At 70.7% G+C, this 56,588-nt stretch carries 50 protein-coding genes and 2 pseudogenes (1 of these 52 running past the window's edge); 24 read left to right on the top strand and 28 right to left on the bottom strand.

The window, feature by feature from the left end; genetic code table 11:
• From J7E91_RS16245 to zapE, 4 genes are all read right to left on the bottom strand, one after another.
• Positions 1–468 carry the 5' portion of a PPK2 family polyphosphate kinase gene (locus tag J7E91_RS16245; protein WP_214904480.1) on the bottom strand. The gene continues 423 nt to the left of window position 1, outside the view, so only the first 468 of its 891 coding nucleotides appear in the window; its start codon is at positions 466–468; the stop codon falls past the left edge of the window.
• A gap of 137 nt (positions 469–605) precedes the next feature.
• The gene (locus J7E91_RS16240; RefSeq protein WP_214904478.1) at positions 606–1,991 is read right to left on the bottom strand and encodes an alkaline phosphatase PhoX; all 1,386 of its coding nucleotides are present in this window, start codon (positions 1,989–1,991) and stop codon (positions 606–608) included.
• A gap of 129 nt (positions 1,992–2,120) precedes the next feature.
• The gene (locus tag J7E91_RS16235) at positions 2,121–2,546 is read right to left on the bottom strand and encodes an OsmC family protein (protein WP_214904475.1); all 426 of its coding nucleotides are present in this window, start codon (positions 2,544–2,546) and stop codon (positions 2,121–2,123) included.
• A gap of 38 nt (positions 2,547–2,584) precedes the next feature.
• Complete coding sequence (gene zapE / locus J7E91_RS16230; protein WP_214904472.1) at positions 2,585–3,682, bottom strand: cell division protein ZapE; 1,098 nt, start codon at positions 3,680–3,682, stop codon at positions 2,585–2,587.
• 126 nt (positions 3,683–3,808) lie between these two features.
• On the opposite strand from zapE, the gene J7E91_RS16225 reads away from it, so the two are divergent.
• The 4 genes from J7E91_RS16225 to msrB all read left to right on the top strand — a co-directional run bounded on the left by J7E91_RS16225 (position 3,809) and on the right by msrB (position 7,078).
• A complete protein-coding gene (locus tag J7E91_RS16225; protein ID WP_214904469.1) occupies positions 3,809–4,591 on the top strand; it encodes a pyrimidine reductase family protein in 783 nt (260 codons plus the stop codon).
• 152 nt (positions 4,592–4,743) lie between these two features.
• Positions 4,744–5,214: an indole-3-glycerol phosphate synthase gene (locus J7E91_RS16220; protein ID WP_214904467.1), complete on the top strand. Its 471-nt coding sequence runs from the start codon at positions 4,744–4,746 to the stop codon at positions 5,212–5,214.
• A gap of 42 nt (positions 5,215–5,256) precedes the next feature.
• Entirely contained in the window at positions 5,257–6,663 is a 1,407-nt protein-coding gene (gene murC, locus J7E91_RS16215; protein ID WP_214904465.1) for a UDP-N-acetylmuramate--L-alanine ligase, read from the top strand.
• 10 nt (positions 6,664–6,673) lie between these two features.
• Positions 6,674–7,078, top strand: a complete 405-nt coding sequence (gene msrB, locus J7E91_RS16210; protein WP_214904463.1) for a peptide-methionine (R)-S-oxide reductase MsrB — start codon at positions 6,674–6,676, stop codon at positions 7,076–7,078.
• 3 nt (positions 7,079–7,081) lie between these two features.
• Here msrB and J7E91_RS16205 read toward each other — a convergent pair whose 3' ends face one another.
• The 4 genes from J7E91_RS16205 to J7E91_RS16190 all read right to left on the bottom strand — a co-directional run bounded on the left by J7E91_RS16205 (position 7,082) and on the right by J7E91_RS16190 (position 11,861).
• On the bottom strand, positions 7,082–7,330 hold the full coding sequence (locus tag J7E91_RS16205; RefSeq protein WP_214904461.1) for a DUF397 domain-containing protein: 249 nt from the start codon (positions 7,328–7,330) through the stop codon (positions 7,082–7,084).
• Positions 7,327–8,172, bottom strand: coding sequence for a helix-turn-helix transcriptional regulator (locus J7E91_RS16200; protein WP_214904458.1), 846 nt, complete (start codon positions 8,170–8,172; stop codon positions 7,327–7,329). Before J7E91_RS16200 ends, J7E91_RS16205 begins: the two co-directional genes overlap by 4 nt.
• The gene (locus tag J7E91_RS16195; protein WP_251015748.1) at positions 8,135–11,353 is read right to left on the bottom strand and encodes a glycoside hydrolase family 38 C-terminal domain-containing protein; all 3,219 of its coding nucleotides are present in this window, start codon (positions 11,351–11,353) and stop codon (positions 8,135–8,137) included. Before J7E91_RS16195 ends, J7E91_RS16200 begins: the two co-directional genes overlap by 38 nt.
• A gap of 118 nt (positions 11,354–11,471) precedes the next feature.
• Positions 11,472–11,861: a VOC family protein gene (locus J7E91_RS16190; RefSeq protein ID WP_214904455.1), complete on the bottom strand. Its 390-nt coding sequence runs from the start codon at positions 11,859–11,861 to the stop codon at positions 11,472–11,474.
• Here J7E91_RS16190 and J7E91_RS16185 point away from each other — a divergent pair.
• On the top strand, positions 11,860–12,585 hold the full coding sequence (locus J7E91_RS16185; protein ID WP_285439090.1) for a nucleoside/nucleotide kinase family protein: 726 nt from the start codon (positions 11,860–11,862) through the stop codon (positions 12,583–12,585). The genes J7E91_RS16190 and J7E91_RS16185 overlap by 2 nt on opposite strands.
• Positions 12,586–12,589: 4 nt before the next feature.
• Entirely contained in the window at positions 12,590–13,780 is a 1,191-nt protein-coding gene (locus tag J7E91_RS16180; protein WP_214904437.1) for a Xaa-Pro peptidase family protein, read from the top strand.
• A 24-nt stretch (positions 13,781–13,804) separates the two neighbouring features.
• On the opposite strand, the gene treZ is transcribed toward J7E91_RS16180, so the two are convergent.
• Positions 13,805–15,562 (bottom strand): malto-oligosyltrehalose trehalohydrolase, encoded by a 1,758-nt coding sequence (gene treZ, locus J7E91_RS16175; RefSeq protein WP_214904420.1) that lies wholly within the window; start codon positions 15,560–15,562, stop codon positions 13,805–13,807.
• 115 nt (positions 15,563–15,677) lie between these two features.
• On the opposite strand from treZ, the gene J7E91_RS16170 reads away from it, so the two are divergent.
• Entirely contained in the window at positions 15,678–16,226 is a 549-nt protein-coding gene (locus tag J7E91_RS16170) for a DUF1707 and FHA domain-containing protein (RefSeq protein ID WP_214904417.1), read from the top strand.
• Positions 16,227–16,355: 129 nt separating this feature from the next.
• On the top strand, positions 16,356–18,584 hold the full coding sequence (locus J7E91_RS16165; protein ID WP_214904414.1) for an MMPL family transporter: 2,229 nt from the start codon (positions 16,356–16,358) through the stop codon (positions 18,582–18,584).
• Here the strand turns inward: J7E91_RS16165 and lpdA are convergent.
• Positions 18,550–19,964, bottom strand: a pseudogene (gene lpdA, locus J7E91_RS16160) (dihydrolipoyl dehydrogenase). The gene J7E91_RS16165 and the pseudogene lpdA sit on opposite strands and share 35 nt — an antisense overlap.
• Before the next feature lie 103 nt (positions 19,965–20,067).
• On the opposite strand from lpdA, the gene J7E91_RS16155 reads away from it, so the two are divergent.
• Positions 20,068–21,021, top strand: a complete 954-nt coding sequence (locus tag J7E91_RS16155; protein WP_214904411.1) for a LysR family transcriptional regulator — start codon at positions 20,068–20,070, stop codon at positions 21,019–21,021.
• Between the two features lie 112 nt (positions 21,022–21,133).
• Here J7E91_RS16155 and treY read toward each other — a convergent pair whose 3' ends face one another.
• Positions 21,134–23,491: a malto-oligosyltrehalose synthase gene (treY, locus tag J7E91_RS16150; protein WP_214904408.1), complete on the bottom strand. Its 2,358-nt coding sequence runs from the start codon at positions 23,489–23,491 to the stop codon at positions 21,134–21,136.
• 81 nt (positions 23,492–23,572) lie between these two features.
• On the opposite strand from treY, the gene J7E91_RS16145 reads away from it, so the two are divergent.
• Positions 23,573–24,817 carry an MFS transporter gene (locus tag J7E91_RS16145; protein WP_214904405.1) on the top strand — a complete coding sequence of 415 codons (1,245 nt, stop codon included), beginning with the start codon at positions 23,573–23,575 and terminating at the stop codon, positions 24,815–24,817.
• Here J7E91_RS16145 and glgX read toward each other — a convergent pair.
• Positions 24,771–26,888: a glycogen debranching protein GlgX gene (gene glgX / locus J7E91_RS16140; protein ID WP_214904402.1), complete on the bottom strand. Its 2,118-nt coding sequence runs from the start codon at positions 26,886–26,888 to the stop codon at positions 24,771–24,773. The genes J7E91_RS16145 and glgX overlap by 47 nt on opposite strands.
• Before the next feature lie 186 nt (positions 26,889–27,074).
• On the opposite strand from glgX, the gene J7E91_RS16135 reads away from it, so the two are divergent.
• The 4 genes from J7E91_RS16135 (at position 27,075) to J7E91_RS16120 (ending at position 31,523) form a co-directional block, all read left to right on the top strand.
• Positions 27,075–27,932: a Tat pathway signal sequence domain protein gene (locus J7E91_RS16135; protein ID WP_214904399.1), complete on the top strand. Its 858-nt coding sequence runs from the start codon at positions 27,075–27,077 to the stop codon at positions 27,930–27,932.
• Positions 27,933–28,005: 73 nt separating this feature from the next.
• Complete coding sequence (locus J7E91_RS16130) at positions 28,006–29,322, top strand: copper amine oxidase (RefSeq protein ID WP_214904396.1); 1,317 nt, start codon at positions 28,006–28,008, stop codon at positions 29,320–29,322.
• A gap of 108 nt (positions 29,323–29,430) precedes the next feature.
• Entirely contained in the window at positions 29,431–30,675 is a 1,245-nt protein-coding gene (locus J7E91_RS16125; RefSeq protein WP_214904394.1) for an SAV2148 family HEPN domain-containing protein, read from the top strand.
• A 125-nt stretch (positions 30,676–30,800) separates the two neighbouring features.
• On the top strand, positions 30,801–31,523 hold the full coding sequence (locus J7E91_RS16120; protein ID WP_214904391.1) for a 3'-5' exonuclease: 723 nt from the start codon (positions 30,801–30,803) through the stop codon (positions 31,521–31,523).
• 27 nt (positions 31,524–31,550) lie between these two features.
• Here the strand turns inward: J7E91_RS16120 and J7E91_RS16115 are convergent, their stop codons facing one another.
• Positions 31,551–32,414, bottom strand: coding sequence for a phosphotransferase enzyme family protein (locus J7E91_RS16115; protein WP_214904388.1), 864 nt, complete (start codon positions 32,412–32,414; stop codon positions 31,551–31,553).
• A 125-nt stretch (positions 32,415–32,539) separates the two neighbouring features.
• On the opposite strand from J7E91_RS16115, the gene J7E91_RS16110 reads away from it, so the two are divergent.
• Genes J7E91_RS16110 through mgt form a run of 4 tightly spaced genes read left to right on the top strand, consistent with a single transcriptional unit; the run spans position 32,540 to position 36,860 of the window.
• Positions 32,540–33,460 carry a carbohydrate ABC transporter permease gene (locus J7E91_RS16110; RefSeq protein ID WP_214904385.1) on the top strand — a complete coding sequence of 307 codons (921 nt, stop codon included), beginning with the start codon at positions 32,540–32,542 and terminating at the stop codon, positions 33,458–33,460.
• 2 nt (positions 33,461–33,462) lie between these two features.
• On the top strand, positions 33,463–34,296 hold the full coding sequence (locus J7E91_RS16105) for a carbohydrate ABC transporter permease (protein WP_214904605.1): 834 nt from the start codon (positions 33,463–33,465) through the stop codon (positions 34,294–34,296).
• Positions 34,296–35,615, top strand: a complete 1,320-nt coding sequence (locus J7E91_RS16100) for an ABC transporter substrate-binding protein (protein ID WP_214904382.1) — start codon at positions 34,296–34,298, stop codon at positions 35,613–35,615. The genes J7E91_RS16105 and J7E91_RS16100 overlap by 1 nt, the downstream gene beginning before the upstream one ends.
• Before the next feature lie 42 nt (positions 35,616–35,657).
• The gene (gene mgt, locus J7E91_RS16095) at positions 35,658–36,860 is read left to right on the top strand and encodes a macrolide-inactivating glycosyltransferase (protein WP_214904379.1); all 1,203 of its coding nucleotides are present in this window, start codon (positions 35,658–35,660) and stop codon (positions 36,858–36,860) included.
• 7 nt (positions 36,861–36,867) lie between these two features.
• On the opposite strand, the gene J7E91_RS16090 is transcribed toward mgt, so the two are convergent.
• Positions 36,868–37,824, bottom strand: a complete 957-nt coding sequence (locus J7E91_RS16090) for a DUF6528 family protein (protein ID WP_214904376.1) — start codon at positions 37,822–37,824, stop codon at positions 36,868–36,870.
• Positions 37,825–38,093: 269 nt separating this feature from the next.
• On the opposite strand from J7E91_RS16090, the gene J7E91_RS16085 reads away from it, so the two are divergent.
• Both J7E91_RS16085 and J7E91_RS16080 read left to right on the top strand, forming a co-directional pair.
• Positions 38,094–39,293 (top strand): S8 family peptidase, encoded by a 1,200-nt coding sequence (locus J7E91_RS16085; RefSeq protein WP_214904373.1) that lies wholly within the window; start codon positions 38,094–38,096, stop codon positions 39,291–39,293.
• Positions 39,294–39,370: 77 nt separating this feature from the next.
• Positions 39,371–39,940 (top strand): DUF1697 domain-containing protein, encoded by a 570-nt coding sequence (locus J7E91_RS16080; protein WP_214904370.1) that lies wholly within the window; start codon positions 39,371–39,373, stop codon positions 39,938–39,940.
• A 277-nt stretch (positions 39,941–40,217) separates the two neighbouring features.
• Here the strand turns inward: J7E91_RS16080 and J7E91_RS16075 are convergent, their stop codons facing one another.
• The 12 genes from J7E91_RS16075 to J7E91_RS16025 form a co-directional block, all read right to left on the bottom strand.
• A complete protein-coding gene (locus J7E91_RS16075; RefSeq protein ID WP_214904367.1) occupies positions 40,218–40,979 on the bottom strand; it encodes a sirohydrochlorin chelatase in 762 nt (253 codons plus the stop codon).
• Between the two features lie 5 nt (positions 40,980–40,984).
• The gene (locus tag J7E91_RS16070; protein ID WP_214904364.1) at positions 40,985–41,890 is read right to left on the bottom strand and encodes an ABC transporter permease; all 906 of its coding nucleotides are present in this window, start codon (positions 41,888–41,890) and stop codon (positions 40,985–40,987) included.
• Positions 41,877–42,680 (bottom strand): ABC transporter ATP-binding protein, encoded by an 804-nt coding sequence (locus tag J7E91_RS16065; protein ID WP_374224723.1) that lies wholly within the window; start codon positions 42,678–42,680, stop codon positions 41,877–41,879. Before J7E91_RS16065 ends, J7E91_RS16070 begins: the two co-directional genes overlap by 14 nt.
• Positions 42,681–42,714: 34 nt before the next feature.
• Positions 42,715–43,827: an aliphatic sulfonate ABC transporter substrate-binding protein gene (locus tag J7E91_RS16060; RefSeq protein ID WP_214904360.1), complete on the bottom strand. Its 1,113-nt coding sequence runs from the start codon at positions 43,825–43,827 to the stop codon at positions 42,715–42,717.
• 220 nt (positions 43,828–44,047) lie between these two features.
• Positions 44,048–45,385, bottom strand: coding sequence for a sulfate adenylyltransferase subunit 1 (locus J7E91_RS16055; protein ID WP_214904358.1), 1,338 nt, complete (start codon positions 45,383–45,385; stop codon positions 44,048–44,050).
• Positions 45,386–45,387: 2 nt separating this feature from the next.
• Positions 45,388–46,326 (bottom strand): sulfate adenylyltransferase subunit CysD, encoded by a 939-nt coding sequence (cysD, locus tag J7E91_RS16050; RefSeq protein WP_214904356.1) that lies wholly within the window; start codon positions 46,324–46,326, stop codon positions 45,388–45,390.
• Positions 46,326–46,889, bottom strand: a complete 564-nt coding sequence (gene cysC, locus J7E91_RS16045; RefSeq protein WP_374224722.1) for an adenylyl-sulfate kinase — start codon at positions 46,887–46,889, stop codon at positions 46,326–46,328. The genes cysD and cysC overlap by 1 nt, the downstream gene beginning before the upstream one ends.
• Positions 46,889–47,584 (bottom strand): phosphoadenylyl-sulfate reductase, encoded by a 696-nt coding sequence (locus tag J7E91_RS16040; RefSeq protein WP_214904352.1) that lies wholly within the window; start codon positions 47,582–47,584, stop codon positions 46,889–46,891. The genes cysC and J7E91_RS16040 overlap by 1 nt, the downstream gene beginning before the upstream one ends.
• Positions 47,581–47,760 carry a hypothetical protein gene (locus tag J7E91_RS16035; RefSeq protein ID WP_214904349.1) on the bottom strand — a complete coding sequence of 60 codons (180 nt, stop codon included), beginning with the start codon at positions 47,758–47,760 and terminating at the stop codon, positions 47,581–47,583. The genes J7E91_RS16040 and J7E91_RS16035 overlap by 4 nt, the downstream gene beginning before the upstream one ends.
• Entirely contained in the window at positions 47,757–49,454 is a 1,698-nt protein-coding gene (locus tag J7E91_RS16030) for a nitrite/sulfite reductase (RefSeq protein ID WP_214904346.1), read from the bottom strand. Before J7E91_RS16030 ends, J7E91_RS16035 begins: the two co-directional genes overlap by 4 nt.
• A gap of 191 nt (positions 49,455–49,645) precedes the next feature.
• A complete protein-coding gene (locus J7E91_RS37325; protein ID WP_355714235.1) occupies positions 49,646–49,729 on the bottom strand; it encodes a putative leader peptide in 84 nt (27 codons plus the stop codon).
• 122 nt (positions 49,730–49,851) lie between these two features.
• Positions 49,852–50,421: a GNAT family N-acetyltransferase gene (locus J7E91_RS16025; protein ID WP_214904344.1), complete on the bottom strand. Its 570-nt coding sequence runs from the start codon at positions 50,419–50,421 to the stop codon at positions 49,852–49,854.
• A gap of 104 nt (positions 50,422–50,525) precedes the next feature.
• Between J7E91_RS16025 and J7E91_RS36005 the strand changes: the two genes are divergently transcribed.
• Together J7E91_RS36005 and J7E91_RS36000 are read left to right on the top strand one after the other, a co-directional pair.
• A complete protein-coding gene (locus tag J7E91_RS36005) occupies positions 50,526–51,053 on the top strand; it encodes a hypothetical protein (protein WP_251015746.1) in 528 nt (175 codons plus the stop codon).
• Positions 51,050–51,604 (top strand): M4 family metallopeptidase, encoded by a 555-nt coding sequence (locus J7E91_RS36000; protein ID WP_251015745.1) that lies wholly within the window; start codon positions 51,050–51,052, stop codon positions 51,602–51,604. Before J7E91_RS36005 ends, J7E91_RS36000 begins: the two co-directional genes overlap by 4 nt.
• A gap of 149 nt (positions 51,605–51,753) precedes the next feature.
• On the opposite strand, the gene J7E91_RS16015 is transcribed toward J7E91_RS36000, so the two are convergent.
• Positions 51,754–53,124 (bottom strand): GAF domain-containing protein, encoded by a 1,371-nt coding sequence (locus tag J7E91_RS16015; RefSeq protein ID WP_214904341.1) that lies wholly within the window; start codon positions 53,122–53,124, stop codon positions 51,754–51,756.
• 313 nt (positions 53,125–53,437) lie between these two features.
• Positions 53,438–55,072: an acyl-CoA dehydrogenase family protein gene (locus J7E91_RS16010; RefSeq protein ID WP_214904338.1), complete on the bottom strand. Its 1,635-nt coding sequence runs from the start codon at positions 55,070–55,072 to the stop codon at positions 53,438–53,440.
• Between the two features lie 17 nt (positions 55,073–55,089).
• Between J7E91_RS16010 and J7E91_RS16005 the strand changes: the two genes are divergently transcribed.
• The gene (locus J7E91_RS16005; protein WP_214904335.1) at positions 55,090–56,271 is read left to right on the top strand and encodes a YihY/virulence factor BrkB family protein; all 1,182 of its coding nucleotides are present in this window, start codon (positions 55,090–55,092) and stop codon (positions 56,269–56,271) included.
• 83 nt (positions 56,272–56,354) lie between these two features.
• Positions 56,355–56,588, top strand: a pseudogene (locus J7E91_RS16000) (AraC family transcriptional regulator); the annotation flags it as partial.

The raw sequence follows: 56,588 nt of genomic DNA, 5'->3' as shown, positions 1-56,588 counted from the left end.
GGCGATCAGCACGTCCTCGTACTGCGAACGGTCGAAGATGCCGATCTCGCCTGGATGCGGCAGCTCCTTCATGATCCGCCACAGGAAGGGGTGGTGCCGTTCCTCGGCCGTCGGCGCCTTGAAGGCCTTGATCCGGCAGCCGGACGGATTGAAGAGGCCGATGACGTGCTTGACGGTGCCGCCCTTGCCGCTGGTGTCCATGCCCTGGAGCACGAGCAGCAGGCGTCGCCGGTCGCCCGCGGTGCTCGCCGCGTACAGGCGCTCCTGGAGACCGGCGAGACGTTCCCCCATCAGGGCGGTCGCCGCCAGGCCGGCCACCTTCAGCGGCGGCGGGCCGGTGGGGAACCCCGGAGTGCCACCGGCGTCGTACGAGGACAGGCTGACCCGTTCGCCCTCGGGGACGCGCAGCAGCTCACTCAGCGGGCCCGCGGACCGCCGCCGCTCCTTCGCGGGTTTCTTCCTGGCCACTGCGCACCCCTTGCCGGTCCCGTCGGTTGCCTCGATCCTGCGACGGTCCGGCGGAAACCGCGACCAGTAGGGGGCCGGGCGGCTTCTCGGGTACGGCGGAGGGGCGGGCCCGTGCGGCCCGCCCCCCGTGCCTCAACTCAGCCGTGGAACGGCCCCGTTACGGCGAACGTCGTACCCGGCGTATAGCAGTTCACGTACATCGTCGCGCAGTCCGGTGAGAACGTGACGCCCGCGAACTCGCCCCACTCCGGTTCCTCGGGCGTGCCGATGTTCTGCCGGCCGCGTGCCATCGCGTACACCTCGCCGCGTTTCGTCAGCCCGTACACGTGCTGCGCGCCGTTGCCGTCCTCGCACACCATCAGGCCGCCGCGCGGCGCCAGGCAGATGTTGTCGGGGGACTCGCCGGGCAGCTGGATGTCCGTACTCGGGCCGAAGACCACGACCAGGGTGAGGCGCCGCTTCTGCGGCTCGTACTTCCACACCTGCCCGAAGTGGTCGGCCGCCGAGCCCTCCGCGCTGCGCGCGAAGCTGGAGACGAAGTAGACGGCGTTGTCGCCCCAGTAGCAGCCCTCCAGCTTCTGGGCGTGCGTGATGCCCTTCCTGCCGAAGTCCTGGAGCCGGATCGGCGTCTCCTCGGCCAGCGGGTCCGGCACGGGCACCCACTCGACGCCGCTGAAGCTCGCGCCGGTCTCCTGGACCACCGACAGGTCGGGTACGCCGGGAACGCGCATCGCCTCCAGCGCGCCGCCCGCGCGCAGCGAGCCGGGGCCGCCGAGCGGCTTCTCGGGCAGGAAGCGGTAGAAGAGGCCGAAGGGCCGGTCGAACGCGTCCTCCGTCTCGTACACGATGCCGCTCCGGGGGTCGACGGCGATCGCCTCGTGCTGGAAGCGGCCCATCGCGGTGAGCGGCACGGCGCCGGAGCGGTGCGGGTCGACGGGGTCGACCTCGAAGATGAAGCCGTGGTCCTTGGTGTAGCCGTTGGTGCCCGCCTTGTCCTCGTTCTCCTCGCAGGTGAGCCAGGTGTTCCAAGGGGTGGGCCCGCCCGCGCAGTTGACGGCCGTACCGGCGATGGCGACGCGCTCACCGAGGACGTTGTTGCGGCCGTCCAGAGCGATGGCCGTACAGCCGCCCTTGGCCGCCGGGTCGTAGGTCAGACCTGCGACCGTCGGGACGCCGAGCTTGGCGGTGTGGCGGTTCTCGTGGTTCCGGACGAGGTGGACGCGGCCGTGATGGCCTCTGAAGGCGCCCATGCCGTCGTGGTTCGAGGGGACCTTGCCCTCGCCCGAGCGCAGCGGACGGCCCTCACGGGAGAGGACCTTGTAGCGGAAGCCCTTGGGCAGGTCGAGGAGCCCGTCCGGGTCGGGCACGAGCGGTCTGTAACCGCTGCGGCCCAGTCCCTGGGCGGCGGCCGTGCCGGCGAAGATCTCCGACACCGACCCGGCGAACGCGACACCGACGCCCAGGGCGCCCGCACGGGCCAGGACCTGCCGGCGTGACGCGGACGATGAGGCTGTTTCAGACATGGGGTATCTCCCTGCTGGCGGACAGGAACGTGTGACCCGCACGTGTGTAGCACGCAAGTGATCTCACGTGAACCATGCGGGCCACACCACCTCAATCAGCGCGTCCGTCCGGCGCGTTCGCCCCGGGTTTCAGACGAGCGACGCGCTCAGCGTGATCGTCGTACCCGCCAGCGCGTTGCTGACCGGGCAGTTCGCCTTGCCTTCCTCGGCCGCCTTGACGAAGGCCGCCTCGTCCATGCCGGGGACCTCGCCCTGCACGGTGAGGTGGATGCGGGTGATGCCCTCGCCCGGCACGAAAGTGACCTCGGCCTTGGTGTTCAGGCGGGTCGGCGGGGCGCCGGCCTTGGCGAGCACGTTCGAGAACGCCATGTTGTAGCAGCTGGACTGGGCGGCGGCGATCAGCTCCTCGGGGCTGGTCTTGCCGTTCGCCTCCTCGGTCCGCGCGGGCCAGGAGACGGCGTACTCGCCGATGCCCGACGAATCGAAGGTCACGGTACCCGTGCCCTTGAACAGGTCGCCTTCCCAGACGGTGTGTGCCTGACGCGTTGCAGCCATGTCGAAAGCCCTTCTCGCGGAGGTGATCCAGGCCCAACCTACTGCGCGATCAAGCCCTTCGCGTCGCGCGCCAGCGCGGTCAGCCGGGAGATCGCCCGGAAGTACTTCTTCCGGTAGCCGCCGTTCAGCATCTCTTCACTGAACAGCTTGTCGAACGGCAGGCCGGAGGCCAGTACCGGCACCTCCCGGTCGTACAGCCGGTCGGCGAGCACGACGAGCCGCAGCGCCGTCGACTGGTCCGGCACCGGGCGCACATCGGTGAGGCAGACGGCCCGCACCTCGTCCGTGAGAGCGCCGTAGCGGCTCGGGTGGACCTTGGCGAGGTGGTCGAGCAGAAGGGCGAAGCCGTCGAGGCTGGCGCCCTCGGTGGCGTACGCCGCCCTGGTGACCTGCTCGTCGGAGTACGGGGGAGGGGCCTCGGGCAGCCCGCGGTGGCGGTAGTCCTCGCCGTCGATGCGCAGCGGCCGGAAGTGGGCCGACAGGCCCTGGATCTCGCGCAGGAAGTCGGCCGCGGCGAAGCGGCCCTCGCCGAGCTTGCCGGGCAGGGTGTTGGAGGTGGCGGCGAGCGCGACGCCCGCCTCGACGAGCCTGCGCAGCAGCGAGGACACCAGTACGGTGTCGCCCGGGTCGTCGAGCTCGAATTCGTCGATGCACAGGAGGCGGTGCCCGCTCAGCGTCTGCACGGTCTGCTGGAAGCCGAGCGCGCCGACCAGGTTCGTCAGCTCCACGAAGGTGCCGAAGGCCTTGAGCTCACGGGGCGCGGGCGTGGCGTGCCAGAGGGAGGCGAGCAGGTGGGTCTTGCCGACGCCGTACCCGCCGTCGAGGTAGACGCCGCGCGGCGCGGTGGGCGCGGCGGGCTTCTTCGCGAAGTCGAACCAGCGCCGCTTGCCCCCGCCGACCGCCGTCGCGCCGCCGAGGCCGGCGGCGAAGGTGCTCAGGACCTGGACCGCCTCGCTCTGGCTCGGCTGGTTCGGGTCCGGTACGTACGTATCGAAGCGCACCGAGTCGAAGCGCGGCGGCGGCACCATCTCGGCGACCAGGCGGTCGGCGGGAACGTGCGGTTCGCGTGCGCACAAGGACAGGGGGGCCGCTTCGGCTATGGGAGCGGACCCATGAGCGGCGGTGGAGGACGACACGGGGCTCAAGTCTAGGGGGTGCCGTTCCGGCCGGGCCGGATCAGGGCGCGGCGCCGGCCCTCGCGGGCCCGTCCGGCCCATCCGGCCCGAACGACGCCCCCGCGGGCTCCGTGCCACACTGCACGAATGCGACGCCTGTTCCCTGTGACCGACGAAACAGTCTCCGCCGCCTCCGCCGCCGACGGTGAGTGGGGCCTCGACGAGCTGGCCGACGCCTACGCGTATCCGAAGGAGCGGGGGACCTCGGGGGCCTGGCTGCGGGCCAACATGGTGTCCTCGCTCGACGGCGCCGCCCAGCACGAGGGCCGCTCGCAGCCGATCTCCTCCGACACCGACATGCGGATCTTCGGCACGCTGCGCGCGCTCGCCGACGTGGTGATCGTCGGTGCGGAAACGGTACGCCTGGAGGGTTACCGGCCGGCCCGCGCGCGCGAGGCCTTCGCGCAGCGCAGAGCGGCGGCGGGCCAGGGCCCGGCGCCCGCCATCGCGGTGGTCAGCGCGAGCCTGAACCTGGACTTCTCCCTTCCGCTCTTTACGTCGCCCCTCGTCCCGACGCTCGTACTGACCGGCGCCACGGCTCCCCTCGACGGCATCCGCGCGGCCAGGGAGGCCGGGGCCGAGGTCCTGGTGGTCGGGGACGGCGCGGCGGCGGACCCGCGGCGCGCGGTGGAGGCGCTGGCGGAGCGCGGGCTCACCCGGTTGCTCACCGAAGGCGGGCCGCGGCTGCTGGCGCAGTTCATCGCGGCCGGGGTACTGGACGAGCTGTGCCTCACCGTGTCGCCCATGCTCACGGCGGGCCGCGCCCAGCGGATCGCGGACGGGCCCGCTGTGGCGGTTCCCAAGCGATTCGCACTGGCGTCCGTCCTGGAGGAGGCCGGGTTCCTTTTCACCCAGTACCGTCGGATCTGACCGGCAGCGGAATTGACTGTTCCGCTTAGCTTTCGCTGGGCACACTTGTTCACGCAGCGTCCCGTGCGGGCACGGGGAAGGATGGTTTCCGCAGGGGGCCGGCGGCGCTATCCAGAAGCGCCGGCCCAAGAAGACAGAGAAGGGTGCCCGTCGTGTTCACGAGCGTATTGATGATCGAGAAGCCACTGTCGTCCCTCGACGTGGAGTTCGTCAGCACCCTTCACGGCGACGAAGGCGTCTCCTTCGTCGTCCTGATGCAGCCCCGTGGCGACCAGGCGGACGTGCTCCTGCGCGCCATCGACGACGTAGCGCTCGGCCAGGTCGAGGAAGCGGTACGGGAGGCCGACGAGCCCCGCGGCGAGGAGGCCAAGCCCCTCGCGCAGCGTGGCCTGGAGAAAACCCTCGAAGCGCTGCGGGCGCACGGCCACGAAGCCGTGGGCCAGGTCGTCGAGGAGCATCCGCTGGACCTCCTGAAGTCGGTCGTGTCCGAGACGGGAGCCGACGAGGTGATCGTCCTGACCGCGCCGCACTACGTCGAGGAGTTCTTCCACCGGGACTGGGCCTCGCGCGCCCGTCACAAGGTCGGCGTACCGGTGCTCAAGCTCTTCTCCCACAACGAATAGGCTGGGGCACCGCTCACACGTCACACCTTGGGAGACATACGTATGGCACCCGGCCTTCCCACCGCCATGGACCGACCGCACTTCATCGGCATCGGCGGCGCCGGGATGTCGGGGATCGCGAAGATCCTCGCCCAGCGCGGCGCACGGGTCGCGGGCAGCGACTCACGCGAGTCCGCCACCGCCGAGTCGCTGCGCGCGCTGGGCGCCACGGTCCACATCGGCCACGCCGCCGGGCACCTGGCGGACGACGCGACCTGCGTCGTCGTCTCCAGCGCCATCCGCGCCGACAACCCCGAGCTGGTCCGCGCCGCCGAACTGGGCATCCCCGTCGTGCACCGCTCCGACGCGCTGGCCTCGCTGATGGGCGGCCTGCGGGCCATCGCCGTCGCAGGCACGCACGGCAAGACGACGACGACCTCGATGCTGGCGGTCGCCCTGACCGAGCTCGGCCTCGACCCGTCGTACGCGATCGGTGGCGACCTGGAAGGCCCCGGCACGAACGCCCGCCACGGGGCCGGGGACATCTTCGTCGCCGAGGCGGACGAGAGCGACCGCAGCTTCCAGAAGTACGACCCCGAGGTCGCGATCGTCCTCAACGTCGAGCTGGACCACCACGCGAATTACGCCTCGATGGACGAGATCTACGACTCGTTCGAGACCTTCGTCGGCAAGGTCGTCCCCGGCGGCACGCTCGTGATCTCCGCGGACCAGCCCGGAGCGGTGGAGCTCACATCCCGCCTGCGCGACCTCTCCACCCTCAAGATCGTCACGTACGGCGACTCCCCGTCGGCCGACGTACGCGTGCACAAGGTCACCCCGCGCGGCCTGACCAGCGAGGTCACGGTCCTCCTCGACGGCCGCTACCTCACCTTCACCGTCTCGGTCCCCGGCAGCCACTACGCCCACAACGCGGTAGCGGCCCTGACCGCGGGCGTGGCCCTCGGCATCCCGGCGCACAACCTGGCCTCCGCCCTCGGCAAGTACACCGGCGTCAAGCGCCGCCTCCAGCTCAAGGGCGAGGAGAACGGCGTACAGGTCATCGACTCGTACGCCCACCACCCGACCGAGATGACCGCCGACCTGGAAGCCATGCGCGGCGCGACGGCGTCCGACTCCTCCTCCGGCCGCCTCCTGGTCGTCTTCCAGCCCCACCTCTTCTCCCGCACCCAGGAGCTGGCCACCGAGATGGGCCAGGCCCTGGCCCTCGCGGACGCCTCGCTGGTCCTCGACATCTACCCGGCCCGCGAGGACCCGATCCCCGGCGTCACCAGCACGCTGATCACCGACGCGGCCCGCAGGGCCGGCGCCGACGTGACGCCGGTCGCCGACAAGGCGACGGTCCCCGACGTGATCGCGGGAATGGCGAAGCCGGGCGATCTTGTTCTCACGATGGGCGCGGGTGACGTCACGGACCTCGGCCCGGCCATCCTGGCCCGCCTGTCGAACTGAGGAGCGCACCATGTCGTACGACGTCGACAAGCCCGACGAGCAGTGGCGCGCGGAACTGACCCCGGCCGAGTACGCCGTCCTGCGCCAGGCCGGCACGGAGCCCGCCTTCGTCGGTGAGTACACGGACACGAAGACGGCCGGCGTCTACTCCTGCCGCGCCTGCGGGGCGGAACTCTTCCGCTCCGACACGAAGTTCGAGTCGCACTGCGGCTGGCCGTCGTTCTATGACCCGAAGGACACGGACGCGGTCGAGCTGATCGCCGACACCTCCCACGGCATGACCCGCACGGAGGTCCGCTGCGCGAAGTGCGGCTCGCACCTGGGCCACGTCTTCGAGGGCGAGGGCTACCCGACCCCGACGGACCAGCGGTACTGCATCAACTCGATCTCGCTCCGCCTGACCCCGGACGCCTGACTGTCAGGCGTCCTGGGCGGCGTACGAGACGAAGCCGGTCCAGGCGGCGGGGGAGAGGGCGAGGTGGGGGCCCTGCTTGTCCTTGGAGTCCCGGACGTGGACGGTGCCGGGGCAGGTGGCTACCTCAACGCAGTCGTCGCCGGATCCGCTGCTGTAGCTGGACTTGTGCCAGGAGAGGGCCACTTCGACGCAGGAGTCGCCGGATCCGCTGCTGTAGCTGCTCTTGAACCAGACCAGTTCTGTGGTGCTCATGCTGCTGCTCCTCGCATCCGCCGCAACAGGCTCACGGAGTCTTCAAGGGAGAGAGCCTGTGAGCGCATCCTGGCATACCGCATCTGGAGCATGCTGACCACTTTGGGGACGGAGATGAACTGGCCGCTTTCCTGCCCTTCGCAGTAGCCGAACAACCGGTTGCCCGGGGTCTCCAGCAACTGCATCGGGCCGTGCAGCCCCGCGTGGTTTTCCTGTACCTGTGGCATCACCTGGATCTCGATGTTCCTGAGCTCGGCGAGGTCGAGGATGTGGTCGATGAGTTCCAGGGTGACCGCCATTCCGCCCGTGCGGCGCAGGAACAGGTGCTCTTCGAGGATGAAGCTGTACGAGGTGTTCGGCCGCTCCCGCAGCAGTAGCTGCCTTTCCGTCCGTGCGGCGAGCTGCGCCTCGATCTGATCGTCGCCCAGGGGAGGAAGCTGATTGACGAACAACGTCCGGGCGTACGCCTCCGTCTGCAACAGCCCCGGAATCAACCGGCATTCGTACGTGTAGAGGCTGATCGCCTCCGCCTCCAGCCGTGCCCACTGCCTGAACCACGCCGCCAGCCCCGGCTGGCGCGACAGGTGCCGTGCCGACCTCCGCAGTGCCCCGGTGTTCCCGAGCACCTCTTCCGCTCGCTCCACGAACGCCTGGTCCGGCATGCGGCGGCCCAGTTCGATCGACGACACCGTGTGTTTGGAGAACTGCACCAGTGAGCCGAAATCCTCCCGGCTCAGCCCCGCGTGCTCGCGCAGGGCCTGCACCACCGCCCCGAAGGTCTTCATGCTGTCCGAGCACTCCGGCTCACCGCTGCCCGTACCCTCGCCCGTGCCGTCCGCCATGTTCGGCCACCTCTCGCGCACCTGCCCCGTCCCCGACCTCAACCTGCCCAGGATTACAGCCGGTTACGACGGATGGCCACTCCGTGTCCGCGTACGCTGACGCCGCGTACGCGGCGGCAGCGCCTCGATGTGTACGCCGCCGGGCACTCAGTGCCGCGCGTGCCAGACGCAGCGTCAGGATCTGGAACGGACGCAGGGCCACCTCCAGTGAGCCGTCTTCGTCGAGTTCGTACGCCGGTGAGTCCGCCAAGGGGCGCTCCAGCAGGTCCGTCGCCGTCACGGACGTGACCGGGAAGCCGGGCGTGAGCGTGGTGGACGCCCGGCCGCCCGCCGCCTCGTAGAGGCGCACGATCACATCGCCGCCGCGGTCCTCCGCCAGTTTCACCGCCTCCACGACGACGCGGGCGTCGTCCGACGTGACCAGCGGCCCGACAGGGGTGCCGGCGCCCCTGACCGTACGCTCGGGCAGGTTGATCCAGTGCCCCTCACGCACCGCGTCGACGACCGTCGCGCCCGGCGCCAGTGCGAAGCGCAGGCGGTGGGCGCCCTGGTCGGTCGCCGGGTCCGGGTAGCGGGGGGCGCGCAGGAGGGAGAGGCGGACGGTCGTGGTCTGGCCGCCGTCCTCGCGTACGGTGCGGGTCACGTCATGGCCGTACGTCGAATCGTTGACGATCGCCGCACCCCAGCTCGGCTCCTCCACCTGGATCCACCGGTGCGCGCAGATCTCGAACTTGGCCGCTTCCCACGAGGTGTTGGTGTGCGTGGCGCGGAAGACGTGCCCGAACTGCGTCTCGGCGGCCGACCTGTCGGCCTTCACATCGAGCGGGAAGGCCGCCTTCAGGAATGTCTCCGTCTCGTGCCAGTCCACGTCCGTCTCGATGTCCAGGACCTTCGCGCCCGAGCGGAGGGTGAGGCGCTGTACGGCTGCCGAGTCGCCGAAGGAGCGCGAGACCGTCACCACCGCCCGGTCGTCCGTCGACTCGGTGAGGGCGACGCTGTCGGCCTCCACCAGGTCGGTCACGTTGTGGCGGTAGAACGCGTCGACGTCCCACGCGTCCCACATGTTCGGGAAGTCGGGGTGGATCTGGAGCAGGTTGGCCGCCCCGCCGGGCGCCACCGCTTCCCGCGCCGCCCCGACGTCGTACGCCGAGACGACGAGCCCCCGCGCGTCGACGACGATCCGCAGCAGGCCGTTGGCGAGCGCGTAACCGCCGGATTCGAGGCTCACCGCCGTGACCGGGTCCGACGTACGGGGCGGTGGGACCGCCGCGCCGCCCGCCGGGATCGAACGGCGGGCATGGGGTGCGGAGTTGAAGGTCACCGCCGACGATCCCGCGCCCGCCAGTGCCCTCTGCGCCGCCGCGGTGATCGCCTCCAGCTCCTCCCGCACCCGCGCGTACGTATCCCGCGCCTCCCGGTGCACCCACGCGATCGACGAGCCCGGCAGGATGTCGTGGAACTGGTGCAGCAGGACCGTCTTCCAGATCCGCTCCAGGTCGTCGTACGGGTACGGGAAACCGGGGATGCGCACCGCCGCCGTCGCCGACCACAGCTCCGCCTCCCGCAGCAGCGACTCGCTGTGCCGGTTCCCCTGTTTGGTCTTCGCCTGCGAGGTGTACGTACCGCGGTGCAGCTCCAGATACAGCTCGCCCGCCCACACCGGCGCGTCCGGATACTCCGCCTCCGCCTTCGCGAAGAAGGCCGAAGGCCGCTCCACCGACACCCTCGGCGACCCCTCCAGGTCCCGCAGGCGTTCCGACCGCGCCAGCATCTCGCGCGTGGGTCCGCCACCGCCGTCACCCCACCCGAAGGGGGCGAGGGAGCGCGAAGCCCGGCCCTTCTCCCGGTAGTTGCGGGCCGCGTGCGCCAGCTGGGCGCCGCCCAGGTCGGAGTTGTACGTATCGACGGGAGGGAAATGCGTGAAGACGCGCGTGCCGTCGATGCCCTCCCACCAGAAGGTGTGGTGCGGGAACCTGTTGGACTGGCTCCACGAGATCTTCTGCGTCAGGAACCACTTCGAGCCCGACAGCTTGACGAGCTGCGGCATCGCCGCCGTATAGCCGAAGGAGTCCGGCAGCCAGACTTCTTTCGTTTCGATGCCGAACTCGTCGAGGAAGAACTTCTTCCCGTACAGGAACTGACGGGCCATCGCCTCTCCGCCCACCATGTTGGTGTCCGACTCCACCCACATGCCGCCGACCGGAACGAACTGCCCGTTCTCGATCTTCTCGCGCACCTTCGCGAACACTTCCGGCCGGTGCTCCTTGATCCAGGCGAGCTGCTGCGCCTGCGACATCGCGAAGACGAAATCCGGGTGGGTGTCCATCAGGGCCACCATGTTCGAGCAGGTACGGGCCACCTTCCGTACCGTCTCGCGCAGCGGCCACAGCCACGCCGAGTCGATGTGCGCGTGCCCGACGGCGCTCACGCGGTGCGCGGACGCGTTCGCGGGCGAGGCGAGGACACCGGTCAGCTCCGCACGCGCGCGGGCGGCCGTACCCGCGACATCGGCCAGGTCGACAGCGTCCAGCGCGCGTTCGACCGCCCACAGGATCTCCCAGCGGCGCGCGTCGCTCTCCGCCAGCTCGTACATCAGCGAACCCAGCACCTCCAGGTCCTGGACCAGCTCCCACACCTCGGCCTCGAAGACCACCAGGTCCACGCGCTCCACGCGGTACAGCGGGTCGGCCGACGCCGTCAGCCTGTCCCCCTCGTATGTCGGCGTCTGGCCGGCCAGCACCGGATTGGAGGCGGCCTCGACGTACAGCAGCACCTCCTCGCCGCCCTCGGCCGGGCTTTTGATCCGCACCCAGTCGTTGAACGGGTTGAGGGCTTTTACGGCCTCTCCGTCGGGCCGGTAGACCAGGCCTTCGCACTGGAAGCCCGGCATCTGCCGGTCGAAGCCGAGGTCGATGACGGCCTCGACGGTACGGCCCCGCCATTCGTCCGGGACCCGCCCCGTGACCCTGAACCACGTGGTGCCCCACGCCGGGCCCCACGGCTGCCCCGCCGCAGCCGGCTCGTACACGGCCGACAGGCCCTCCGCCACCGGGACCGGCTCGCCGGGGGCCTCCCACTTCTCGATGGTCATCGGCAGCGGCCGGGAGCGTACGGCGGGCTTGACGCGCTCCGTGAGGACGCGGCGCAGACGGTGTTCCACGATGCTTCGGTCGTCATGCATGAGGTGACTCCGATGGTGGGGTGGGTGCGGCGGACGTCGTTCGGGCCGGTCACCTCGGTGATACCCAGTGCGGCCGTTGTCCGGCGTCCTACCCGTCCTTACCCCCCGCGGCCTGCCCTCAGGCGGGCTGGAGAAGGTCCCAGCGGTTGCCGTACAGGTCCTCGAAGACCGCGACCGAGCCGTACGCCTCATGGCGCGGCTCCTCCAGGAAGCGGACGCCCGCCGCCGTCATCCGGGCGTGATCGCGCGCGAAGTCCTCGGTGTGCAGGAAGAAACCGACGCGCCCGCCCGTCTGCCCGCCGACCCGCGCGAGCTGCGCGTCGTCCTTCGCGCGGGCCAGCAGCAGCCCCGTACCGGCCGCGGACCCGGGCGGACGCACGACGACCCAGCGCGAGCCGTCGCCGCGGTCGGCGTCCTCGGCCAGTTCGAAGCCGAGGGCGCCGGTGTAGAAGGCGATGGCGTCGTCGTAGTCACGGACGACGAGGGTGACGAGAGCGATGTGCGGCATGGGCTTCTTCCTACCCCACGCCCCTTCCCGCCGTCACAATGCCCGCATGGAACCGCACCGCCTTCTCGACCGCGCCCGCCGTCTCGTCACCCCCGGCCGCCGCCGGATCCTCGGCATCGCCGGGCCGCCCGGGGCAGGCAAGTCCACCCTCGCCGCGCACCTGGTCGACCACCTCGACGGGCTCGCCGTACTCGTCCCCATGGACGGCTTCCACCTCGCCGGAGCCGAGCTGGAGCGCCTCGGGCGTACGGACCGCAAGGGCGCACCCGACACGTTCGACGCCGCAGGGTACGCCGCCCTGCTGGCGCGGCTGCGCACCCCCGGTTCACCGGACACCGTCGTCTACGCGCCCGCTTTCGACCGTGCGATCGAGGAACCCGTGGCCGGCAGCATCGCGGTGCCGGGCCCGCACGACGTACCGCTCGTCGTCACCGAGGGCAACTACCTGCTGCTCGACGAGGGCCCCTGGGCGCTGGTACGGGACCTGCTCGACGAGGCCTGGTACCTCGAACTCGACCAGGAGGAGCGCGTACGCCGCCTCGTGGACCGGCACGAACGCTTCGGCAAGCCACGCCCGGCCGCCGAGCGCTTCGTCCACGCGTCGGACGAGGCCAACGCACGCCTGGTCGCCGAGGGCCGGGACCGCGCCGACCTCGTCGTGACGTTCGCCCCGAAGGCCGCTCCACAATCGGCTGGCGGGGACGCCGGGCGCCGGGCAGGATGAGGCCATGTCCTCCGCGCCCCGGCCTTCCGCACCCGCACCCGCATCGGCATCCGCATCCGCGTCCGCGTCCGCGCCCGCCCCCGCGCCCTTCACCGCCGACGACTACCGCGCCCGGATGGACCGCGCGGTCCGGTCGGCCGCCGAAGCCGGCCTGGACGGCGTACTCGTGGCGCCCGGACCCGACCTGGTCCACCTCACCGGCTACCACCCCCCGGCGGACACCGAACGTCTGACGCTGCTCGTCCTGTCCGTGGAACACGACCCCGTACTCGTCGTGCCGACCCTGGAGGCACCGGACGCCGAGCAGGCCGCCGGAGCCGCCGCGTTGACCCTGCGCGACTGGACGGACGGCAAGGACCCGTACGCCGTCACCGCGCCGCTCCTCGACTCCAACGGCCGCTTCGCGGTGAGCGACAACACCTGGGCGATGCATCTGCTCGCCCTCCAGCAGGCACTGCCCAGCACCTCGTACGTGTCGCTGACCGCCGCCCTGCCCATGCTGCGGGCCGTCAAGGACCCGGCCGAACTGGCCCGGCTGGAGGCGGCGGGCGCCGCCGCGGACGCGACGTACGAGGAGATCCTCAGGGTCCGCTTCTCCGGGCGGCGCGAGACCGAGGTGGCCGCGGAACTCGCCCACCTGCTCACGCAGTTCGGTCACGAGCAGGTCGACTTCACGGTCGTCGGCAGCGGACCGAACGGCGCCAACCCGCACCACGAGGCCGGCGAGCGCGTCATCGAGCGGGGCGACACGGTCGTCCTCGACTTCGGCGGCCTCAAGCACGGTTACGGCTCCGACACCTCCCGTACGGTCCATGTCGGCGACGGCCCGAGCGCCGAGGAACAGCGCGTCCACGATGTCGTACGGGAGGCGCAGCAGGCGGCGTTCGAGGCGGTGCGGCCCGGCATCGCCTGCCAGGACGTGGACCGGGTGGCGCGCGCGGTCATCACCGAGGCCGGGTACGGCGACCGGTTCATCCACCGCACCGGACACGGCATCGGCGTGACCACGCACGAACCGCCGTACATGATCGAGGGCGAGCGGCAGCCGCTCGTACCCGGCATGTGCTTCTCCATCGAGCCCGGCATCTACCTTCCGGGGCGCTTCGGCGTACGCATCGAGGACATCGTGACCGTCACGCAGGACGGCGGGCGCCGCCTCAACACGACGGCCCGCGAGATGGCGGTCGTTGGCTGAGACCTGCTGCCGGCCGTGCTGTGGTCAGCTGCCGGCGGGGCCCAGTACGACACAGGACTCCGGCGGCAGGCGCAGCAGCCCGTCGGCGCCCGGTGCGTCGACCGGCTCCCAGGCCGCCAGTACGCGGCTCAGGCCGTTGCGGCCGAGGCCGATCGTGGCGGACGTCTTCGAAAGGTTCACCGCGACGCGGATGTCGCCGCGCCGGAATGCCAGCCAGCGTGCGGCCTCGTCGTACGCGACCTTGACCGCCGCCAGGTCCGGGTCGGCGAGGTCGGGCCGCTCGCGGCGCAGCGCGATCAGCTCGCGGTACCAGGCCAGCACGCGCGCGTGCGGCTCGTTCTCCTGCTCCGACCAGTCCAGGCAGGAGCGTTCCCTGGTCCGTGGGTCCTGCGGGTCGGGGATGTCCTCCTCCGCCCAGCCGTGCGCGGCGAACTCCCGCCTCCTGCCCTCCCGTACGGCCTGCGCGAGCTGCGGGTCGGTGTGGTCGGTGAAGAACTGCCAGGGGGTGCGGGCCGCCCACTCCTCGCCCATGAAGAGCATGGGGACGTACGGGCCGGTGAGGACGAGCGTGGCGGCGCAGGCGAGCAGGCCGGGGGAGAGGGTGGCGGAAAGGCGGTCTCCCAGGGCCCTGTTGCCGATCTGGTCGTGCGTCTGGGCGTAACCGAGGAAGCGGTGCGCGGCGGTTCTCGTGCGGTCCACGGAACGGCCGTGAACGCGTCCTCGGAACGTCGAATACGTACCGTCGTGGAAGAACACCCGGGTCAGCGTCTTGGCGAGCGCGCCGAGGGGAGCGCGGGCGAAGTCGGCGTAGTAGCCCTGGGACTCGCCGGTGAGAGCGGTGTGCAGGGCGTGGTGGAAATCGTCGTTCCACTGAGCGTGCAGACCGAGCCCCCACGACTCGCGCGGGGCCGTCGTGCGCGGGTCCCCCTGGTCGGACTCGGCGATCAGGAAGAGCTTTCTGCCCACCTCGGCGGAGAGCGTGTCGACGGCCGTGGACAGCTCTTCGAGGAACGTCAGCGCACGGGTGTCCGCGAGGGCGTGGACCGCGTCGAGCCGCAGTCCGTCGACGCGGTAGTCGCGCAGCCAGGCGAGCGCGCTGCCGAGCAGATACGCGCGCACCTCGTCGGATCCCGGTGCGTCGAGGTTGACGGCCGAGCCCCAGGGGGTGTGGTGGGTGTCCGTGAAGTACGGGCCGAAGAGGGGCAGGTAGTTGCCGGAGGGGCCGAGGTGGTTGTGGACGACGTCGAGCACGACGCCGAGACCGAGGGCGTGCGCCGCGTCGACGAACCGCTTGAGCCCTTCGGGACCGCCGTACGGCTCGTGCACGGCCCACAGCGACACGCCCTCGTACCCCCAGCCGTGCGTTCCCGGGAACGGGCACACGGGCATCACCTCGACGTGGGTGACGCCCAGCTCCGCCAGATGGCCGAGCCGCCGGGCGGCGGCGTCGAAGGTGCCCTCCGGGGTGTACGTACCGATGTGCAGCTCGTAAAGGACCGCGCCCGCCAGTGGGGCGCCGCCCGGCCAATCCGTCCGCCACTCATGGGCGTTGTGGTCCACGACGGCGCTGAGGCCGTCGGGGCCGTCCGGCTGGCGGCGGGAGCGCGGGTCGGGCAGAACAGGGCCGCCGTCCAGGCAGAAGCCGTAACGCGCCCCGTCACCCGCGTCGGCGTCCGCCGTCCACCACCCGTCCCGCGCCGGATCGCGCTCCATGGCGTACGTGCCGCCCGCCAGCTGAAGCTCTGCCCGCTCGGCCTTCGGTGCCCACACCTCGAACCGCACTGGTGGCCCCTCTCGTCGACGATGCCGTCACCCATGGTGCGTCAGGCGAGCATGATCCGCAGGTACATCTTCTTCTTCTGGACACTTGTGCCCCGGCGGCCCGACAATCAGGTCTGTGACGTCCTCCTTCGAGTTCCACACGTATCCCGCTCGGCTGTCCGACGCCGAGCGCGACCGTGTCCTCGGGGTGCTCAGAGAAGGCGCGGCCCAGGGCAAGTTGTCGCACGACACCTTCATACGCCGGATGGAACTCGCGCTCGTCGCCCGCCGGTCCGACGAACTGGCCGTACTCACCTCCGATCTGGAGACCGACAGCCGCTGGGCGCGGGGGCTGTTCGGCGCGGTGGAGCGGGCGTCGGCGTTCACGGTGCGGCTGCGCAGGGCGTGGCAGTCGGAGCGGCTGCCGAAGCTGCTGTTCCCCGAGCCGGGCCCGTACCCGCTGAGGATCGGGCGCGACCCCGCGAACGGACTGCGGCTCAGCCACGAGACGGTCTCGCGCGTGCACGCCGAACTGTCCGCGCAGGGCGGCATGTGGACCCTGCGCGACCTCGGTTCGACCAACGGGACGTCCGTCAACGGGCGGCGGGTCACGGGAGCGGTCCTGGTGCGGGACGGGGACCAGGTCAGCTTCGGGCGGATGACTTTCCGGCTGTCCGCACGCTGAGCCGGGGCTGCCCGCAGGGGGCGGGGGTGGGGTTAACCGCAGGAGACTCCGGCCGCTGGTACCAGTGACCGCGAGGGGCCCGGACCGGGACGCTGATCAAGAAGCAAAGGCGTCCTCGGAGGAACCACAATGGCCGGCAGCGGGCAGCCGATCACGGTCACCCTCGCGCGATGGTGTGCCACGCATCCATGGCGAGCCATAGCAGGGTGGCTGGTGTTCCTCGTCGTCTGTGTCGGCGCGGGCAGCGCCGTGGGCATGAACAAAGGGCAGTTCTCCGACTTCTGGATCGGTGAGGCCGGGCGGGCCGAGGCCATCGCCGCCGACGCAGGGCTCACACCCGCGCCCGTCGAGCGGGTGCTGATCACGGCCGAGCACCGCGGGAAACCCGACGCCGCTGCCGCCGAAGACGCCGCACGCGATGTGCGGCGACGGATGGAGAACCTGCCCGCTGTTGTATCGGTCGCCGCGCCGAAGGCCGCCGCGGACGGCTCCGCGCTGATGGTCGCCGTCACCCTGCGCGGCGACAAGGAGACCGCCAAGGAGGATGTCGACGCACTCCTGGAACAGACCGAGGCCGTACGGAGCGAACACCGTGGCCTGCGGGTCGAACAGACCGGCAGCGCCTCGCTCTCCAACGGGGTCAACGACAAGCAGGGCAAGGACCTTCAGCGCACCGAGGCGATCAGCCTGCCGGTCACCTTCCTCATCCTGTTCGTCGTCTTCGGCTCGGTCCTGGCAGCCGGCATACCGGTACTGCTCGCCCTCTTCGCCTTCGCGGGAGCGGTGGGCCTCTACGGTCTCGCCTCCTGGATCACCCCCGACGCCGGCGGGGCGGCGCTGAGCGTCATCTTCATGCTGGGCATGGCGGTCGGCGTCGACTACTCGCTCTTCTACCTCAAACGGGCCAGGGAGGAGCGCGAACGCACAGGAGGCACGATCAGCCACGCCGCCGCCGTCGAACTCGCCGCCGCCACCTCGGGGCGCGCCGTCGTCGACTCGGGTCTGGCGGTCGCCCTCGCGCTCGGCGGCCTGTACCTGATGGACGACGTGATCTTCTCGTCGATCGCCACCGGGGCGATCCTGGTCACCCTTGTCGCGGTGGCGGGATCGCTGACCGTACTGCCCGCGCTGCTCGCCAAGCTGGGACACCGGACGGACGGCCGCCGGGCGCGACGCCGTGCGGCCCAAGGTGCCCGTGCCCCGGAGCAGAGCCGCATGTGGTCCGCCCTCCTGCGGCCGGTCATGCGCAGGCCGCTCGTGACCCTGCTCGCCGGACTCGCCGCCACGGCGGCGCTCGCCCTGCCCACCCTCGGCATGAAGCTCGGCACCGAGGGCAAGGACACGTTCCCCGACAGCGTGGCCGCCATGGCGACGTACGACCGGCTGACGGCCGCCTACCCGGCCGACGGGACCGCGCACCTCGTCGTCGTACGGTCGGACGCCGCCCACGCCGACGAGGCGAAGGCCGCCCTGCGCCGGCTCGCCGACCGGACCAGCGGCAACGAACTCTTCGCCCGGGACGGCACCGCACCGCGGCTGCGCACCTCCGAGGACGGACGTTCCGCGATGCTGACGCTGCCCGTCCCGTACGCCGAGAACTCCGAGGCGGCGGACCGTTCCCTGGCGCTGCTGCGCGGTGAACTCGTACCGGCGACCGTCGGCAGGGTGGCGGGCACCGAGGCCGCCGTCAGCGGCGAGATCGCCTACGGCGCGGACTACGCGGCGCACCAGGAGAAGAGGCTGCCCTGGGTGATCCTCTTCGTGTCGCTGGCGACCCTCGCCCTCATGTACGCGGCGTTCCGCTCCGTCGTCATGGCCGTGCTCAGCGTGCTGCTCAACCTCGCGGCGGTGCTGGTCTCCTGGGGCGTACTGACGCTGGTCTTCCAGGGCACCTGGGCCGAGGGACTCCTCGGCTTCGAATCCACCGGATTCGTCGGCTCCCGTACACCGCTGCTGGTCTTCGCCATCCTGGTGGGCCTCTCCACCGACTACCAGATCTTCGTGGTCAACCGGATCAAGGAGGCCGTGCGGCGCGGGGCGGCGACCCGCGAGGCCGTGGTGGACGGGATCACGGGCTCCGCGAGTGTCGTCACGAGCGCCGCGGTCATCATGGTGTCGGTCTTCGTCAGCTTCCTCTTCATCGACCGCATCGAGATGAAGCAGATCGCCGTGGGACTCACGGTGGCGGTGCTCTTCGACGCGATCGTGCTGCGCGCGCTGATCCTTCCCTCGGCGATGGCACTCCTCGGCGACCGCTGCTGGGGCCGCCCGCGAACCACCGCACCCGGCCCCGAGACCCCGCCCGGCGACCTGCCCCGCCCCGCTACCGCTGATGCAACGCCCGCCCGGCGAGGGTGAGGAAGGTTTCACCGACCGCCTCGGAGAGCGTCGGGTGGGCGTGGATGTGGCGGGCCACGTCGGCGGGCTCGGCGTCCCAGCCGACGATCAGCTGGCTCTCGGCGATCATCTCGGAGACGTGCGGTCCCACGAGATGGACACCGAGCACCTGCCCGCCGCGCGCGGCGACGACCTTCACCACGCCGCCCTGACCGTGCACCATGCCCTTGGCCACCGCGGTCAGGGGCATGGTGTTGACCACCACGTCGTGGTCGCGGCCCCGTGCCTCGGCCTCGCTCAGACCCACCGAGGCGGTCTGCGGCGAGGAGTACGTGACCCGGGGAACCGCCGCGTAGTCCACGGGCGGCGACGCGACACCCGCCAGCGTCTCGGCCGCCAGCAGACCCTCCGCGAACGAGGCGTGGGCCAGCCCGAGCGAGGGTGGCGGCAGGAGGTCACCGACCACATGGATGCCCGGTACGGCCGTCTCCAGCCGGGACCAGTCGGCGGGCACGACGAAGCCGCGCTCGTCGGTGGCCAGTCCGGCCGCCGCCAGGCCGAGACCGTCGGTCACGGGGGCGCGACCCACGGCGACCAGCAGCCGCGCGGCCTCGACCGTACGGGTCTCGCCGCGCGAGGTGCGGACATCCGCCCGTACACCGTCGTCGAGCACCGTCACGTCCAGCAGCCGCGCGCCCACCCGCACGTCGATGCCGCGCTTCTTCAGACCTCGCGTCAAGTGGCGGGAGACATCGGCGTCTTCGAGCGGTACGAGCCGTTCCGCAGCCTCGATCAGGTGACCTCGGCCCCCATGGAACGGTGGAACGAGGCGTACTCCACGCCGATCGCGCCACCGCCGAGCACCAGTACGGACGCCGGCAGCCCGGGCGCGAACAGCGCGTCGTCGCTGGTCACGACGCGGCTCCCGTCCGGGGGCAGCCCCGGCAGCGTACGAGGCCGGGACCCGGTCGCCAGGACGATGCCGCGGCGCGCGGTGAAGGCGCCGCCGCCTCCGCCTGCCACCCGTACACTCCGCGCACCGGTCAACCCCGCGCTGCCCCGCACCACTTCCACTCCGGCATGCGCGAGGTGCCCCTCGACGCCCTTGTGGTTGCGGGACACGATGTCGTCCCTGGTGGCCACCAGCGCCGGCCAGTCCACCGACTCCAGCGTCGCCTTCACCCCCCAGCGCTCCCGCGCCTCCGCGATGCCGTCGACGAGTTCGGCGGCGTGCAGCATCGCCTTGCTGGGGACGCAGCCACGGTGCAGGCACGTACCGCCCACCTTGTCCCGCTCCACCAGGACGACCTTCAGGCCGAGGGACGCGGCGCGCAGGGCGGTGCTGTAACCGCCGGTGCCGCCGCCGATCACGACCACATCGGTTTCATGAGCTTCAGTCATGACATCAGCGTCCGCCGGTCCTTGTCATGAGTCCAAGGCAATGTTTCTCTGGCATCGATGCACAGTCCTTATGGGAGCCTTGTGGGAGGGAGTGGGTGGCCGGATGAGCCTGCGGCAGATGGAGTACTTCGTCACCGTCGTCGAGGAGGAGTCCTTCACCAGGGCCGCCGAGCGCCTGCACGTCACGCAGCCCGCCCTCTCGCACCAGATCAAGGCCCTGGAGAAGTCCGTGGGCGGCGCGCTGCTGGAACGCATGCCGCGCGGCGTACGGCTGACCGTGATGGGCCGCGCCTTCCTGCCGCACGCCGAACTCGCCGTGCGCAGCGCCGTCCAGGCTCAGCGTGCCGCCAGGGCCGCCGCCGGGGCCGAGGGCGGCGAGCTGCACATCGCCACCCTCCACTCGGTCGCCGTCGGCATCCTCCCCGACGTCTTCGCCCGCTGGCGACGCGCACACCCGGGCGTGGCCCTGGTGCTGCACGAGTACGCGACGACCGAGGCGCTGGAGGAGCAACTGGAACGGGGCGTCGCCGATCTCGCGGTCGGTCCGGCCCCGTCGCGCCAGTGGCAGGGCCCCGTGGTGCCGGTCGGTGAGGAGGAGATCGTGCTGGTCGTCGCCTTTGACGACCGCCTCGCGGGCCGTACGTCGGTACGCCTCACGGAGCTGGCCGACCGCACCTGGGTGCGGTGCGCGATGGAAGCGGTGATCGACGGGCAGCGGTTCCTCGACTGGGCCTGCGCCGAGGCGGGCTTCGTACCGCGCACGGCGGTACGCACCGAGCACACCTCGACGGCGGTCCGCATGGCCGCGGCCGGTGTGGGCGTCGCCACCGCGCCGTCGCACGTCGTGCGGGGAGCTGTGGGTGAGGACTGCGTGGTGCTCCCGGTCGACCCGCCCTGGCGGCGCGCCCTGACAGTCTTCTCCCGCGTCGAGCTCACGGGCGCGGCGGCGGCGTTCGCGGATGTGCTGTGCGACGCGTGGCCGTACGGAAAGCCCGGATCCTCGAACGCCGGAGGGGCTGGATGGTGCTCAGCCACTTCCAGCCTGTCCGGCGTTTGAGGACACGCCCGTAGGGCGTCCGGGGTCTGGGGCTCGCCCCCCCGCGCGGCGGAGCCGCACAGTGTCACCGTGGGAAGGGGCGGGTAGGGGAAAAGCTCCGCAGGAGATGTCGTTACGGCCGCTCCCGGGTCAGGAGCGCCACCGGGCGTTCCGTGAAGAGGTCGGCCACGCACACCGATCCCGTGAACCCCCGCCCCGGCGCCAGCACATCCCCCCACCTCCCCTCCGGCAGCACCAGCTCCGTGTCGCGCCAGCCGCCCGCCTCCGCAAGGCGCAGCGACAGGCGTGTGACGGCCGTGACGGTCTCCCCGGAGCGGCAGAACGCCACGCAGTGGTCCGCGGCGGGCCCCGCGACCCTTAGCGGCGTATACGTGCCCGACTCGTCGAAGACCTCCGGGCGCGCCCGCCGCAGGCCGAGCGCCGCCACCGTCACGGCGTACTTCTCCGCGGACAGGCCGCCGTCGTCCGCGGCGGGCGGCGTGAAGTCGACAGGGCGCCGGTTGTCCGGGTCCACCAGGGCGCGGAACTCCCGCTCCGTGCCCTGGTAGAGGTCCGGCACCCCCGGCATCGTCAGATGCAGCAGCGCGGCCCCGAGCACATTGGCCCGTACGTACGGACCGAGATCCCGCGCGAACTTCGCCACCGTCTCGAACGGCGGCCCGGCGGGGCCCGCCGCCACGAAGTCGGCCACCGCCTGCTCGTACCCGGCGTCCTGCTCGGTCCAGCTGGTGTGCAGCCCCGCCTCCCATACGGACTTCAGCAGCGTGGCCGTCAGCCGTTCCGCGTCCGGCTCCCCGAAGCCGAGTACGGTCTGCCAGGCCGTCCACGCGAGGTGGGCGTCGGGGGCGGGGACTGAGACCAGGCCCGCGAGCAGCCGGGCCCACCGTTGCGGGCACTCGGACAGCACCGCGATCCGCGCGCGCACGTCGGCGCTGCGCTTCGTGTCGTGCGTGGACAGTACGGTGCCGGTGGCCGGCCAGTCGCGCGCCAGCCGCTCGCAGAACGCGTGGAAGTCCGCCGGGCTCACGGCGGGCGTTCCGGGTTCGCCGCCCACCTCGTTCGCCGAGATCAGCGGCGTGTACCGGTAGAAGGCCGTGTCCTCCACCGACTTGGCCCGCAGCGCCGACGCCGTCTGCGCGAACCGCGCGCAGAACGCCGCCCGGTCCGGCCCCCCGCCGAGCTTCCCCAGCGCCAGATCGCGCACCACATCGACGACCGCCGCCTCCTCCCGCACCGCGAACGCCGCCTTCACCTGCCGCGCCGCCTCCACCGGAACGGCGGCCTCGGCGCTCTCGGGACAGGGCCCGCCCGCCGTCACGTACGGGCGGTACACGGGGACGCGCACCAGCAGTTCCCGTACTGCAGTCCGCAGTGCCCAGGGCGCGTAGTCGCGCAGGGCGGGATCGGCCGCGCAGATCCGTTCGGCCGTACGGACGAGGTAGCGGGTCTCCGCGGCCAGCTCATGGGTGAGCACCTTGTACGCCGACCGTCGTACTGTCGCTTCCCAGTAGCCGCCCCGGTCCCCGGCAGGCCCCGCGAAATCGCGGTAGTGAGCGGTCAGTTCCCCGGTGCCGTCCGGATCGGTGAACAGACCGTCGATCCGGTACAGCGCGTCGTACCCCGTCGTACCCGCGACGGGCCATTCGGCGGGCAGCCGCTCAGGACCGGTCAGGATCTTCTCCACGACCGTCCAGCGGCCCCCGACCGCCTCACCGAGGCGCCGCAGATACGCCTCCGGGTCGGCCAGGCCGTCCGGGTGGTCGATGCGCAGCCCTTCCACCACCCCGTCCCGTACGAGCTCCAGAATCTTCGCGTGCGAGGCCGCGAAGACCTCCGGGTCCTCCACCCTCACCCCGATCAGCTCCGAGATGGTGAAGAAGCGGCGGTAGTTCAGCTCGGTGCGCGCCAGCCGCCACCAGCCGAGCCGGTACCACTGAGCGTCCAGCAGTTCGGGCATCGGCAGGCTCGCCGTGCCCTCGCGCAGCGGGAACGTGTGGTCGTAGTAGCGAAGGGTCTCGCCATCGACCGTCAGGTCCTCCAGCTCGTCACCGATCCGGTGCGCCAGTACGGGCAGCAGCACCTTGCCGCCGCCGCCCTCCCAGTCGATGTCGAACCACCGGGCGTACGGCGAACCCGGCCCCTCTCTCAGCACCTCCCACAGCGGTCGGTTCAGGCTCTCGGGCGCCGGTACGGCCATATGGTTCGGCACGATGTCCAGGATCAGGCCGAGACCGTGATCGCCGGCCGTGCGGGACAGCGCCCGCAGTCCCTCCTCGCCGCCGAGTTCGGCCCGCACGCGCGCGTGGTCGACGACGTCGTACCCGTGCTGGGAGCCCGGCACGGCTTCGAGTACGGGTGACAGATGCAGATGCGAGACCCCGAGAGCGGCCAGATGGGGCACCGCCTCCTCGGCGGCCGAGAAGGCGAAGTCGGAGCGGAGCTGCAGACGATAGGTGGCGGTGGGCGTCATGCGAACGTACGTACCCGCATTGGGGCCTTCTGTGTCATCGACCCATGCGTACGTGTGATGAACCGGTATTACGTTCACCTGATGCCCGGCACCCTTCAGACGTATCGCAAGGTCATCGCCCTCACCGGACCCGTCTTGCCCGTCGTGTCGTTCCTCGGCAGGCTGCCGACCGCCATGTGCCAGTTCGGCAGCCTCCTGCTGGTCGCGGAGACCAGCGGCAGCCTCGCCACGGCCGGACTGGTCGGCGGCGCCCTCGCCGCGGGGCAGACGGCCGGCGGGCCGCTCCTCGGCCGGGTGGCGGACCGTCACGGACAGCGCACCGTCGTCCTGGTCGCCGCCCTCGTCAACGCGGTCGCCGTCGCCGCTCTCGTGGTCGCCGCCCTCGACCACGTCGGCACGCTCCCGCTCGCGCTCATCGGCGCGCTCGCCGGCGCGAGCGTTCCCCAGGTCGGCCCGATGGCGCGCACGCGATCGGTCGCGCTCGCCCGCAGGAACGGCGCCGACGAACGGCTCATCAACACCGTCCTGTCGTTCGAGGGAACGCTCGACGAGGTGTCATTCGTCCTCGGCCCCGCCCTCGTGGGCCTCGCCGCGGCTCTCGCGCACCCCGCGGCCGCCCTGCTCGGGGCAGCGGGTCTGCTGGCCGTCTGCGGCACCTGGTTCGCACTGCATCCGACGGCGTCCCGAGTACGCCCCGCGCACCGCAAGGCCTCCTCCGTACGTACGAGCCTGCCCGGCGCGGTGTACGCGCTGCGCACCGCGATGGTGCTTCAGGGAGCCATGTTCGGCGCGTCCCAGGCGGGCATCACCGCGCTCACGGAGCGACTGGGGCAGCCGGAGCAGGCCGGGCTGGTCTACGCGGCCATGGGCGTCATGAGCGCCGCAGCGGGACTCGCCATGGCGGCAGTGCCCGCCACGATCACCCTGACGGCCCGCTGGCGCGCCGCGACGGCCGCCCTGATCGTGCTCTCCGTCCCGCTGCTCTTCGTCGAGTCACTGTGGGCGCTGTACGCCGTCGTCGTGGTCCTCGGCGTCGCGTACGCCCCGCACCTGATCACCCTCTTCGGCCTCACCGAACGGATCGTTCCCGAGAACAGACTGGCCGAGTCGATGGCTTTCCTGACCAGCGGCATCGTCGGCGGCCAGGCCCTGGCCCTCGCCCTCTCGGGACGCCTGGCGGAGGGCAGCGGGCCGCCCGCGGCGTTCGCCGTCGCGGTGGTGGCGGCCACGCTCTGCGCCGTACTCGCGTGGACCGCCCGCCCCGCTCCCGCGGTGGCCACTAAGCAGGCCGCTGCAACACCACCAGACTGCGCCCGATCAGCGTGACGTGTTCGCCCGCGCCCACCTTGGCACCGCTCCCGGGCGGCACCCCTTCGGGCCGCGCCGTGTCGACCACGACCTGCCACTGCTTCCCGTGGTTGACGGGAACGGTGAAATGGAGGTCCTTGGCGCTCGCGTTGAACATCAGCAGGAAGGAGTCGTCCGAGATCCGCTCGCCGCGCGGCCCCGGCTCCGAGATCGCGTGACCGTTCAGGAACACCGTCAGCGCCTTGGCGTGCGCCGCCTGCCAGTCCCGCTGGGCCATCTCCTTGCCGTCCGGCGTGAACCACGCGATGTCCGACAGATCGTCGTGCGTACCCTCCACCGGCCGCCCGTGGAAGAAGCGCCTGCGCCGGAAGACCGGATGGTCCCGCCGCAGCCACACCATCGCGCGCGTGAAGGTGTGGAGCGAACCCTCCTCGGCCTCCTTGTCCGGCCAGTGGACCCACGACAGCTCGTTGTCCTGGCAGTAGGCGTTGTTGTTGCCGCGCTGCGTCCGGGCGAACTCGTCCCCGTGCGACAGCATCGGCACGCCCTGCGACAGCATCAGCGTCGCGATGAAGTTGCGCATCTGACGGGCGCGCAGCTCCAGGATCGCGGGGTCGTCCGTGTCGCCCTCCGCCCCGCAGTTCCAGGACCGGTTGTGGCTCTCGCCGTCCCGGTTGCCCTCGCCGTTGGCCTCGTTGTGCTTGTCGTTGTACGAGACCAGGTCGGCCAGTGTGAAACCGTCGTGGCAGGTGGCGAAGTTGATGGACGCGAGCGGCCTGCGGCCGTCGTCCTGGTACAGGTCGGACGACCCGGTCAGGCGCCCCGCGAACTCGGCGATCGTCCGGGGCTCACCGCGCCACAGGTCCCGCACGGTGTCGCGGTACTTGCCGTTCCACTCGGTCCACAGCGGCGGGAAGTTCCCCACCTGGTAGCCGCCCTCGCCCACGTCCCACGGCTCGGCGATCAGCTTCACCTGGCTGACCACCGGGTCCTGCTGCACCAGGTCGAAGAAGGACGAGAGCCGGTCCACCTCGTGGAACTGCCGGGCCAGTGTCGCCGCCAGATCGAAGCGGAACCCGTCGACGTGCATCTCGGTCACCCAGTACCGCAGCGAGTCCATGATCAGCTGCAGTACGTGCGGCGAGCGCATGAGCAGCGAGTTCCCGGTCCCCGTGGTGTCCATGTAGTACCGGGGATCGTCGGCGAGACGGTAGTACGAGGCGTTGTCGAGGCCGCGGAAGGAGAGCGTGGGGCCCAGATGGTTGCCCTCCGCCGTGTGGTTGTAGACGACGTCGAGGATGACCTCGATGCCGGCCCGGTGCAGCGCCCGTACGGCCGTCTTGAACTCCAGGACCTGCTGGCCGCGGTCGCCCCAGGAGGCGTACGCGTTGTGCGGGGCGAAGAAACCGATGGTGTTGTAGCCCCAGTAGTTGCTCAGATTCGCGTCGGCCAGCCGGTGATCGTTGACGAACTGGTGCACCGGCATCAACTCGAGGGCGGTCACCCCCAGTTCCGTCAGGTGCGAGATGATCGAGGGATGCGCCAGCGCCGCGTAGGTGCCCCGGAGCTCGTCGGGGAGGTCCGGGTGCATCATCGTCAGGCCCTTCACGTGGGCCTCGTAGAGGATGGTGCGGTGATAGTCCGTGCGTGGCGGGCGGTCGTCACCCCAGTCGAAGTACGGGTTGACCACCACCGACGCCATCGTGTGCGGCGCCGAGTCCAGGTCGTTGCGCGAGTCCGGCTTCCCGAAGTGGTAGCCGTACACCGCCTCGCCCCAGTCGATCTTGCCGCTGATGGCCCGCGCGTACGGGTCGAGCAGCAGCTTGGCGGAGTTGCACCGCTTGCCCTCCTGCGGGGCGTACGGGCCGTGGACCCGGTAGCCGTAGCGCTGGCCCGGCATGATGCCGGGCAGGAAGGCATGACGTACGAACGCGTCGGACTCGCGCAGTTCCACCGCCGTCTCCGAACCGTCGTCGTGCAACAGGCACAACTCGATCCGGTCCGCGGCCTCCGAATAGACAGCGAAATTCGTTCCGGCGCCGTCGTACGTGGCGCCGAGTGGGTAAGCCTCTCCCGGCCAGACCTGCATGCGATCGACTCTTCCACTTCTGATCCGGGTTCTGCGGGGCACTTCGCACAGATCTTCCCCGAAAGTGGGGCAACCTCCTAGGACTTCGCACCGTCCTACCGGGTGACCACGCATACCCGGTATGCCAGTTGCTGTCGCGCGTGACGCGCGGAGCGACGGAGGGCTCCCGGGAGAGTAGGGGGCATTGTGCACAGGACAGTGCGCCGGCATCTGGGGAAGATGCTGGCGGGGGCCGCGATAGCGGTGACCGGCACCGCGGTGATGATCGGGGTGACGCTGCCGGATCCGGCAGGCGCCGCCGACGACACGCGCGGCGGCCGGACGGGGAGCGCGGCCGTCGCCGGGGCCGACCGGGGCGAGCAGAGCGCCCAGGGGGACCGGGACGGTGGGAGCGCGGCGGCGGGGCAGGCCCCGGCGCCCGGGGTCGTCGAGGACGCCCCGGGCGAGGGCGAGCAGGGCATCGGCAGGGACCCCCTGACCGACGCCGAGCTGGAGCGGGTGGAGAAGCTCGCGCTGACGCCGTCGCAGTTCGTCGGCGGCAGGGACGTCGAGGGGGACCGGGGGCCGCAGCACCTCGCCACGAACCTGAGCGAGATGGAGCCGTCCGAGGCCGACGACGCCGCGCCGCCGCGCCGCGCGGAAGTCTCGTACTACGACTACAAGAGCGACGAGCTGGTGACGAAGACCGTCAACCTCGCCACCGGCAAGGTCGAGCGGACCGGCGTGCTCAAGGGCGTACAGCCGTCGCCGACCCGTGCGGAGAACCGTGAGGCCACGGAGCTGATCCTGGCGAGTCCGCTCGGCAAGGGTCTGAAGGAGGACTACCAGGACGCCATGGGCAAGCCCCTCACCTCGGTGGACCAGCTGTGGGTGAACGGCGGGATCTACCGGGCGGACCTGGAGGAGACGGTGCCGCGGGCGCTCGCGCAGTGCGGCGTGCACCGCTGCGTCCGCGTCACGTCCAAGGTCGTGAACGGACCGTGGATCGACACCCGCGATCTCGTCGTCGACCTGAGCGCGAGGAAGGTCGGCCGCGTCGGCTGACCCTCCCGGCCCTCCCGTCCGACTCATCCTCTTCAGTCCCTTCCCGCACTTCCGTACGAGGGAGTTCATCCTCATGCACGTCAACAGAACTTCTGCTGCCCGCAAGCGGGCCGCTGCAACCCTCGCGGCCGCCGCCCTGATGGGCAGCCTCGCCACCGCGGGCGGTTCCGCGGCCTCCGCGGCACCCAAGGCCGCGCCCGCGGCACCCGCACCCGCACCGGCCCCGGCCGACTGCAGCGCGGCGTACCGCATCGAGCAGAAACTCGACGGCGGCACCACCTGGCGCATGTGCTGGAACTACGACAGCGACGCCGGCCTGGTCCTGGAGAAGGTGTCGTACCAGCCCAAGGGCGAACCCAAACCGATCCGCGTCCTGACGAGCGGCAAGCTCGCACAGGTGCACGTGCCGTACGACAACGGCGAGGCGGAGTACGACGATCTGACCAGCTACGGCTTCGGCCAGGGACTCCAGAACCTGAATCCGGCCGAATGCCCCGGCGGCACCATCCGGACCGTCCGGCTCCGCGAGGTGGGCAACGTCAAGGGGATCTGCGCGACCACGCGTGCGCGCGGGCACGCGTACCGCCTCGCCAGCGACGAAGGCACCAAGGTCTGGCAGGCCCAGGGCAAGGACCTGCTCGTCTACACCGTCAACAAGGTGTCCTGGTACGAGTACATCACCGAGTGGCGCTTCTCGTCCGACGGCACCATATCCGCCAACGTCGGTGCCACGGGCAGCCTTGCGCCGGACGACTACGACGCCACCGACGGCCGGGGCTGGCCGATCGGCAAGGGCGCACGCGACTACGCCACCAGCCACAGCCACAACGTCTTCTGGCGGCTGAACTTCGGTCTCGACGGCAGCTCGAAGAACCGGATCGAGCAGTACGACTCGAAGGTCACCCCGCCGCGTGGCAACGGCAGCCCCACCACAAAGACCACCCGTACCCCCATAGCAAAGGAGCTCGCGGGCGACGCCAAGAGCATGCGGTGGTGGCGGGTCGTCAGTGCGACCGGCAAGAACAAGGACGGACACGCGCGCTCGTACGAGATCGTGCCGGGGCCCTCCAACAAGCACCCCGGGCGCAGCTTCACCAAACACGACATCTATTTCACGAACTACCGCAAATGTGAGCAGTTCGCGAGCAACAACATCCGCGACTGCGGTGGCGCGAACGCGCCGAACAGCGTCGACAAGTGGGCCAACGGCGAGACCCTCACGAATCCGATCACCTGGGTCAACATCGGTTTCCACCACATAGCCCGGGACGAGGACCAGCAGCCCATGCCGGTCCACTGGCAGGGTTTCCAGCTCGCGCCCAGGGACGTAACCGCTATGAATCCGCTCACTCCGGCTGATCTCGCAGGACAGAACGGGAACTACCAGTAGGGGAGTTGAGAAAGGAGCCTGCGGATCGGCTGCACCGCCTCCCGCTCGCGGAGTACCCTTCCTTGATCGTTGGAGACGGGGCTTCCAGGAGCTGAAGGCGGTGCGTGGGTGAGCTCGGGAGGGCTGGAACTGCCCCCCGGTGACGCAGGTCACGAGGGGGGTTCCGCAGGCGTCCCGCCCGGAGCGGTCTCGCTTGCGCGTCCGATGGAGATCGGCGCGGAGCTGGACTGGGACGCGGACGCCTGGAGCGAGGTGCGTACGCGCGCTCAGCGGGCGGGGCGGGCCTACATCTGGCTGAACCTCGTGGAGCAGCGGCTGCGCGCCGTTGTCGCCGCCGTGCTCCGGCCCATCTACGAGCCGGTGCACGGCGAGGACGACTGGGTGGTGGCGGCCGCGGGGCCGGCTGGGCAGGAGTGGGTGCAGCGCGCCGTCGCGGTGCGGGAGGTGTCCCGCAGGAAGGGCTACCTGCTCGACCCGGCCGACGACAACGTCATCAGCTTCCTCACGCTGCCGCAGTTGCGCGAGCTCATGGTGCAGCACTGGCCGTGCTTCGAGCCGTACTTCGACGACCGGCGCGAGGTCGAGCTGGCCCTGGACGAGCTGGAAGTCACCCGTAACGTCGTCTCGCGCAACCGTGCGCTGTCCGAGGCGGTCCTCGCCCAGGCGGAACGGGCGTCCGCGCGGCTCCTCGAAATCCTGGGCAGCGGGGCCGGCGTGCAGTCCGGCGGCCGGCTCAAGGTGGACGCCGTCGAGGAACTGGTGGGGGACAGGTATGCCGATGTCGTCAGCGTCCACCCGGACCGGGTACGCCTCCAGCGCCAGCTCCCCGCCGAGGACCTCTTCGGCGGCGCGCGGCGCCTCGACGCGATCGGCATAGGCCTGAACCTCCTCGTCCAGAACTTCTCCGGCAGGCGGCTGGTGCGGCTGGCGGAGTCCGGCTGTCGCATACGTCTGCTCTTCCTCAATCCGGCGAGCAGCGCGGTCAAACGGCGCGAGCGCGAACTGGGGCTGAAGAAGGGCGAACTGAGCCGTTCGGTCGAGATGAACATCCTCCACATGCGGCGGGTGCGCTCGAAGCTCCGTGATCCCGGGGCGTTCCAGATCCAGGTCTTCGACGAGACACCGCGCTTCACGGCCTACCTCGTGGACGGGGACGGCTCGGACGGACTGGCCGTTGTCCAGCCGTATCTGCGCAAGGCGCGTGGCATGGAGGCGCCGGTGCTGGTGCTGCGGGGCAGTGGGCGTGGCGTGGTCAGGCATGGACAGGACAGTCAGAACAGCGAACACGGTCTTTTCGAGACGTACCGGGAGGAATTCGAAGCCGTGTGGGCGGACTCCCGGCCGGTGTCCTGACCGGTGTCCCGACCGCTGTCCTGACCGCTGTCCTGACCCGCCTGCGAGGGCGTTGTCAGTGGTGCGTGCGAGGGTGGTTCTCCACCGGGGAGCTTCCGGGGGAGCATCACGAAGGAGGTCCCACGATGGGATGGCACGGGGAACCGCTGGTCGGATTCGACCTGGAGACGACCGGCACGGAGCCGCTGGAGTCCCGCATCGTCACCGCCGCGATCGTCGGCGTGCAGGACGGCAGGGTGTCCCGGCAGCGCGACTGGCTGGCCGACCCTGGCATCCGCATTCCGGCGCAGGCGTCAGCGATCCACGGGATCAGCAGCGAGCGTGCCGGTGCGGAGGGCAGGCCGGCCCGTGAGGTCGCCGACCAGATCGCGGAGACCCTCACCGGGTACTGGGCGCAGGGGGTGCCCGTCGTCGCCTACAACGCGGCATTCGATCTGACGCTGCTCGCGGCCGAGTTGCGCAGGCACGGGCTGCCGTCACTGAGTGAGCGGCGGGGCGGCGCGGGCATCGGCCCCGTCATCGATCCGTACACGATCGACCGCGCCGTCGACCGCTACCGCAGGGGCAAGCGGACGCTGGAAGCCGTCTGTGCCGAGTACGGCGTGGTCCTGGACGGCGCCCACGAGGCCTCGGCCGACGCCCTCGCGGCGGTCAGGGTCGCCCGCGCGATAGCCGAGCGCCATCCGTCGATCGCGGCGCTGGCCCCTGCCGAGCTGCACGACAAGCAGATTCAGTGGTACGCCGACTGGGCGGCCGACTTCCAGGAGTTCCTCCGCAAGAAGGGCACCCCGGACGCGGTCATCGATCCCAGGTGGCCGCTGCGCGCACTGACCCCGGTCGCGCTCTGACCCGGATCGAGAGCGGCTGACCGCGCCTCAGAACGGATACCAGCGGACCTCCGGGTCGCCGTCGCGCAGGGACGCCACCCGCCGGCGGAACTCGGCGAGCGCCGCCGGGCTGGACGGGGCGTGCTGCGCCACCCACGCGCAGCTTGCCGTCTCACGGGCGCCGCGCAGCACGGCGAAGCCGGCCCATTCGCGTACGTCCCAGCCGTACGCCGAGGTGAACGTGTCGTACGCCTCGGGCGCCAGGCCGTAGCGGTCGCGCGAGAGGGCCATGACCACCAGGTCGTGCTCGCGGAAGTCGGCGGCGAAGGTCTCCAGGTCCACCAGGACCGGCCCTTCGGGACCGACATGGACGTTGCGGGGAAGCGCGTCACCATGGATCGGCCCCTGCGGCAGGTGCGGGGTGAGCGCGGCCGACGCCGCCGCGAAGCCGTCGCGCCGCTCGCGCAGGTACGCCGCGTCAGCCGGGGCGATCGCGTCCCCGGCGAGCCGCAGCCACCGCTCGACGCCGCCCAGCAGCTCACGCCGGGGGAGGGGGAAGGAGGGCGCGGGCAGGGCGTGGACGAGGCGCAGCAGCGCTGCGAGATCCTGCGGGCCCGCAGGCCGTACGGACTCGGGCAGTCGGTGCCACAGCGTCACCGGGTGGCCGTCCATCACACGGGGCTTCGGCTCGGCGGCCCGTACGGCGGGGACGCCCGAAGAGGCGAGCCAGGCCGCGACGGCCAGCTCGCGCTCGGCCCGCGCCACCAGCTCCGGGTCGCGGCGGCCGACCTTGACGACCACGGAGCCGACCGCGAACACCGCGTTCTCGCCCAGCGCCAGCAGCTTCGCGTCGGCGGCGGAGGCGGGGAGTCCGGCAGTGGCCAGGACCTTGCGTGCTCGTGTCTCGTCCATGAGCACTGATTCTCGCATTCCCGCAGGTGGGGTTGACGAACCGATGACCCGTCAGCACGATGACGGGGGCCGCCGGGACGGCCGGGCAGTCCAGATCGGCCGAGCCGCCCGAAGGAGTCGATTCCGTGACATCGAAGACCGCGAAGGCGCGGTCCGGCAGAAGCTCCAGCAGTGGTGCGGCGGACCGTGGCGCCTGGGTCCTGGTGCTGCCCGCGCTCATCCCGATCCTGATCCTCAGCGTCGGCCCGCTGCTCTACGGCATAGCCCTCGCCTTCACCGACGCCCAGTCGGGCCGCACCACACCCACCCAGTGGATCGGACTGCTGAACTTCCAGGACCTGCTGCACGACACGCTCTTCTGGGACTCGTTCCGGATCGGCCTGCTCTGGGCGGTCGGGGTGACCGTTCCGCAGTTCCTGCTGGCGCTCGGCCTCGCCCTCCTGCTCAACCAGAACCTCCGCTTCCGCTGGCTGGCCAGGGCGCTCGCCATCATCCCGTGGGCCATGCCCGAAGTGGTCGTCGGCATCATGTGGCGCCTCGTCTACCACCCCGACGCCGGGATCCTGAACGAGACCATCCGCGACCTGGGCCTGGGCGACGGACGCGACTGGCTGACCGGCCTCGCCACCGCCCTGCCCGCCGTCATGCTCGTCGGCATCTGGGCGGGCATGCCCCAGACCACAGTGGCCCTGCTCGCCGGCCTCCAGAACACCCCGCACGAGCTGCACGAGGCGGCCGCCCTCGACGGCGCCGGGGCGTGGCGCCGCTTCCGTACCGTCACCTGGCCCGCCATCAAGCCGGTCGCCCTCGCCATCACCGCGCTCAATTTTATTTGGAATTTCAACTCCTTCGCGCTGGTCTACGTCCTGACCAGCGGCGGCCCCGGGGGCCGCACCCGCCTGCCCATGCTCTTCGCGTACGAACAGGCCTTCCGGTACGGCCAGTTCGGTTACGCCGCCGCCATGGGCTGCGTCATGGTCGCGGTGATCTCGGTGATGCTCGCCTTCTACCTCGTGGGCCGCCTGAAGGGAGCCGAAGACCAGTGACGATCCGCACCCGCAGGTCCGCACGCGCCGGCCAGTACCTCGCGCTCATCTGCTACCTGGTCTTTCTCGCCTTCCCGTTCCTCTGGCTGGTCTCGACGGCCTTCAAGCCGGCGCGCGAGCTCGGCTCCCTGCATCCCACCTGGATCCCGCAGAACCCGACCCTCGACAACTTCCGTCAGGCCTTCGACGAACAGCCCCTGCTGGAAGCGGCGCTCAACAGCCTCGTCGCCGCCCTCTCGGCGGCCCTCATCGCCGTCGTCATCGCGACCCCGATGGCGTACGTCATGGCCCGCCACCGCAACAAGCTCTCCGCCGCCGCCACCGGCTGGGTCGTGGTCAGCCAGGCGTTCCCCTTCGTCCTGGTGATCATCCCGCTCTTCCTCATCCTCAAGAACCTCCACCTCATCAACTCCCTGGCGGGCCTGATCATGGTGTACGTCGTGTGGTCGCTGCCCTTCGCGCTCTGGATGCTGGTCGGTTACGTCCGGGCCGTACCGCGCGAGCTGGAGGAGGCCGCCGCGGTCGACGGCGCGAGCAGGCTCCGTACGCTCGTCTCCGTCACCGCCCCGCTGCTGGCCCCCGGCATCGTCGCCACCGCGCTGTTCGCGTTCATCACCGCATGGAACGAGTTCTTCTTCGCGCTCGTCCTGCTCAAGACCCCTTCGATGCAGACGTTGCCGGTCGTGCTCACCCACTTCCTCGGTGCCGAGGGCGTGGCCGACCTCGGCCCCCTCGCCGCCGCCGCGTTCCTCGCCACGCTCCCTTCTCTCGTCGTGTTCGCCGTGATCCAGAAACGGATCACGGGCGGGATGATGGCCGGGGCGGTGAAGGCGTGATGCGACGTATCGCCCGGCTCACGAAGGCAAAGCGGCTCACGGCCACCGCGCTCGCCTCGCTGCTGCTGCTCACCGGCTGCTCGGACGGCGACGGCGGCGGCCGGGACGCCGATGGGAAGATCACGCTCCGTTTCCAGTCCCTCGCCTGGCAGAAGGAGTCCGTCGACGCCAACAAGGAGCTCGTCGACGAGTGGAACGCCACGCATCCCGACGTCCGCGTCGAGTACGTCCAGGGCAGCTGGGACAGCGTCCACGACCAGTTGCTGACGTCCTTCGAGGGCGGCGAGGCGCCGGACATCATCCACGACGCCTCCGACGACCTCGCCGACTTCGCGTACGGCGGCTACCTCACCGATCTGCGTGAGCTGCTGCCCGCCCGGCTGAGGAGCGACATCCCGCGGCGCAGCTGGGGGACGGCGACGTTCGGCGAGGGCGTGTACGGCGTGCCGTTCCTCCAGGAGCCGAGGGTCCTGATCGCGAACGAGAAGATCCTCAAGGAGTCGGGCGTACGCATCCCGACTCCCGAAAAGTTGTGGAGCTGGCCGGAGTTCCGGCAGATCACCAAGGAACTGAGTGGCGGCGACGGCAAGAGGTTCGGCGTCGCCTGGCCCCTGAAGGATCCCGTCTCCGCCACCCTCAACCTCGGGCTCTCGGCGGGCGGGCAACTCTTCCACCGCGACGCCGGCGGCAAGGCGAAGGTGCGCTTCACCGAGGGCGACGCCGTGGTTCCCGGCACCATCCGCGACCAGGTCAACACCGACAAGAGCGCATCGGCGGCCACCCTCGGCATGGGCGGCTCCGACACCCTGCCCGGCTTCTTCGGCGGCAAGTACGCCATGGTGCCGCTCGGCTTCTCCTACCGGCAGCAGATCGTGCAGCAGGCGCCCGAGGGCTTCGAGTGGACGGTGCTGCCTGCCCCGGCGGGCGCCGGAGGACCGGCCCAGGGCGTGAGCCCCCAGACGCTGTCGATCGCCGAGGACAGCCCGTACAAGAAGGAGGCGATGGAGTTCATCGACTTCTTCCTCCGGCCCGCCAACATGGCGCGCCTCGCCAAGGGCGACTGGATGCTGCCGACCGGCACCGCGGCGCTGAAGGACCCGGCCCTGCGCACCGAGAAGGACGGCTGGGCCACCGGCACGGCACTCGCCGAGCACCTGGTGCCGGCGCCGGCGCAGTCCGTGCGCGGCTACCCCGAGTGGAAGGACAAGGTGGCGACCCCCGCCTACCAGGAGTACTACAGCGGAGCGATCGACGCCGGGGAGCTGGAGAAACGCCTGGTCGAGGACGGCAACTTGGTACTCGCCCGCTACCAGCGCTAATTCTGGTTGCACGAGACGTATCGTCTCGCTTATGGTCGGGGCATGACTTCACGCAAGCGTGCCCACATCGCCATGTTCTCCATCGCCGCCCCCGGGCACGTGAACCCGAGCATCGAAGTGATCCGGGAGCTCATCGCCCGGGGCCACCGCGTCTCGTACGCGATCCCCGCCTCCTTCGCCGACCGGGTCGCCGTCACCGGGGCCGACCCGGTGATCTACACCTCCACGCTCCCCACCGAGGACAACCCTGAGGCATGGGGCGCGGAGCTGATCGACAACGTCGAGCCGTTCCTCAACGACGCCGTCCAGGCGCTGCCCCAGCTCGCCGAGGCGTTCACGGGCGACGTGCCCGACCTCGTCATCCACGACATCACCTCCTATCCGGCGGGCGTCCTCGCCCACCGCTGGGGCGTGCCCGCCGTCTCGCTCTCCCCGAACCTGGTCGCCTGGGAGGGGTACGAGGAAGAGGTCGCCGAGCCGATGTTCGCCGAGCTCAAGCAGTCCGAGCGCGGCAAGGCGTACTACGCGCGCTTTTGCGCCTGGCTCGACGAGAACGGCCTCTCCGGTACCGACCCCGACCGCTTCATGGGCCGGCCGCGCCGCAGTATCGTCCTCATCCCCAAGGTCCTCCAGCCCAACGCCGACCGCGTCGACGAGTCCGTGTACACCTTCGTCGGCGCCTGCCAGGGCGACCGCGCGGACCAGGGCGACTGGCAGCGCCCGGCCGGGGCGGACAAGGTCCTGCTGGTGTCGCTCGGTTCGACGTTCACCAAACAGCCCGGCTTCTACCGCGAGTGCGTCAAGGCATTCGGCGACCTGCCCGGCTGGCACGTCGTGCTCCAGATCGGTAAGTACGTCGACGAGTCCGAACTCGGCGAGGTGCCGGCCAACATCGAGGTGCACAGCTGGGTGCCGCAGATGGCCGTCCTCAAGCAGGCGGACGCCTTCATCACCCACGCGGGCGCCGGCGGCAGCCAGGAGGGCCTCGCCACCGGTACGCCGATGGTCGCCGTCCCGCAGGCCGTCGACCAGTTCGGCAACGCCGACATGCTCGTCTCGCTCGGCGTCGCCCGCCGCATCGACACCGAGGACGCCACCGCCGACGCGCTGCGCGCCGCCGTCCTCGGCCTCGTCGACGACCCCGAGGTGGTCCGCAGGGCCGAGGAGATCCGTCTCGGCATGGCGTCCGAGGGCGGCACCCAGCGGGCAGCCGACCTCATCGAGGCCGAACTGCCCGTTGGCTAGCGCCGGTTCAGTGGAAGCGGGTCGTCACGATCCGCGCCTTGTAGATCTGGGCGCCCGCCCGCTTCTTGGTGGCCCCGCCGGAGAAATGCACGGTGGGGCCGCCGTAGGGCGCGTCCCCCGGCGTCGGATCGAGCGTCCACATCGCCTCGCCCGAAGGATGGCGGACGTACGACTTGACGTAGTCCGCCCCCGAGAACGACGTCGCCCTGCGGGTCAGCTTGTCCACCGAGTAGACATGGTGGCTGTCGGTCACGGTGAGCTTGCCGGGGTTCGCGTAGTCGGGCTGGATGTCGTGCCCGTTCCCCGAGATGGCGATGTCGGCTCCCGCCTTCCGCAGCCGCACATTCCGCATCGTGCCGTCGACCTTGTACGTGCGGATCACCTTGCCGCCCGTCACCCACAGCAGCTTGTTCTCGTCGTCCCACAGGACGGCGTGCGGCTTCGGCATGTTGGTGATCGTCTGTACGAGCTTGAGCGAGCCCAGACTGCTGCTGCTCACGCCGTACACATGCAGCCGGTCGCGGGTCCCCGCCACCACCACCGCGCCCGCGTGCGGCACCCGCTCGACGGAGTGCGGGTAGCTGGCGACGCTCACCTCCCACAGGAGGTCGGCCCGGGTGAGCCGGCTGCCGTTCCCCGTCACCCGGACGATGCCCGCCCGGCCGTTGCCGGGCACCCCGGCGGTCATCAGCGCGATCATTCCGTACCGCCGCGTCTCGCGGAAACGGATCTCGAACGGGTCGTTCCAGCCGGACGCGCCGCCGGGATCGAAGCTCCACTTGAGATTCGCGTCGGTCCAGCTCTGGTTGCGCTCGAAGACCAGGAACCGGTTGGTCTTCTGGTCGGTGAGCGCCACCCGGTAGTCGGCCGGAGCCGCGCTCGCGGCCGGCGCGCCGAGCAGACCGGCGGCCGGAATCGCCACCGCGCCCGCCGCCGCGCCACGTAACAGCGTCCGCCTGTCCATGCGTTGTCCTCCCCCTGGAAACCAGAAACCGATGTCACCGGACATACAACTGGATGCCCGGGCGTGCCGGAAGGTTCCACGGTGTCGGGCTCCTGCCCGACTTGGCAGGCGCTGCCCCTTTTCTTATTACGAAAGCTTGTTGACTAAGTAACAGGCACATGTAGGTCTTGATCTGAGCGTGTCAATCCGTCAGGGTTTCGAGGCAGCCCCCGGAGATCTTCCGGTCCGGAGGCAAATCCCCCCACATTTTGACGAGGAGACCCCTCTTCATGGCAATGCACAAGCGTTCCAGCCGGCTGAAGCTCACCGCGGCGATAACCGCCGTGGCGGCAGCGGCAGGCGTGACCGTACTCAACTCCTCCTTCGCGGGAGCGGCTCCCGTTGCCCAGGGGCATGTGTACGGAACCGACGCCAAGGGCGCGGTCGCAGGCAGCTACATCGTGATGCTGGACGAGAAGACCGACAAGCAGGACCTGGCCAAGGAGTACGGCGGCAAGCTGCAGCGCAACTACAGCTCCGCCATCAACGGCTTCTCCGCCAGCGGTCTTTCGGAGACCGAGGCCAAGCGCCTCGCCGCCGACCCGTCCGTCGCCAAGGTCGTCCAGAACAAGAAGTTCACCATCAGCGCGACGCAGGACAACCCGCCGTCCTGGGGCATCGACCGCATCGACCAGGCCAACACCGCCGGCGACAGCAAGTACACGTACCCGGACAGCGCGGGCGAGGGCGTCACGGCGTACGTCATCGACACCGGAGTCCGCATCTCGCACAAGGACTTCGAGGGCCGCGCCACCCACGGCTTCGACGCCGTGGACAACGACAACTCCGCCGACGACGGCAACGGCCACGGCACGCACGTCGCCGGAACCATCGCGGGCGCCGCGCACGGTGTCGCGAAGAAGGCGAAGATCGTCGCGGTCCGTGTCCTGGACGACCAGGGCGCGGGCACCACCGAGGGCGTCGTCGCCGGCATCGACTGGGTCACCAAGAACCACCAGGGCCCGTCCGTCGCCAACATGAGCCTCGGCGGCGGCGCCGACGAGGCCCTCGACGAGGCGGTACGCAAGTCCATCGCCTCCGGTGTCACCTACGGCGTAGCGGCGGGCAACGAGTCGAGCGACGCCGGCCAGGGCTCGCCGTCCCGCGTGAAGGAGGCCATCACGGTCGCCTCCAGCACCAAGGACGACGCGCAGTCCGACTTCTCCAACTTCGGCTCGGTCGTGGACATCTACGCGCCGGGCTCGGACATCACCTCGTCCTGGAACGACAGCGACACCGGCACGAAGACCATCTCCGGTACGTCCATGGCGACCCCCCACGTCGTGGGCGCCGCCGCGGTCTACCTGGCGGGCCACAAGGACGCCACCCCTGAGGCCGTCGCGACGGCGCTGACCGGGGGCGCCACCCTCGACAAGATCAGCAACCCGAGCACCGGCACGGCGAACAAGTTGCTGAAGGTCGTCGAGTAAGGACTCGGCCCAGCACCGAACGGGCGGTCGCCGTGCCCCTCCCCCACGGGGTGCGGCGGCCGCCTATCGTTTGGCGCATGACCACGACGTACGCCGCCCTGCTGCGCGGAATCAATGTGAGCGGGCACAGACGAGTGCCCATGGCGGAACTCAGGGTGCTGCTGGCCGAACTGGGCCACCGGGATGTCCGTACGTACCTCCAGAGCGGCAACGCCGTCTTCACCACCGACGCCGGCCCCGACGCCTCCGACGAGGACGCGCTCGCCGCGGCCCTTGAGCAGGCCATCGAAACCCGCTTCGGTTTCGCCGTCGACTGCCTGGTCCGCAGCGGCGCCTACCTGAAAGCCGTCGCGGACGCCTGCCCCTTCCCTGCCGCCGAGCTGGCGGGCAAGCAGCTCCATGTCACGTACTTCTCGCAGCCGCTCACCCCAGACCGGTTCGCTTCCGTCGACCCGGCGGCGTACCTCCCCGAGGAGTTCCGCCTCGGTGACCGCGCCCTCTACCTCTACACACCGGACGGCCTCGGCCGCTCCAAGCTCGCCGAGGTGCTCGCGAGACCTGCCCTCCTCAAGGGGATCACCGGCACCACCCGCAACTGGAACACGGTCGTGAAGCTCGTGGAGATGACCCACCGGAGCACGCCGTAGTACGCAGCTAAGGGGAAGCCACGACGACGACCGCGACGTCACACCGAAGGCCCCGTGACCCGCTCCGCCCGTGCCGTCCACCGGCCGTCCGTACGGGCGATCCGCACCGGGTGGTCGAAGCACTTGCTGACCTTTTCCGTCGTCAGTACGCGGGTCGCTGGGGGTGGCGGAACTGACGGCGCTGGCGGACGCGGGCCAGACCAGACGGCACGGGTGGACGCGGGCCAGGCCACTTTCCCCGGCCCGGGCAAGACCCGCGGGGTCCGAAAGCACACGCCTACGCGCTGACCGCCGCCAGCCGCACCGGCACCCGTGCCTCGTCGTAGCGCGTCAGCAGCAGCCGGGCCACCTCCGGGGACGCGCCCAGGACGTCACCCACCACCTCCGCGCCGGATTCACGCGCCCCGCGCGCGATCCGGTCCGGCAGGAAGCCGGGGGCTATGACGTACGGGGCGACGGCCACACGCCGTACCTCTGGCGCAGCCCGCAGCAGCCGGACCGCGTCCTGCGTACGAGGAAGAGATGCGGAGGCGAACGCAGGCCGCACGGCGCACCAACCGGTGGACCGCAGCTCCCGCGCGATTTCAGCGATCACTGCGATCGCCTCCGGGTCGGTGGAGCCCGCCGAGGCCAGGACGACCCCGGTCGAGCCTTTGTCGCCGGGGGTGAGCCCGGCTTCGTACAGCCGCCGCTCCAGCGCGGTGAGCAGGAGCGGCGACGGGCCGAGCACCTCCGCCTGGTGAATCCGCAACCGCGGCAGCCGCGCCGACGCCTCGTGGAGTACGGCGGGGATGTCGGCCTTCGCGTGAAAGGCGCGGGTCAGGAGGAGCGGCAGGGCCACCACGTCCCGCACGCCCTCCGCCGCGAGGCCTTCCAGCACCTGCGGAACAGCCGGGGCGTTGAAGTCCAGGAACGCGGTCTCCACGCGCAGCCCGGGCCGCAGCGACCGTACCCGCGCCACGAGGGAGTGCACGGTCGCGGCGTGCCGCGGGTCGCGGCTGCCGTGGGCTATGACGAGGAGAACCGGGCGACGGAACATGGTGATCAGCCCTTGGTCAGCAGGCCACGGCTGCGCAGCACGCGGCGCTCCAGCGGGGAGAAGAACAGCAGGTCGATACCGATGCCGACGATCAGAATCAGGATGATGGTGGCCAGCACACCCGACATGTCGCTGTAGGTGCGGAAGTTCTCCATCAACTGCCCCAGACCCGTGCCGAGGTCCGGCGAGTTGGCGATCAGCTCGGCGGCCATCAGCGAGCGCCACGAGAAGGCCCACCCCTGCTTCAGCCCCGCCAGGTAGCCGGGCAGCGCGGCGGGCAGCAGCACGTGCCGGATGCCGTTGACGCCGGTGGCCCCGATGGTGCGGCCGGCTCGCAGGTACAGCGGCGGGATCTGGTCGACACCGGCGACGAGACCGTTGGCGATCGACGGTACGGCGCCCAGCAGCACCACCGCGTAGATCGTCGCGTCGGTCAGCCCGAACCAGATGATCGCGGCGGGCACCCAGGCCACCGAAGGCAGCGACTGGAGTCCGGACAGGATCGGCCCGATCGCCGCCCGCACCACTTTCACCCGGGCCACGAGCAGACCGAGCGGCGTACCGATGGCGACCGAGACGGCGAAGCCGAGGGCGCCGCGCGAGATGCTGGTCCAGATGTAGCCGAGCAGGGTCCCTTCGAGCCACATCTGCTCGATGGAGTGCCAGACGTCGACCGGGCCGGGCAGGACGTAGTCCGGCTTGAGGTCCGAGGCCGCGGCGAGGTGCCACAGGGTGATGACCAGGGTGATGGCCACCAGCGGCGGCACCACCTTGGACAGCAGGATCCGGCCGAGGCCGACCCGCTCGGTGGAGTGAGTGGTCTCCAGTGCGTCCAGGCCGGCCTCAAGACCGGCGAGGTCGTTCTTCGGACGCGGGTCCCTCGTATCAGTGCTGGTATCAGTGCTGGCCATGTCGGCGGATCTCCCCCCGCAGCTGTTCAGTGATCTCTACGGACAGTTCGGCGACCGCGGAATCCTCGATCCGGCGCGGCTGCGGGATGCCGACCTTCCATTCGCGCGCGATGCGTCCCGGACGGGACGACAGCAGCACCACGCGCTCGGCGAGGCGGACGGCCTCGCGGACGTTGTGGGTGACGAAGAGGACCGACACGCTGGTCTCGGACCAGATCCGCGTCAGTTCCTCGTGCAGTACGTCGCGGGTGATGGCGTCCAGCGCCGCGAACGGCTCGTCCATCAGCAGGAGCTTGCTGTCCTGGGCCAGGGCACGCGCCAGCGCGACGCGCTGCCGCATACCGCCCGACAGCTCGTGCACCCGCTTCCCGTACGCCCCGCCGAGCCGCACCAGCTGAAGCAGCCGCTCGGCCTCGCCGCGACGCTCCGCCTTGGCCATGCCCCGCATCTTCAGGGCGAGTTCGATGTTCTTGCCCGCGGTGAGCCACGGGAAGAGCGCGTGCTCCTGGAACATCAGGGCGGGCCGCCCGCCGGGCACGTCGATCGTGCCCGCGGACGGCCGGTCGAGCCCCGCGACCAGGTTGAGCAGCGTCGACTTGCCGCAGCCGGAAGCCCCCAGCAGGGTCACGAACTCACCCGGCGCGACATCGATGCTGATGTCGTCCAGTACGAGCTGCTGCGCGCCGGGCCGGCCGAACGACTTCGACACGTGGTCGATCCGTGCGGCGTACTGCGCCGTGTCTACGGGCGCGGCGGCCTGCTTGACGAGTGCGGTGGCCATGAGCCTCACCTCCTGAGGGCGTTCCGGTTGCGGGAAGGGACGGTTACTTGGCGCCGAGTCCGGCGTCGTCGACGGCGGGCCGCTTCTCGGCCTTCAGCACCTTGTTGAGGAGCGTCAGGTCGTAGATGCCGTCGAGCAGCGGGTCTTTGAGGAGACCGGCCGCGACAGCGTGACCGGCCTCGTCCCGCAGCGTCGAAGCGAGCGGGTCGTCGGTCGTCTCGACGTTCTTGAAGGCCGGGTCGAGCACCTCGGCGGGCAGTTCCTTGCCGGAGTCCGCCTTCAGCTTCGCGTTGACGGCGGCCTTCGCCTCGTCGGGGTTGGCCTTGATCCAGGCGTTGCTCTTCACGGAGCCGCGCAGCACCGCCTCGACGACCTCCGGGTGCTCCTTGAGGAACGTCTGGGAGACGATCACGTTCGTGATGACGAACTTGCCGTCCTTCCACAGCTTCTTCTCGTCGAGCAGCACCTTGCCGCCGCCTGCGACCAGTTTGGACGCGGTCGGCTCCGGCACCCAGGCACCGTCCAGCGCGCCGGACTCGAAGGACGCCGGGATCTCCTTGTTGTCCTGGCGGACGACGCTGACGTCGCCCTTGCCGGTGTTGGCGTCGACCTTCAGGCCCTTGCCCGACAGGTAGTTCAGCAGCGCCACGTCCTGGGTGTTGCCGAGCTGCGGGGTCGCGATGCGCTTGCCCTTGAGGTCGTCCAGGGACTTGATCTTCTTCGGGTCGACGACGAGCGAGACGCCGCCGGAGGCCGAGCCGGAGATGATCCTGAGGTTCTGGCCCTCGGACTTGGTGAAGCCGTTGATGGCGGGGGAGGGGCCGATCCAGCCGATGTCGATGGCACCGGCGTTGAGGGCCTCGATCTCCGAGGGGCCGGCGTTGAAGGGCTGCGCCTTGACCTTGGTGCCGCCCAGTTCCTTCTGGAACAGGCCCTTCTGGAGGCCGACCAGTGCGGTGGCGTGCGTGACGTTCGCGAAGTACCCGATCCGCACCTCGTCGACGCCGCCGGTCTTCTGGCCCTTGGCGACGTGGACGGTCTGGTCGCCCTTCTCGGCCTGCGAGCCGTAACCGCAGGCGCCGAGCACGCCGGTCAGCAGCGGCAGCGCGGCGGCAGCGGCGAGGCTGCGGCGAAGGGTGGCACGGGGGGCATGCACGGGAGTGTTCCTCTCGGTGGCCCGGCGTCACACCTTTCGCGTGGAGCGCGGTGTGTCCGGGAAATCGGCAGGTCTTCGTCGGTACGGCGGCAGGGCGCGCAAGCGGTGCGCGTACGTCAGCGGGCACATCGCGCCACCCCGCCCGTGCCCGCGCCGACGGTACCGCTGCCGACGCGGCCGCCCTCCTTCGCGAACAGCCCGTACATGTCGACGGTCATGGTCAGAAGTCCCAGCCCTCGTCGTCCGCCACGGCCTTCACGGCCTCGGCGGCGAACGAGTCGCCCGCCATGCCCGCCGCCAGCGTCGTACCGTCCGCCGGGTCGATCAGCAGGAACGATCCGGTGCGGCGCGAGTCGCGGTACGCGTCGAGCGCGAGCGGCTCGGCGGTACGGACCTTCACCCGGCCGATGTCATTGGCCACCAGCTGACCCGGGTCCGGATGCTGAGACAGGTCGTCCAGCGTCAGCCGCGACGGGATCTCCTTGACGATCGCCTTGACCGTACGGGTGGTGTGCTTGAGCAGCACCCGCTGGCCCACGGTGAGCGGCTGGTCCGCCACGTGGCAGACGGTCGCCTCGACGTCCTGGGTGGTGCGCGGCGCGGAACCGCTCGGCGCGATCAGGTCACCGCGCGAGATGTCCAGGTCGTCGGCGAGCGTGACCGTCACCGACTGCGGCGCCCACGCGATGTCGACCGCCTCGCCCAGCGCGTCGATGCCGGTGATCGTCGACGTACGACCGGACGGAAGGACCGTCACGGCCTCGCCCACGCGCAGCGCGCCGGACGCGATCTGGCCGGCGTAACCCCGGTAGTCGGGGTACTCGGCGGTCTGCGGGCGGATCACGTACTGGACCGGGAAGCGGGCCTTGCAGCTCGCCAGGTCGTGGCTGACCGGGACGGTCTCCAGGTGCTCCAGCACCGTGGGGCCGCCGTACCAGCCCATGTTCGCCGAGGGCTCCACCACGTTGTCGCCGGCCAGCGCGGAGATCGGGATCGCGGTGATCTCGGGGACGCCGAGCGAGGCTGCGTACGCCGTGAACTCCTCGGCGATGGCGGCGAAGACGGGCTCGGCGTACTCGACGAGGTCCATCTTGTTGACCGCGAGCACCACGTGCGGGACACGCAGCAGGGCCGCGACGGCCGCGTGCCGGCGGGTCTGCTCGACGACACCGTTGCGGGCGTCGACGAGGACGACGGCCAGCTCGGCGGTGGACGCGCCCGTCACCATGTTCCGGGTGTACTGCACGTGCCCTGGGGTGTCCGCCAGGATGAACCGGCGGCGCGTGGTGGCGAAGTACCGGTACGCGACATCGATCGTGATGCCCTGCTCGCGCTCGGCGCGCAGACCGTCGGTCAGCAGCGCCAGGTCCGGCGCCTCCTGACCACGCTTGAGGGACGCCGCCTCGACGGCCTCCAGCTGGTCGGTGAGGATCGACTTGGAGTCGTGCAGAAGCCGCCCGACGAGGGTGGACTTGCCGTCGTCGACGGAACCGGCCGTCGCGAACCGCAGCAGGGTGGTGGCCGACAACTGCTCGGTCAGCCCAGTGGTGGTCGTCATGTTTAGAAGTACCCCTCGCGCTTGCGGTCTTCCATCGCGGCCTCGGACATCTTGTCGTCGGCGCGGGTCGCGCCCCGCTCGGTGAGCCGGGAGGCGGCGATCTCGGCGATCACGGCGTCGAGCGTGGTGGCGTCGGAGTCGACGGCGCCGGTGCAGGACATGTCGCCGACCGTGCGGTAGCGGATCAGCCGCGTCTCGACCTTCTCCGACTCCTTCGGGCCGCCCCACTCGCCCGCCGTCAGCCACATGCCGTTACGGGCGAAGACCTCGCGCTCGTGGGCGTAGTAGATGGCCGGCAGTTCGATCTTCTCGCGGGCGATGTACTGCCACACGTCCAGCTCGGTCCAGTTGGACAGCGGGAACACGCGCACGTGCTCGCCCGGCGCGTGGCGGCCGTTGTAGAGCTGCCACAGCTCGGGGCGCTGGCGGCGCGGGTCCCACGCGGAGAACTCGTCACGCAGCGAGAACACCCGCTCCTTGGCGCGCGCCTTCTCCTCGTCGCGCCGCCCGCCGCCGAACACCGCGTCGAAGCGGTGCTGCTGGATGGCCTCGGTCAGCGGCACGGTCTGGAGCGGGTTGCGGGTGCCGTCGGGCCGCTCGCGCAGCTTTCCGGCGTCGATGTACTCCTGTACGGACGCGACGTGCAGCCGCAGCCCGTGCTCGGCGACCGTGCGGTCGCGGTACTCCAGCACCTCCGGGAAGTTGTGCCCGGTGTCGACGTGCAGCAGCGTGAAGGGGACCGGCGCCGGCGCGAACGCCTTGAGCGCCAGGTGCAGCATGACGATCGAGTCCTTGCCACCGGAGAAGAGGATCACCGGCCGCTCGAACTCACCCGCCACCTCGCGGAAGATGTGGACGGCCTCGGACTCCAGGGCGTCCAGGTGGCTGAGCGCGTACGGGCTGTCCGTACCCTCGCTGACGGTTGCGGCGGTCGTCGTCATCAGGCCAGGCCCCTTTCGGTGAGCAGTGCGTGCAACGCGGCTGCGGACTCCTGCACGGTCTGCTGGTGCGACTCGATCCGCAGGTCGGGCGACTCCGGTGCCTCGTAGGGGTCATCGACCCCGGTGAGCCCGGAAATCTCGCCGGCCGCCTGCTTGGCGTACAGACCCTTCACATCGCGTACGGAGCACACGTCCACCGGCGTGGCGACGTGCACCTCCAGGTACGCGGTGCCCTCGCTCTGGTGGCGCCCCCGGACGGCCTCGCGGCTGTCGGCGTACGGCGCGATGACGGGGGCCAGGGCCAGCACGCCGTTACGGGCGAGCAGTTCGGCGACGTAACCGATCCGCTGGACGTTGGTGTGCCGGTCCTCGCGGCTGAAGCCGAGGCCCGCCGAGAGGAACTCGCGGATCTCGTCGCCGTCCAGCACCTGGACACGGCGGCCTTCGGCCTTCAGCCGTCCGGCCAGCTCGTAGGCGATGGTGGTCTTGCCGGCGCTCGGCAGACCCGTGAGCCAGATGGTGGCCCCAGTCACGTCTTTCTCCTGCTCCTGATCGTTTGTCATCAGCCGTGCAGCCCGCATTCCGTCTTGTTGCGTCCCGCCCAGCGGCCGGCGCGGGCGTCCTCGCCCTCCTCGACCCTGCGGGTGCAGGGGGCGCAGCCCACGGACGCGTAACCGTCCATCAGCAGCGGGTTGGTGAGGACGCCGTGCTCGGCGACGTACGCCTCCACGTCGTCCTGCGTCCAGCGGGCGATCGGCGAGATCTTGACCTTCTGCCGCTTCTCGTCCCAGCCGACGACCGGGGTGTTCGCCCGGGTCGGGGACTCGTCGCGGCGCAGACCGGTCGCCCAGGCGCTGTAACCCTTCAGCCCGTCTTCCAGCGGCTTGACCTTGCGCAGGGCGCAGCACAGGTCGGGGTCGCGGTCGTGCAGCTTCGGGCCGTACTCGGCGTCCTGCTCCTCGACGGACTGCCAGGGCAGGAGAGTGATGACGTTGACGTCCATGACGGCCTCGACGGCGTCCCGCGTCCCGATGGTCTCCGGGAAGTGGTAGCCGGTGTCGAGGAAGACGACGTCCACGCCGGGCTTGGCACGGGAGGCGAGGTGGGCGACGACGGCGTCCTCCATGGAGGAGGTCACGCAGAAGCGGTCACCGAAGGTGTCGGCGGCCCACTTGAGGATGTCGAGGGCGGAGGCCTCTTCGAGGTCCCGCCCGGCTTGTTCCGCCAGTGACTTGAGATCTTCCTGAACCATGGTCATATCTCGTCCCCTCCACCGTCGTTGCGCTGAAGCCCACGGGCGAGCAGCCCGAGGAACTTCAACTGGAAGGCGCGGTTGCATGCCGCGCATTCCCACGCGCCGTGACCGGTCTCGTTGGGCCGCAGGTCCTCGTCGCCGCAGTACGGGCAGTGGAACGGTGCCGCACGCTCGCTCATACCAGGTCTCCGTCGCTCGCCCGCGCCACCCAGGTCGCGAAGCGCTCGCCGGCTTCGCGCTGCTCCTGGAAGCGGAGCAGGACGCGCTCGACGTAGTCGGGCAGCTCGGCCGAGGTGACCTTCAGGCCACGCACCTTGCGGCCGAAACCGGCCTCAAGACCGAGCGCGCCGCCCAGGTGCACCTGGAAGCCCTCGACCTGGTTGCCGGCGTCGTCCAGGACCAGCTGGCCCTTGAGACCGATGTCCGCCACCTGGATACGGGCGCAGGCGTTCGGGCAACCGTTGATGTTGATGGTGATGGGCTCGTCGAACTCCGGGATGCGCCGCTCCAGCTCGTCGATGAGCGAGGCGCCGCGCGCCTTCGTCTCGACGATCGCCAGCTTGCAGAACTCGATGCCGGTGCAGGCCATCGTGCCGCGCCGGAAGGGCGACGGCGTGACCCGCAGGTCCAGCGCCTCAAGCCTGGCGACGAGAGACTCGACCTGGCCCTCCTCCACGTCGAGCACGATCATCTTCTGCTCGGCGGTGGTACGCAGCCGGCCCGAGCCGTGCGCGCCGGCCAGGTCGGCGATCTTCGTCAGCGTGGCGCCGTCCACGCGGCCGACGCGCGGGGCGAAGCCGACGTAGAAGCGGCCGTCCTTCTGCTTGTGCACGCCGAGGTGGTCGCGCCAGGTGCCGGTGGGCTGGGACGGCGCGGGGCCGTCGACGAGCTTGTACTTGAGGTACTCGTCCTCCAGGATCTGGCGGAACTTCTCCGGACCCCAGTCGGCGACGAGGAACTTCAGGCGGGCGCGGGTGCGCAGGCGGCGGTAGCCGTAGTCGCGGAAGATGCCGATGACGCCGCCGTAGACGTCCGGCACCTCGTCGAGCGGCACCCAGGCGCCGAGGCGGACACCGAGCTTGGGGTTGGTGGAGAGCCCGCCGCCGACCCAGAGGTCGAAGCCGGGGCCGTGCTCGGGGTGGTTGACGCCGACAAAGGCGATGTCGTTGATCTCATGAGCCACATCGAGCTGCGGAGACCCGGAAACGGCGGACTTGAACTTGCGGGGCAGGTTGGAGAAGTCCGGGTTGCCGATGAAGCGGCGCTGGATCTCGTCGATGGCGGGGGAGCCGTCGATGATCTCGTTCTCGGCGATACCGGCGACGGGAGAGCCGAGGATGACACGCGGCGTGTCACCACACGCCTCGGTCGTCGAAAGCCCGACCTCTTCGAGCCGCCGCCAGATCTCCGGTACGTCCTCGATCCGGATCCAGTGGTACTGGACGTTCTGCCGGTCGGTGAGGTCGGCCGTCCCGCGCGCGAACTCCTGCGAGATCTCACCGATGACGCGCAACTGCTCGGTGGTCAGCCGCCCGCCGTCGATGCGCACGCGCAGCATGAAGTACTCGTCGTCCAGCTCCTCCGGCTCCAGGATCGCGGTCTTGCCGCCGTCGATCCCGGGCTTGCGCTGGGTGTACAGACCCCACCAGCGCATGCGGCCACGGAGATCATTGGGGTCGATGGAGTCGAATCCCCTCTTGGAATAGATCGTCTCAATGCGTGTCCGCACATTGAGACCGTCGTCGTCCTTCTTGAACTGCTCATTGCCATTGAGGGGGGTGAAGTGACCTACGGCCCACTGACCCTCGCCACGGTGGCGTCCGGCCTTGCGGCGGGGCGTGACGGCAGCGGGCTTGTCCGGCGTGGCGGCCATGGTTGTTCGTCCTTCTCTGGCGGCTCAAGGAGGGGCGGATCGCGCCAGCCGCCCCCTGTGACCTGCGAAAAGTCGGTCGGACACGCCAGAGCGGAGTGCTCCGCCCGGTGGGCGGAGATCACGTGCGTATCGGGGTGGCCGGCTCGTCCGCGACGGCGGGGACGGCTAGTAACTGCGGCGGTGCTGTGCTGTCAGCCCACCAAACAGATGGCGCTGGACATGCGGCCGAGGTCGACGTGCCGCCGACTCACCAAGGCAACTCCAGCTGAAGACATGACGGAAGCGTGTCACGCGTATCTCCGGCCAGTCCACCACCGACCACAATGTGGACAACTCTGTCCCGAATCGCGAGACAGTGTGTCGCCGGTCACTCTTTGGCCACTCTCCGGGCGGTCGCTCAGGCGTGCGCTCCGGGCCACGGGCCGGGGCTCTCCACGTCCTCCTCCTCGGCCGTCTTCGTCTCGAAGAGCCGGAACCCGCGGCGCAGGTAGTTGTCCATGGCGTGCGGCCCGTCCTTGCTGCACGTGTGCAGCCACACCCGCTTCGTGCCGGGCCGCTCCGGCCACCGCTCGGCGAGGTCCCAGGCGCGCGCGACTCCGTAGGAGAGCAGATGCCCGCCGATCCGACGCCCCCGGAAGGCCGGGATCAGACCGAAGTACATGATCTCGACGACGCCTTCGTCCTGCGGGTCCAGTTCCACGTACCCGGCCGGAGTGCCGTTCTCGTACGCGACCCAGGTCTCGACACCGGGCCGGTTCAGGGCCGCCTGCCACTGCGCGTACGTGAGCCCGAGCCGGTCGGTCCACCCGATGTCACCGCCCACCGCCGTATAGAGGAAGCGGCTGAACTCCGGGGAGGGGATCTCCGCCCGCACGATCCGGATGTCCCCCGCGGGCTCGGCGGCCGGCCGCAGGTCGTCGGGGGAGGTCTGTTCCAGGGACCAGGTGGTCACGGTGACGGTGCTCATGCGGCAAGCGAACCATGTGCCCGGGCCCTGGCCAAAGCGGGGCGCGTACGGGATGATCACGCCGCGCCACGCCACCCCCCGCATCCCTTGGCAGAAGGATGTTCATGTCCCGTCGCACACACCGCGGCCTGCTTGCCGCGGCCACCCTCACCGCGGCTCTCGCCACCCTCGCCACCCTGACCGTCCCCGCCGGGGCCTCGGCCGCCGGTCCGCAGGCCCGCCTCTTCATGGTCAACCCGGTCCAGTCCTCGAACGACCAGTCGCTGACGGACGCGAAGGACTCCGCCGCAGCCGTCCCCTCCTCCGCCTACGCCACCGCCACGCTGCGCAACCTCGACGCGAGCGGCGGCCTGTCCGGCAGGTGGGCCTACGTGAGATCGGACACCGGCGCCTCGGCGGAGATCGCGGAAGCCGGTACGTACGACCGTCACGACGACCAGTTCGAGCAGGTCATGGCCTACTTCTGGGTCAACGAGTCGCAGGAGTACCTCCAGGGCCTCGGCTTCGGCAGCGAACTGCCGGGCGCGAACGACCGGGCGCAGCCGGTCCGTATCAACCAGTGGGGCTCCGACAACTCCTTCTTCACGGACAAGAAGGCGGAGATCCTTCCCCAAGCTCTCAGCTTCGTTTGAGCAGGGGAGGCCCCATTGGCAAGGGCGGTGTCGACGATGCCGAGGACGCCGAGGTGGTCATGCACGAGTACGGCCACGCTGTGCACCACGCGCAGGTGCCGGGCTTCGGTACGTCCGTGGAGGCCGGGTCGATAGGCGAGGCCTTCGGCGACTACCTCGCGGTCACGGTGGGCGCGCACGCGGCGGTGAAGTACGGCTGGCCGCTCAAGGCGGACGTGGCCTGCGTCGCGGACTGGGACGCGGTGTCCTACACCTCGACCACCCCGCACTGCCTGCGCCGTATCGACGGCGACAAGGTCTACGGCGACCGGGTCGGCCAGGTCCACGCGGACGGCCAGATCTGGTCCCGCGCGCTCTTCGACATCCGCTCGGAGCTGGGTGCGCGCACGGCGGACCGGATCATCGTGAACGCGCAGTTCGGCTTCGCGCCGGACACGAGCTTCACGGACGCGGCGCTGACTACGGTCGCGACGGCGCGGAAGATGTACGGCGCGGAGGTGGCGGCGGCGGTACGGGACGCGTTCCGGGCGCGCGAGATACCGGGGGTGTGAGGCCCTGGCACCGGGGGACGGCCCTGCGGGGCTGTCCCCGACCCGCTCCTTCCCTTCCCGGCCCCCGGACACGCCCGGAGGGTGTCCGAGGGCCGGGGAGGGGCGCGGTGGGGAACAAGCCCCGCGTACGCCGCGCCGCCGCGCAGCGCCTACTCCGGGTCCATCACCCGTCGCGCCGCTGTGATCGCCGGGGCTGTGGAGTGGGGGAGCAGGTCCGCCGGGTGGGGTGGGGGGACCACCTCCACCTCCACCTCGTCCACGAAGCGGTACGGACGGTGGGCCAGGACCTGGGCGAAGTGGCGCCGCAGCCGGGATATTTCGGCCCGTACCGTCACCGTCCGCGTCCGGTCGCCGAACAGATCCGCAGCCAGCTCGGCCGCGCTGCGCCCCTCCCGGTGCACACTCAGCACGTACAGCAGCTCCGCGTGCCGCGGACTGAGCTCGTGCGTCCAGCGCCCGGCCGCTCCCGAAACGGTCACCGAGGAACGCCGCCGGCTGCTCAGGTCCAGTACGACCCGGTTCACCGCGCCCTCGGCCACGTCCGGCCCGGCCGCCGCCTCCTCCACCCGCACCAGCCATCCGCCCGGCAGCGGCTCCACCGCGCACATCCCCAGCGAAGGCAGCCATCTTCGGCCCGCCCGGAACGACTTCGGCAACGGCAGCCGGTCGACCGGCGGCATCCCCGTCACGGCCGCGAGCCAGCCGTGCGAGTCGACTGCGAGCGCCCGGCCGCCCACCCGGCACAGGATGGGCGACGCCACCGACCGCAGCCGCTCGACGGACATGAGGTGCCGGTCGCGCAGTTCGGCCTCGGCGAGCCGGGCCACGGATTCCACGAGGGCGAGCGTGGCCGGGTGGAACGTGGAGTCGGCCCCGCTCACATCTATGACGCCGAGGAGCCGCCCGTCCCGCGGATCGTGCACGGGCGCGGCCGCGCACGTCCAGTCGTGGAGCGTACGGACGAAGTGCTCGGCGGAGTGCACCTGGACGGGTTTACGCAGTTCCAGCGCGGTGCCGATACCGTTCGTGCCCGTCGTGTCCTCACTCCAGGCCGCGCCCGCCTCCAGGCAGATGCCGTCGGCCTTGCGCATCACCCCGCGGTCGCCGTCGCGCCACAGCACGCGGCCCTCCTCGTCGGTCACGACCATGATCTGCTGCGACGCCTGCACGACCGAGATCAGCCCCTGGCTGAGCGAGGGAAGCAGCTCACCGAGCGCGGTGGAGCGGCGCCGGTGCTCCAGTTCGCCGGCCGGCAGGAGGTCGCTGGCGGTGCTCCGGTCCGGGTCGATCCCGATACGCATCACACGTTGCCAGGACGCGTCGATAACGGGACGCGGCGCGACGTGCGGCGTCTCGCCGGCGAGGGCGGCCGCCCGTACCCGGGCCAGCAGCCGGGTCGAATCGGCGCTGCGCCCGGTGGCCGGACGTGACAGGCGGAGGGGGTCGAGAGGCTGGATGTTCACTGGGCGTACCCCGTAACTCACGTGAGGATCACTGACTGTGAGGTGGTCACTCCTCATCGTGCACCGTCGTCGGCGCGCGCGCCTCGAGTCCGGACAACTTTGCAACGGTCTGCAACTCTCGTGCGCCGGGTCGCGTTTGTACGAAGGTGGAGACGTTCAGCCGGGGTGGTGCCGTGTCGGCGCAGCACCACCCCGGCGGCTCCCTTCTCCCGGCGGGTCGTTCCCCCGGCGACCCGCCGGGTCGGGCCGCGGAACGGGCCCGGCGGCCGGCCGGTGCTCAGGCTCTTGGCCTGACCGGCCGGACCCGATCAGGCCCGGTGTCAGGCCCGGGCCCCGCCCCGCCCCCCCGCGCCCCAGCCCTCGCCACGCATCACACCTCCACCCGCGCCCGCTCCACCACCGCCGCCAGGTCGAGGCTGTGCGGCAGCGTGCCGAACGCCGCGCCCCAGTCCCCGCCGAGCCGCGACGCGCAGAACGCGTCCGCGACCTCCGGCGGCGCCCACCGCACCAGCAGCGAGCCCTGCAGCACGAGCGCCATCCGCTCGACGACGCGCCGCGCCCGCCCCTCCATGCCGCCCAGGTCGGCGAGTTCGGTCAGCAGATCCTTGATCGCCCCGTCGAGGCGGTGGTCGGCGCCGCGCGCCTGCCCGATCTCGGTGAGGAAGGCGCCCAGCGCCTGCGGTTCGCGCTGGAGCGCCCGCAGGACATCCAGCGCCTGTACGTTCCCCGAGCCCTCCCAGATCGAGTTGAGCGGCGATTCGCGCAGCAGCCGCGGCATGCCCGACTCCTCGACGTACCCATTGCCGCCCAGGCACTCCAGCGCCTCCGCCGCGACCGGCGTACACCGCTTCGTCACCCAGTACTTGGCGGCGGGCACCGCGAGCCGCAGGAAGGCACGGTCCTGCTCGGTGTCGCTGTCGTACGCCGCCGCCAGCCGCATCGCGAGCGTCGTCGCCGCCTCGGACTCCAGCGCCAGGTCGGCCAGCACGTTGCGCATCAGCGGCTTGTCGATCAGCTTGCCGCCGAAGGCGCTGCGGTACGCCGCGTGGTGCGTGGCCTGGGCCACGGACTGGCGCATCAGCGCCGCCGAGCCGAGCACACAGTCGAGCCGGGTCGCGGCCACCATCTCGATGATGGTGCGCACCCCGCGCCCCTCCTCACCGACCAGCCGCGCCCACGTCCCGTCGAACTCGACCTCGCTCGACGCGTTGGACCTGTTGCCCAGCTTGTCCTTGAGGCGCTGGATCCGGAACACATTGCGCGTCCCGTCGCCCAGCACCCTCGGCACCAGGAAGCAGCTCAGCCCGCCCGGCGCCTGCGCCAGCACCAGGAAGCCGTCGGACATCGGCGCCGAGCAGAACCACTTGTGCCCGGTCAGCAGGTACTCGCCCGCCCCGGCCAGCGGCTCCGCCCGCGTCGTGTTGGCGCGTACGTCGCTGCCGCCCTGCTTCTCCGTCATGCCCATTCCGAAGAGCGCCCCGGCCTTGAGCGACGGCGTCGTCAGCCCCTCCTCGTACACATGAGAGGTGAGCCGCGGCTCCCACTCGGCGGCCAGCGCCGGGTCGGTGCGCAGCGCCGGCACCGCCGCGTGTGTCATGGACACCGGGCAGCCGTGCCCCGCTTCGGCCTGCGTCCACACCAGGAAGCCCGCCGCTCGCCGCACATGCCCGCCGGGCCGCCCCCAGGCGTCCGTGAGCCCCGCCGCGACGGCTCTGTCGAGCAGCCGGTGCCAGGCCGGATGGAACTCCACCTCGTCGATCCGATGGCCGTAGCGGTCGTGCGTCCGCAGTTTTGGTGGGTTTTCGTTGGCCTGCACCCCCCATTCCTGAGCCTGGAAGGACCCGGCGGTGCGGCCGAGGCCCGCCAGTTCTTCCCGTACCGCCTCGGCGAGTTCGGGCGCGATGTGCCGCTCCACACCCTCTGACAGGGCCCGGTCGGACGTGAAGACGTCGTACTCCACCAGGGGCGGAGCCTGATTGGTCACTGTGTGTGTGGTGGCTGCCATGCCGCTACGGTAAGGAGGTGCAGGCAGCAAAAGAAACACCCGAACGGCCCGAGGGCCGGCTTCACCGGGCGAGAGTCCTCTACCGCAACGTCTCCAAGCGCAAGTTGGTCTGGTTGCTCCTGAAGGACACCGTCAACTCGTGCATCGAGTACCGCATCCTCGGTCTCGCCGCCGAGGCGGCGTTCTTCACCCTGCTGTCCCTGCCGCCCCTCCTGCTCGGCATGATCGGTCTGCTCGGTTACGTCGACGCCTGGACCGACACCGACACCGTCGCGTCCATCGAGCGCAACATCCTCACCGCCGCGCAAACGGTCCTGTCCGACCGCGGTGTCAACGACTTCGCCAAACCGCTGATCGCCGACGTCACGCAGAGCGCCCGCCCCGACATCATCTCCATCGGCTTCGCCATCGCCCTCTGGTCGGGCTCGCGTGCGGTCAACGTCTTCATCGACACGATCACCGTCATGTACGGGCTCGACGGCCACCGCGGCATCGTGAAGACGCGGCTGCTCGCCTTCCTGCTGTACGTCATCGCACTGATCATCGGCGCGGTGGTGCTGCCGCTGATGGTGGTCGGTCCCGACCGGGTGGTGGACCTGGTGCCGTTCGGGACGGAGGTCGTCAGCGTCCTGTACTGGCCCGTGGTCATCGTGTTGTCGATCGTCTTCCTCACGACGCTCTACCACGTGTCCGTGCCCGTGCGTTCGCCGTGGGTGGAGGACGTGCCCGGGGCGCTGATGGCGCTCGCGATGTGTGTGCTCGGGAGCTTCCTGCTCCGGATCTACCTCACCAGCACGGTCGAGGGCCCGACGATCTACGGCTCCCTCGCGGCACCGATCGCGGTCCTGCTGTGGATCTGCATCTGCGCCTTCGCGGTCCTGGTCGGTGCGGCGGTCAACGCCGCGATCGACCGGGTCTGGCCCTCCGTCGCCACGGCCGCGGCCCGTGAGGCCAATGACCGGGTACGGACGGCCCAGGCGGCGGCGGTCATCGCCCGGGCGGAAGCGGCGCGTGCGGCGGCAGGGGACGGGGACGGGTACGCGGACGAATCCGACCCGGACATGCCGTCGGAGTTCCCGGAGCGGTGGTCGCGGTTCCTGCCGCCGGACGATGTGAAGTCCCGCCTGCACGCGAGCCGGGAGAAAGACCCGAAGGAGACGCTCCGGCAGGCCCGCGAGACCCGGGAATCACGCCCGTAGGCGTTGCCCTGCGGGGCTTTTCCCCACCCCGCCCCTTCCCGAACCGGGGGGGTGGGGAAGGGAGCGCTCCTACCCTGGGGACCATGTACGCCGAACGCGCATCCCGGCTCGACGGCGCCGTCGTCTGGACCCGCACCATGCCGCCCCCGGTACCCGGCCCCACCCGCCCCGCCCACCCCGTCCTCCCGGACGGCTGCATGGACCTGCTGTGGACCAACGGCAAGCTGTACGTCGCAGGACCCGACACCCACGCCCACCCGCCCGGCGAAACCCCCGCAGGCGCGAACGCCCCCCCCACGGGGGGGCGGTTCCCCCCC

It is taken from the genome of Streptomyces sp. ISL-99 (assembly GCF_018614005.1).
Classification (GTDB): Bacteria; Actinomycetota; Actinomycetes; order Streptomycetales; family Streptomycetaceae; genus Streptomyces; species Streptomyces flavidovirens.
Note: the sequence above shows the minus strand (reverse complement) of the source record. Positions and strands in the feature narration are given on the sequence as shown.

Bases quoted from the DNA above. Each gene is read 5' to 3' on its own strand.
- glgX (WP_214904402.1), bottom strand. From the start codon at position 26,888: ATGCAGGTCTGGCCGGGAGAGGCTTACCCACTCGGCGCCACGTACGAC.
- J7E91_RS16235 (WP_214904475.1), bottom strand. From the start codon at position 2,546: ATGGCTGCAACGCGTCAGGCACACACCGTCTGGGAAGGCGACCTGTTC.
- J7E91_RS16025 (WP_214904344.1), bottom strand. From the start codon at position 50,421: ATGAGCACCGTCACCGTGACCACCTGGTCCCTGGAACAGACCTCCCCC.
- msrB (WP_214904463.1), top strand. From the start codon at position 6,674: ATGTCGTACGACGTCGACAAGCCCGACGAGCAGTGGCGCGCGGAACTG.
- J7E91_RS16130 (WP_214904396.1), top strand. From the start codon at position 28,006: ATGCACGTCAACAGAACTTCTGCTGCCCGCAAGCGGGCCGCTGCAACC.
- J7E91_RS16195 (WP_251015748.1), bottom strand. From the start codon at position 11,353: ATGCATGACGACCGAAGCATCGTGGAACACCGTCTGCGCCGCGTCCTC.
- J7E91_RS16205 (WP_214904461.1), bottom strand. From the start codon at position 7,330: ATGAGCACCACAGAACTGGTCTGGTTCAAGAGCAGCTACAGCAGCGGA.
- J7E91_RS16015 (WP_214904341.1), bottom strand. From the start codon at position 53,124: ATGAGGAGTGACCACCTCACAGTCAGTGATCCTCACGTGAGTTACGGG.
- J7E91_RS16070 (WP_214904364.1), bottom strand. From the start codon at position 41,890: ATGGCCAGCACTGATACCAGCACTGATACGAGGGACCCGCGTCCGAAG.
- J7E91_RS16090 (WP_214904376.1), bottom strand. From the start codon at position 37,824: ATGGACAGGCGGACGCTGTTACGTGGCGCGGCGGCGGGCGCGGTGGCG.
- cysD (WP_214904356.1), bottom strand. From the start codon at position 46,326: ATGACGACGACCGCCGCAACCGTCAGCGAGGGTACGGACAGCCCGTAC.
- J7E91_RS16010 (WP_214904338.1), bottom strand. From the start codon at position 55,072: ATGGCAGCCACCACACACACAGTGACCAATCAGGCTCCGCCCCTGGTG.
- J7E91_RS16145 (WP_214904405.1), top strand. From the start codon at position 23,573: ATGCCCGGCACCCTTCAGACGTATCGCAAGGTCATCGCCCTCACCGGA.
- murC (WP_214904465.1), top strand. From the start codon at position 5,257: ATGGCACCCGGCCTTCCCACCGCCATGGACCGACCGCACTTCATCGGC.
- treY (WP_214904408.1), bottom strand. From the start codon at position 23,491: ATGACGCCCACCGCCACCTATCGTCTGCAGCTCCGCTCCGACTTCGCC.
- J7E91_RS16180 (WP_214904437.1), top strand. From the start codon at position 12,590: ATGTCCTCCGCGCCCCGGCCTTCCGCACCCGCACCCGCATCGGCATCC.
- J7E91_RS16120 (WP_214904391.1), top strand. From the start codon at position 30,801: ATGGGATGGCACGGGGAACCGCTGGTCGGATTCGACCTGGAGACGACC.
- J7E91_RS16075 (WP_214904367.1), bottom strand. From the start codon at position 40,979: ATGTTCCGTCGCCCGGTTCTCCTCGTCATAGCCCACGGCAGCCGCGAC.
- J7E91_RS16225 (WP_214904469.1), top strand. From the start codon at position 3,809: ATGCGACGCCTGTTCCCTGTGACCGACGAAACAGTCTCCGCCGCCTCC.
- J7E91_RS16100 (WP_214904382.1), top strand. From the start codon at position 34,296: ATGCGACGTATCGCCCGGCTCACGAAGGCAAAGCGGCTCACGGCCACC.
- J7E91_RS16190 (WP_214904455.1), bottom strand. From the start codon at position 11,861: ATGCCGCACATCGCTCTCGTCACCCTCGTCGTCCGTGACTACGACGAC.
- J7E91_RS16030 (WP_214904346.1), bottom strand. From the start codon at position 49,454: ATGGCCGCCACGCCGGACAAGCCCGCTGCCGTCACGCCCCGCCGCAAG.
- J7E91_RS16165 (WP_214904414.1), top strand. From the start codon at position 16,356: ATGGCCGGCAGCGGGCAGCCGATCACGGTCACCCTCGCGCGATGGTGT.
- J7E91_RS16115 (WP_214904388.1), bottom strand. From the start codon at position 32,414: ATGGACGAGACACGAGCACGCAAGGTCCTGGCCACTGCCGGACTCCCC.
- J7E91_RS16240 (WP_214904478.1), bottom strand. From the start codon at position 1,991: ATGTCTGAAACAGCCTCATCGTCCGCGTCACGCCGGCAGGTCCTGGCC.
- J7E91_RS37325 (WP_355714235.1), bottom strand. From the start codon at position 49,729: ATGTCTTCAGCTGGAGTTGCCTTGGTGAGTCGGCGGCACGTCGACCTC.
- J7E91_RS16085 (WP_214904373.1), top strand. From the start codon at position 38,094: ATGGCAATGCACAAGCGTTCCAGCCGGCTGAAGCTCACCGCGGCGATA.
- J7E91_RS16035 (WP_214904349.1), bottom strand. From the start codon at position 47,760: ATGAGCGAGCGTGCGGCACCGTTCCACTGCCCGTACTGCGGCGACGAG.
- J7E91_RS16055 (WP_214904358.1), bottom strand. From the start codon at position 45,385: ATGACGACCACCACTGGGCTGACCGAGCAGTTGTCGGCCACCACCCTG.
- cysC (WP_374224722.1), bottom strand. From the start codon at position 46,889: ATGACAAACGATCAGGAGCAGGAGAAAGACGTGACTGGGGCCACCATC.
- J7E91_RS16040 (WP_214904352.1), bottom strand. From the start codon at position 47,584: ATGACCATGGTTCAGGAAGATCTCAAGTCACTGGCGGAACAAGCCGGG.
- mgt (WP_214904379.1), top strand. From the start codon at position 35,658: ATGACTTCACGCAAGCGTGCCCACATCGCCATGTTCTCCATCGCCGCC.
- J7E91_RS16200 (WP_214904458.1), bottom strand. From the start codon at position 8,172: ATGGCGGACGGCACGGGCGAGGGTACGGGCAGCGGTGAGCCGGAGTGC.
- J7E91_RS16155 (WP_214904411.1), top strand. From the start codon at position 20,068: ATGAGCCTGCGGCAGATGGAGTACTTCGTCACCGTCGTCGAGGAGGAG.
- J7E91_RS16185 (WP_285439090.1), top strand. From the start codon at position 11,860: ATGGGCTTCTTCCTACCCCACGCCCCTTCCCGCCGTCACAATGCCCGC.
- J7E91_RS36005 (WP_251015746.1), top strand. From the start codon at position 50,526: ATGTCCCGTCGCACACACCGCGGCCTGCTTGCCGCGGCCACCCTCACC.
- J7E91_RS16080 (WP_214904370.1), top strand. From the start codon at position 39,371: ATGACCACGACGTACGCCGCCCTGCTGCGCGGAATCAATGTGAGCGGG.